Origin of the sequence: Amaricoccus tamworthensis, assembly GCF_049800875.1 — a bacterium.
Classification (GTDB): Bacteria; Pseudomonadota; Alphaproteobacteria; order Rhodobacterales; family Rhodobacteraceae; genus Amaricoccus; species Amaricoccus tamworthensis.
Genome location: NZ_JBNAFV010000005.1, coordinates 1 through 54,401, shown reverse-complemented (window position 1 = coordinate 54,401; position 54,401 = coordinate 1). Strand labels below are relative to the sequence as shown.

Sequence of the window (54,401 nt, the reverse complement as noted above, 5' to 3'; positions counted from 1 at the left end):
CGGTCTCCGAGACGGTCACAAAACTGCGGACCAGATCGAGTTCCAGCAGCGCGTTCTCCTGGGGCTGCATGGCGCATCTCCTATCTATCAGAATCTCTGACAGATAGCATAAGTCCTATTCGTTTGATTGATCAATACCCTTGGCTCATGTTGGTCCCATCACAAAGGAGACCACCATGACCTTCATCCCAACCGCCCCCGCCGGACGCTTTGAAATCCCGTCCATCCGCGCATTCGCCCGCCGTTTCCTTGCCGGTGCCTCCCGCATGGGCCCAACCCCGGACCAGATCGCCGCCCGCCACGCCTTTCGCCGCACGGTCCGCCTCAGCGACCGGATGCTCGACGATATCGGCGTCACCCGGGCCGAGGTCACCCAGGCCGCCATGCTGCCCATTCACATCAATGCCGCGCAATGGCTCCACGACACCGCCAAAAAACGCCGTCTTGCCGAGGCCGCGATGCTCACACGGGGCCGGGGGCGCCGCAAATAAGGCACTCTCACATCACCCCGCCCGCCCGGCGTCACCGCCGGGCTGCGCCGAACCTCCCCCGGAGGCGTATATGCGCCACCAGGTCCGGCGCCGCCCTGGTCTCATGGGCGGACACCGTAGAAAAACGGCTTCACAATCTGGGGGAGATACTTCTGAACCGCCCCAAAATCCCTACTGCAAATCCCCAAACGCCCGCTGAAGCCGGCTGACCGCCTCCTCAACCCGCGCCCGGGTCGTGCCGATATTGACCCGCATGCACTGCGCGCCACCGGTGCCAAAATCCGGCCCGTGGCTCGCCGCGATCTTCGCATCCTCCTGAAAACGACGCACAATCTCGGCGTTCTCCATGCCCGTGCCGCTGAAATCCGCCCAGGCCAGATATGTGCCCTGCATCGGATGCACCTTCGCCCCCGGGATGGACTCGACCCCTTCGCGAAACACTTCCGCATTCCGCGCCAGATAGGGACAGAGCGCATCCAGCCATTCATCCCCGTGCTGATACGCCGCCGTGGCCATCAGCGCGCCAATCCGGTTCATCGACTTGCCCGTGGCCGAATGATCCGCGTCAAATTTCCGGCGCAGACTGTCGTCCTGGATGATGACATTCCCGGTCAGCGCACCGGCAATGTTGAACGCCTTTGTGGTGGCCGACATCATCACCGTCCGGTCAATCTGCTCCGGCGCGGCCAAAACCATCGGGATATGCGTCTCGCCGGGAAACACCAGATCGTGGTGGATCTCATCGGACACCAGCACAAGGTCATGCTTCTCACAGAACGCGGCCACGGCCCGCAGTTCGTCCCGCGACCAGATGCGCCCGCCCGGATTGTGCGGCGAGCAGAAAATCACCATCTTCTCCCGCCCCGTCAGGCTGGCCTCCAGCCGTTCCAGGTTCATTTCAAACCGCCCGTCGCGCAGCTCCAGCGGGGATTCCACAACCTCACGTTTGTTGGCCTTAATCACCCGCGCGAAAGCGTGATAGACCGGCGTGAACAGAATGATCCCGTCGCCGCGTTCGGAATAGGCGCGCAGGGCCTTGCCCACACCGGCCACAATCCCGTGTACCGAGGCAATCTCCCGCGGCTGTACCGTCCAGCCGTGGCGCCGCTCCATCCATCCGGTGATCGACGCCAGGTACTCCTCCGGTTTGGCAAAATACCCGTGAATCCCGTGCCTTGCCGCCTCCATGACCACGTCGTTGACCTGTTGCGGTGGCCGGAAATCCATCTCTGCCACCCACATGGCCAGGCCATCCTCCGGAGAAACGCCATACGCGTCCTCCATTCCGTCCCATTTCTGGGAATGGGTGTTGTACCTGTCGATTTCCTCGTCAAAGTCGTACATTGGTGATCCTGTCCGGTTGAAACGGGTTTGCGGCCATGGGTATGGCCGCGCCGTGTCTTGTCAAGGGGGCCACCATGCCCTAAATCGCGCTCATGGCCCTGAGACAGATCCTGCTGGTACCCGATCCCCGCCTCCGCAAAACCGTAGAACCGGTTGACGGGGTAACCGATGACATCCGCCGCCTTGGCGATGACATGCTCGAAACCATGTATGACGCGCCTGGCATCGGCCTCGCCGCGCCCCAGATCGGCGTGATGAAGCGCGTTTTCGTCATGGACTGCGCCACCGGCGAGGATGAGGAACCAAACCCCATGGTCATCCTCAACCCCGAGATCACCTGGGCGTCCGAGGAAACCGAGACCAGCGAGGAGGGCTGCCTCTCCATCCCCGACATTTTCGAGGATGTCACGCGCCCCGAACGCATCCGCCTGCGCTGGCTTGGCCTTGACGGTGAGGTCCACGAGCAGGAATTCGGCGACCGCTGGGCCGTCTGCGCCCAGCACGAGATCGACCATCTCAACGGCAAACTCTTCGTGGACTATCTCGGCCCGGTCAAACGCCGCATGATCATGTCCAAAATGAAGAAGGTCAAAAAAGAGCGCGCACGCGCCTGAACCTGAAACGGGCAGGGGGGAACGAATATGCGCCTGATCTTTATGGGCACCCCGGATTTTTCCGTCACCATTCTCGACGCCCTGGTCGACGCGGGCCACGAGATCGCCTGCGTTTACAGCCAGCCCCCGCGCCCTGCCGGTCGCGGCAAAAAACCGCGCCCCTCTCCGGTACATCAACGCGCCGAGGCCCTTGGCCTGCCCGTGCGCTGCCCCGTAAGCCTGAAATCACCAGAGGAGCAAAAGGCCCTCTCCGACCTCAACGCCGAAGCCGCCGTGGTTGTGGCCTATGGCCTCATCCTCCCCCAGGCCGTGCTCGACGCACCCCAACGCGGCTGCCTCAACATCCACGCCTCGCTTCTCCCCCGCTGGCGCGGCGCCGCCCCCATCCAGCGCGCCATCATGGCCGGCGATGCGGAAAGCGGCGTCTGTATCATGCAGATGGAAGCGGGCCTCGACACCGGCCCCGTCCTCACCCGCGAGGCCACCCCCATCGCGTCCGACGACACCGCCGGCAGCCTCCACGACCGCCTCGCCTCCATCGGCGCGGGCCTGATCGTGGACACACTCGCCCGCCTCGACAGCCTCTCCCCGGAACCCCAGCCCGCGGAAGGCGTCACCTACGCCCACAAAATCGACAAGGCCGAGGCCCGCATCGACTGGACCCGCCCGGCGATCGAAATCGACCGCCAGATCCGCGGCCTCGCCCCGTTCCCAGGTGCCTGGACCGAAATCGACGGCACCCGCGTCAAACTCCTCCTGAGCCGCATCGCCGACGGCACCGGTACCCCCGGCCAGGTCCTCGACGAAAGCCTCACCGTGGCCTGCGGCGACGGCGCCGTCCAGCTCCTCCGCCTTCAGCGCGCCGGCAAGGGCGCCGCCGACACCGGCGATTTCCTGCGCGGGTTTCCAGTGCCAACGGGTGCGACGTTTAGCTGAAACCTGACGACAGACGTGCCTGAGTCGGACCGGGGGGTGGCGCGTCCCACGCCTGGGTGACGCGTTTTTATGGCGTCCTGTACCTCTTCGCTCCGCACTCGCGCGGTTCCACCCCAAATGCGCCGGCCCTTCCGGCCGGTCCGGCGCAGGCACGGCGGGGCTTCGCCCCTGGATTCCGTGCCGCTTGACGCCCACACCCACCCAGGCAACCCTCCCGCCAAACCGGGAGACCCAAATGCGCAGCGCCAAAACCATCCACACCATCTCCTGCCACGCCGAGGGCGAGGTGGGAGACGTCATCGTCGGCGGCGTCACCCCGCCGCCCGGCGACACCATCTGGGAGCAAAGCCGCTGGATCGCCCGCGACGGCGCCTTGCGCAATTTCGTCCTCAACGAACCCCGCGGCGGCGTCTTCCGCCACGTGAACCTGCTCGTTCCGCCCAAACACCCCGAGGCCCAGGCCGCCTTCATCATCATGGAGCCCGAGGACACCCCGCCCATGTCCGGCTCCAACTCCATCTGCGTCTCAACCGTCCTGCTCGACAGCGGCATCATTCCCATGACGGAACCCGAAACCCATCTGGTGCTGGAGGCCCCCGGCGGCCTCGTCCGGGTCCGCGCCGACTGCCGCAACGGCAAGGCCGAACGCATCCACGTGCAAAACCTGCCCTCCTTCGTCACCCAACTCGACGCGGCCCTTGAGGTGGAAAACCTTGGCACCCTGACCGTCGACACCGCCTATGGCGGCGACAGCTTCGTTATAGTCGACGCTGAAACACTGGGCTTCTCCCTCACTCCCGACGAGGCCCACGACCTCGCCCGTCTCGGCGTGAAAATCACCGCCGCCGCCAACGCGCAACTCGGGTTTCACCACCCCGAAAATCCCGACTGGCGCCACATCTCCTTCTGCCTTTTCGCCGGCCCCCTGACCGAAGGCGCGCAGGGCTATGAGACCGCCGCTGCCGTCGCCATCCGCCCAGGCAAAATTGACCGCTCCCCTACCGGCACCGCGCTCTCCGCCCGCATGGCCACGCTCCACGCCCGCAGCGCCATGAAAACCGGCGACCGCCTGCACGTCCGCTCGCTCATCGGCTCAACATTTCAGGGCAAAATCCTCGGCGAAACCCGGGTCGGCGACACCCCCGCCATTCACCCCGAAATCTCCGGCCGCGGCTGGATCACCGGAACCCACCAGCACATGCTCGACCCCGACGATCCGTGGCCCGAAGGCTACAGGCTGTCAGATACCTGGGGGGCGCGGTAAAGCAAAAACTGCTGCAATCTCCATGGCGCTGCTCCAGGTTGAAACCCGTCAACCCTCCCGCCCGACGGCACCGCCGGGCAGCGCCCGACCCTCCGCCAGGAGGGCGCTATCGCACCCACCAGGGTCAGGCGCTGCCCTCATTTATTGGGCGGCAACGCCTCCAGGACCACAAACGCCTGCGCCCAGGGGTGGTCGTCGGTGATGGTGACATGCATGTGCGGGGTGTGGCCGGGGGGCATGAGGGCGTGCATGCGGTCGTATGCCCAGCCGGTCAGTTCCATGGTGGGCTGGCCCGTGCGCAGGTTGACGACACCCATGTCTTTCCACGAAATGCCCATGCGCAACCCGGTGCCAAGCGCCTTGGAGCACGCCTCCTTGGCCGCCCAGCGTTTGGCGTAGGTGGCGATGGTCTCGCGCCTGCGGTTGGCGGTGGCCTGTTCGCGCTCGGTGAAAACCCGGTTGATGAACCTGTCGCCGAACCGCTCGATGGTCCCGGCGATCCGGTCGATATTGGCGAGGTCGGAGCCGATGCCGATAATCACGCGGACGCGTCTCCGAATGCCTCCGCCCGGGCCTCGTCCATCAGGGCGCGCATCTGTCGGATCGAGCCGTCGAGGCCGCTGAAAATCGCCTCGCCCACCAGGAAATGACCGATATTGAGTTCCATAACCTCCGGGAAGGCCGCGACCGGTTTGACATTGTCGAAGGTCAGGCCGTGGCCCGCATGAACCTCCAGCCCCAGCGAACTGGCGAATGTCGCCATCTCGCGCAGGCGTTCCAGCTCCGCGTCGCGGGCCTCGATGTCACCGGCAATGTCATGCTCGCAATATGCACCGGTATGCAGCTCGATCACCGGCGCGCCAATGCGGTGGGCGGCCTCGATCTGGCGCCGGTCGGCCGCGATAAAGATCGATACGCGGCAGCCCACCTCGCGCAACGGCGCGATAAAATGGGCCAGGTGGTTTTCCTCACGCGCGACTTCCAGACCACCCTCGGTGGTGCGCTCCTCGCGCTTTTCCGGCACGATGCAGACCGCGTGGGGCTTGTGGCGCAGCGCAATGGCCTGCATCTCCTCAGTCGCGGCCATCTCCAGATTGAGCGGCACCGAGAGGTTTTCCACCAGCGCGTCAATATCCGCGTCCGTGATGTGACGACGGTCCTCACGCAGATGCGCGGTAATGCCATCGGCCCCCGCGGCCTCGGCGGCTTTGGCGGCGCGGACCGGGTCGGGCCAGGGGCCGCCACGGGCATTGCGGACGGTTGCGACGTGATCAATGTTCACACCGAGCCGAAGTCGGCCCAATGGTTTTGCAGGCGGCATTCTCTTCAATCCCTATCCGGTGACGGGTTTTTTCTTCTTGCCAACATAGGACTGCCGGGAGACGCCGTCACTCGGGGATTTGCGCTCCTTGCGCTTCCTCGCGGCGATTTTAAGGGCGCGGGCGCGGTGGCGGGTCTGGAGTGTGACGATAATCGGCCTCGAGATGAAATAAACCGCGACGGCGGAGATCACGCCGGGCAATAGCCCACCGATCAGATAGGGGAAGAGGATGTCCTCCATGAAGAGCATGACCTTGCCCCACTGCGCGTTGCCATAGCCGAAAATGCTCCAGAAACTCTCCCACAGACCGATGAAAAATTCGGTGAATGCATCGGTCACACGACCGAAATCCCGGCCCGAAAGGCCGTGGCCAAGGATGCGGCGGCCGAAGCCGAGCGAGAAGGACGCAATGAGCGGGAAGGTCAGCGGGTTGCCGAAAAACGTGCCCAGCAGGCTCGCCAGGATGTTGCCACCCAATAAACGCGCAAGCCCCATGGAGAGAAAGAAATGCAGACCGAAAAGCGGCGTGAAGGACACGAATGTGCCGCAGGCGAGACCAACGGCAATGCGATGCGGCGTGTCGGGCAGACGGCGGATGCGATGGCCAATATACTCCACTCCACGCCGCCACCCCTTGGGCGGGGCGACGAAATGAAGCAGCCGACGGCCAATTCCCAGCTTGTTGCGCCGTTTAAATACCATGGATCCGCAATGATTCTCCGTTCCCTGCCCATCCTGGCAGGAAATAACTAATCAGTCGTGGTCCGGTTTTGTACCGGTGCCGCTGCGCGATGCCGATGTACCTCCGCAATGTCCGAATCGGCGTCGATCGCCGTTAACACATTGGTCAGGTGTTCCATATCGCGGACGAGGATATCAATGAATAATCTGAAATAATCCGGCTTGCGGTCCAGAAACCGGATATCCACGATGTTCGCCCGCTGCTCGCCAATCAGTGTGCAGATGCGGCCCAGAACGCCGGTTCCGTTGGCCATAATCATCTCGATCCGGACCTCATGATCGGCCCGGTCGTGCCCCGGACCCCAGCGCAGATCGAGCCAGCGCACGGGTTCATCCTCGACCTCCACCAGTTCGGCGCAGTCGATGGCGTGGATCATTACGCCCTTGCCACGGGTGGCGATGCCAACGATCCGCTCGCCCGGGATCGGGTTGCAGCAGGGCGCGGGGCGACCCTCCTGGCCGGACTCCAGGCCAATCACCACAGGCGAGGCGTTGTCATCCAGCGTCGGCAGAACATTGTCCCGCAACAGCTCCGGATAGAGCGCCCCAACGAGGTCATGCCCCGTCAGTTCCGCCGAGCCAAGACCGGCCAGAACGTCATCCCGGTCATTCAGGCTCAGACGCCGCGCGGCCGTGTCGAGCGCCTTGTCGGTGCTTTCCTTGCCCACCCGGCTCAGCGCCACACGGGCGATCTCGCGGCCCAGCCGGATCCAGGTGGCCTTGCGCTCGTCACGCAGGCTGCGGCGAATGGCGGATTTGGCACGGCCCGTGACGACCATGTCCTCCCAGGTCGCCTGGGGGCGCTGACCCTCGGCGCGGATGATCTCCACCGACTGGCCGTTGCGCAGCTTGGTCCAGAGCGGCACCCGGCTGTTGTCGACCTTCGCGCCGACGCAGGAATTGCCGATCCGCGTGTGAATGGCATAGGCAAAATCAATGGGCGTCGCGCCACGGGGCAGTTTGACCACCATGCCCTTCGGCGTGAAGCAGAACACCTGGTCCTGGAACATGTCCATTTTGACGTGTTCCAGGAAATCCTGGCTGTCCTCGCCGTGCTCAAACCTCTCGGCAATGGTGGCGAGCCATTTGAACGGGTCCACGGCAAACGGGTTCTCGAACCGCACCCCGTCCCGGTAGGACCAGTGCGCGGCAACACCCGTCTCAGCCACCGTATGCATCTCATGGGTGCGGATCTGGATCTCCACCCGCTTGCCGTCGCGCCCGGAAACCGTGGTGTGGATAGAGCGGTAGCCGTTGGATTTGGGCTGGCTGATATAGTCCTTGAAGCGTCCCGGTACGGCCGCCCAGCGTTTGTGAACCGCCCCCAGCGCCAGGTAGCAGTCCACCGGGCTGTTGGTAATGATGCGGAAGCCGTAAATGTCGGACAGGCGCGAGAAGCTCTCGTTTTTCTCCTCCATCTTGCGCCAAATGGAATAGGGCTTCTTCTCACGACCAAACACCTCGGCCTCGACATTGGCCTGTTTCAGGACGGTGCGAATGTCCTCGGTGATGCGGGCGATCACGTCACCGGATTCACTGCGCATCTTGATGAAGCGGCGGATGATCGACTTGCGCCCGTCCGGATTGAGAACGCGGAAGGAGATGTCTTCCAGCTCATCGCGCATCCACTGCATACCCATGCGACCGGCCAGCGGGGCAAAGATGTCCATGGTCTCATGCGCCTTGCGCTTCTGCTTCTCGGGGCGCAGATGGCGGATGGTGCGCATGTTGTGCAGGCGGTCGGCCAGCTTGACCAGCAGAACACGCACGTCCTTCGACATGGCCATCAGCAGCTTGCGGAAATTGTCGGCCTGGGCGTTGTCCTTGGAGGACAGCTCCAGATTGGTCAGCTTGGTCACGCCATCCACCAGCGTCGCGACCTCATTGCCAAAGCGGGAGGCGATCTCGGACCAGGTCGAGCCGGTATCCTCAATCACGTCATGCAGAAGTGCGGTGATGATCGACGCATCGTCGAGCTTCTGCTCAGCCAGCAGAAGGGCCACGGCTATCGGATGATTGAAATACGGCTCACCGGAGGAGCGGAGCTGCCCCTCATGCATCTTCATGCCATAGGCATAGGCCTCGGCAATCATCTCGGAATTTGACTGGGGATTGTAGCTGCGTATCAGCGATACGAGCGGTTCCACCGGCGTAACCGCATCCGGCCCCGTTCTGTCGGAGATGTCTGCGGTTACGGATCCTGGTGGAATGACGGTCAGTTGTTTTCGCCCTGGGCTTCCATGAGGGCGCGGAGGAGTTTCTCTTCCGACATGTCGTCCTCAGCGGGTTCGTCATTGGAACCGGTCAGGAGGGTCATGACGTCCTCCTCGGGCTCATCAACCTCGATCTGGCGCTGGTGGCTCTCAATTGCGGACTCGCGCAGGGAGTCGGCCGTCAGCGTTTCCTCAGCGATTTCGCGGAGGGCTACAACCGGGTTCTTGTCGTTGTCACGGTCGATGGTGATTTCGGCACCGGAGGCCAGCATGCGCGCACGGTGCGCGGCAAGCATCACAAGCTCAAACCGGTTCGGTACTTTGTCGACACAGTCTTCTACGGTTACGCGGGCCAAAGCGATCTCCAAATATCCGGACGCGGGGAAGGCAGTTACATAAATGGGCGCAAATAGCGACGCAACCCCCGAATCAGGGGTGTGGCGCAGTATTCGCGCAAATTTTGGCCTTTCCAGCCATTTTAGAGGTTTCGAAAGGCCTGTCCAGCCCTGGATATGTCATAAAACACACTCCAAATGCGATTAGTGGTATGGTGGTGTTCTGGTATGACCTCTTAAGTTGCCGCAAAAGTTACAATCCACGGCGGCGGTGGATTTCCGCGCAACCCACTCAAAACAAAACAAAAGATTGCATAATCGAACCGAACGTTACAGTCTCAAGTAACAGATTCGGGGATTTGACGGAACGATACAACTTTTCAAACGCAAATGTGCTGAATATACAGTCGTCCTTCACGGAATGATCCGCTTGTAAACCTGCGGCGTATTCCACTCTAAACAACAGGAGAAAACCGTCGCATGTTCTACCGTGACGAACGCCTTGCTCTCTTTATCGACGGGGCGAACCTATATGCGGCCGCGCGGGCTTTGGGCTTTGATATCGACTACAAGCTGCTGCGCACCGAATTCATGCGTCGCGGGAAGCTCCTTCGTGCCTTCTATTATACGGCTCTCCTGGAAAACGACGAATACTCGCCCATTCGCCCTCTGGTTGACTGGCTGCATTATAACGGCTTTTCCATGGTCACCAAGCCGGCCAAGGAATTCACCGACGCCACCGGACGGCGCAAGGTGAAGGGTAACATGGATATCGAACTCACGGTCGATGCCATGGAAATCGCGCCACATGTGGATCACATTGTGCTGTTCTCCGGCGACGGGGACTTCCGGCCGCTGGCTGAATCGCTTCAGCGTCAGGGCGTACGCGTCTCGGTGGTCTCCACCATCCGCACCAGCCCGCCGATGATCGCTGATGAACTGCGCCGCCAGGCCGACAACTTCATCGAACTTGATGAGCTGCGTGACGTCATTGGCCGCCCGCCGCGCAATGACGACCATTCCTCCCGTCAGAATGATGACGACGACGGGGACGACTGATCCCCGCACCCGCTAACTGCGGTTCCTGCCCGAGGCTTGTGGCCTTCCGGCAGGAAAACTGTCTCAAACACCCGGACTGGCACAACGCCCCGGTTCCCCCCATTGGTTCACCAGACGCGCAGGTCCTGATTGCGGGCCTCGCACCTGGTCTTGCCGGGGCCAACCGCACGGGTGTGCCGTTCACCGGCGACGGCTCGGGCGACGCGCTCTTTGCCGCGCTTGAAACCTTCGGATTTGTGGCGGGGCAAAGCGACGGCAAACCGGTCCTGCACGACTGCGCCATCACAAATGTCGTGCGCTGTGTGCCGCCGCAAAACCGCCCCGTAGCGGCGGAAATCGCGAATTGCCGACCTTATCTGATTGAGGAAATGGCCGGGATGCGACGCCTGCGCGCGGTTCTCTGTCTGGGGCGTATTTCCCATGACGCGGTTCTGCGGGCGTTGGGGCTGCGGCTGAGGGACCACGCCTTTGCCCATGGCGCGGAACATGACGTGGACGGTCTGCGGCTGTTCGACAGTTACCACTGTTCGCGTTACAACATGAACACGGGGCGTTTGACGCCCGCGATGTTTGCGGCTGTCATTGGACGGCTGCGCGACTATATAGACGTGAATCGAAACTGAACTTCCGGATGTAGCATGGCACAGCCTTTGGATCTCTACCTGGCCGCTCCACGCGGATTTTGTGCGGGTGTGGACCGCGCCATCAAGATCGTCGAAATGGCGCTCGAAAAATGGGGCGCGCCGGTCTATGTGCGCCACGAGATCGTGCATAACCGTTTCGTGGTCGATGGCCTGCGCGACAAGGGTGCGGTCTTCGTGGACGAGCTGGAGGAATGCCCCACGGACCGGCCGGTGATCTTCTCCGCCCATGGCGTGCCGAAATCCGTGCCCATCGAGGCCGAGGGCCGCAACATGCTCTATGTCGACGCGACCTGCCCACTGGTCAGCAAGGTTCATATCGAGGCCGCACGGCACTACGAGAACGGCCTGCAGATGGTGATGATCGGCCATCGTGGCCATCCGGAGGTGATCGGCACTATGGGCCAGCTGCCCGAGGGTGAGGTGATCCTTGTGGAAACCCCCGCCGATGTCGCTGAAATCAGCCCCCGTGACCCCTCGAAACTGGCCTACATCACCCAGACCACCCTGAGCGTGGATGACACGGCCGAGATCGTCGAAACCCTCCAGGCCCGCTTCCCGCAGATCATCGGGCCGCACAAGGAGGACATCTGCTACGCCACCACCAACCGCCAGGCGGCGGTCAAGGCGATGGCCTCGAAAATCGACGCGCTCTTGGTCATTGGCGCGCCCAACTCCTCCAATTCCCGGCGTCTCGTCGAGGTCGGCAGCCGCGAGGGCTGTTCCTACTCCCAGCTGGTACAGCGGGCGGCCGACATAGACTGGCGCGCCCTCGACGGCATCCGCTCGGTCGGCATCACCGCCGGTGCCTCCGCGCCGGAGGTCCTGGTCGAGGAGGTCATCGCGGCCTTCCGCGAACGGTATGACGTGACCGAGAAACTCGTTGAGACCGCCAAGGAGGACGTGGAGTTCAAGGTGCCACGCGTGCTGCGCCAGCAGGTGAGCGCGTGACGGGGCGGTGCCGGGCATGATGCGTGGGGTTCCGTTTGCGTCATCGCTGCTGGGCGTCGCGGGGCTGATCCCCTTCGTCTACGGCGTGATGCTCATTCTCTCCGGCCCGGGCGTCCTGCCGGGTTTCGGAATTTTTGCCCCGACTCCCGACGGCGGCGTGAAGCTGTTGCAGGATTTCGGAGCCATCATCCTCGGCTTCATGGGCGGCTGCCTGTGGGGTTTTGCCTCCGCACCGGGCCGCGTCCCAAAGCTCGGCATCCTCTTCGCCAGCATCATCCCCGCCGCCATCGCCCTGTTCTCCATGCGCCCCGAGCCGGAGATGAGCTGCGCGGGTCTCGCGTTCGGCTTCGCGGTGCTTCAGGGCATTGACCTCTGGCTGCACCGGCGCGGCGTGACGCCCGAATACTGGATTTCACTGCGGCTTCCCCTGACCACCGGCGTCATTCTCTGCCTGCTGGTCGGGGCCCTGCATGGCTGAGGCGGCGGGAGCGGTTTTCCCATGAGTGACGCGCGGACACTGAAAATCTATGGCGAGCGGTTCCAGGACTACGCCAGCCGTTTCGGCCGGGAAAAACCCGACGCCGACCTTCAGGCCTTCATGGACGAACTCCCCCAGGCCGCCCGCGTCCTCGACCTCGGCTGCGGCCCAGGCCACGCGGCGGCCTTCATGGCGCAGGCCGGTCTGACCGTGGAGGCCTGGGACGCCACGCCCGCCATGGTGGAAATGGCCGGACAAACCCCCGGCGTCGCGGCCCGCCTCGCCCGTTTCGACGACCTGGACGCGGAGGCGCATTACGACGGGATCTGGGCCAATTTCTCGCTGCTCCACGCCCCACGCGCCGACATGCCCGCAAATCTCGCCCGGATCGCACGCGCGCTGAAATCCCAGGGCCTGTTCCACCTCGGCCTCAAGGCCGGTGAGGGCGAGCGCCGCGACAAAATCGGCCGGTTCTACAGCTATTTCGGAGAGGACGAGTTGCGCGACATGCTGGCGGAAGCCGGATTTGAGATCACCGCCCTGCGCAGGGGCTCCTCCACCGGGCTCGACGGAACCACATCACCCTTCATCATTCTCAGGGCGCGACGCACATGACCGAGATTTTTGCCTACACGGACGGCGCCTGTTCCGGAAACCCCGGCCCCGGCGGCTGGGGCGCCATCCTGATCGCCCGCGACGGCGACACCGTGGTCAAGGAACGCGAACTGAACGGCGGCGAGCCGGAAACCACCAACAACCGCATGGAGCTGATGGCGGCCATTTCCGCCCTCGAAGCCCTTTCGCGCCCCTCGCCGGTCACGGTCGTCACCGACAGCGTCTACGTCAAGGACGGCCTGACCAAGTGGATCCACGGCTGGAAACGCAACGGCTGGAAAACCGCCGCGAAGAAGCCCGTGAAAAACGAGGAGCTGTGGAAACGCCTCGACGCGGCGGCACGGCGCCACAACATCACCTGGGAATGGGTCAAGGGCCATGCGGGCCACCCGGAAAATGAACGCGCCGATGAACTGGCCCGCCAGGGCATGGAGCCGTTCAAACCGGAGAAAAAGAAGGCCGCCGGATGAGTCTCGCGCAGTTTCTGGATTTTGCCTCGGTGTTCGTCTTCGCACTGACCGGCGCGCTTGTCGCCAGCCGGGCCCAGCTTGATTTCATCGGCTTCCTGTTCTTCGCCTGCCTCACCGCCATCGGCGGCGGCACCGTGCGCGATCTCGTCCTTGACCGCGGCGCTGTGTTCTGGGTGCAGAACCCGGCCTATGTGGGTGTGGCCTGCACCGCGGCGGTAATCGTCTATTTCCTGGCCCACAGGCTGGAAAGCCGCTACCGCGCCATCATCTGGCTCGACGCGCTTGCCCTGGCCGTGGCCGTGACCGCCGGCGCGGAAATCGCCCGCGAACTGCCCGCTTCCTGGCCCGTGATCCTGATGATGGGCGTAACCACCGGCTGCCTCGGCGGCCTGATGCGCGACGTCGTCGGCAACGAGGTGCCACTGGTCCTGAAACAGGGCGAGCTCTACGTCACCGCCGCCTTCGCGGGCGCGCTCGGCAACGTGGTGGTCTTTTCGCTCACCGGATCAGAGTTTCTCGCCGTGATCGCCTGCGTCGCCATCACCCTCGCCCTGCGCGCCGGCAGCATCCTCTTCGGCTGGAGCCTTCCCACCTACCGCAGTTTTCCGCCGCGGCAGTAGTGTACCGGGCGCGACATCTGACACCTTCGTGCCCCGGCCTGAAAACCGCTTCACCTTGACTCCAATCCGGCCAGCCGCCACAAGGCGACCGCAACATTTTTCCAGGAATACCCCATGTCGAGCAAAACCAAAGCTCAGGGCGGCTTCGTCGAACTGGTCAAAACCATCGTCTATGCGCTGCTCCTGGCGGGTCTGATCCGCACGCTGTTCTTCCAGCCGTTCTGGATCCCCTCCGGCTCCATGAAACCCACGCTGCTGATCGGGGATTTCCTCTTCGTCAACAAAATGGCCTACGGCTATTCCCGCCATTCCTGCCCGTTCTCGACCACCTTCCCGATCTGTCCGTTCTCCGGCCGCATCCTCGGCTCCGAGCCCGAGCGCGGCGACGTGATCGTGTTCAAACACCCCACCCAGGGCACCGATTTCATCAAACGTGTCGTGGGCCTGCCCGGTGACACCGTCCAGGTTGTCAACGGCGTGCTCAACATCAACGGCAGCCCCGCCCCCCAGGAGCCGCAGTCCCCGTTCGTGGAACTCAACGAGCCCCAGGGACCAATGGGCAACCTGCCGCGCTGCGCCAACCGCGCCTCCCGCGGTGATGAATGCTTCAAGGAGGAAAGCCTCGAGACCTTCCCCGAAGGCACCGAACACGCGATCCTCAACATCGACAACGGCTTTGGCGACAACACGCCGGTCTTCACCGTGCCCGAGGATCACTATTTCTTCATGGGCGACAACCGCGACAACTCCATGGACAGCCGCTTCTCCCAGAGCGCGGGCGGGGTTGGCATGGTGCCGTTTGAAAATCTCGTGGGCCGTGCGGACCGGGTGATTTTCTCCTCCGCCGGATCGTCCATGCTCGCCTTCTGGACCTGGCGTCCTGACCGGTTTTTCGTGAGGGTTGATTGAAACTGAGCCGGACACTGGCCGCGGCGGCGGAACGCCTCGGCTACGGGTTCACGAACCCGGACGTTTTTATCGAGGCCATGACGCACCCCTCCATGGGGGGCGGCACCCAGTACCAGCGCCTGGAGTTTTTGGGCGACCGCGTGCTGGGTCTCGTCATTGCCGAGGCCCTGCTGGACCAGGACCCAAAGGCCGACGAGGGCAAACTCGCTCCGCGCCTCAATGCGCTGGTGCGCAAGGAAACCTGTGCCGAGGTCGCGGCAGAGGTCAATCTCGGCGAGGCCATCCGCATGGGCCGCTCGGAAATGATCTCCGGCGGCCGCCGCAAACGCGCCATTCTGGGCGACGCGATGGAAGCCGTGATCGCCGCCGTCTATATCGATGGCGGCATGGACGCGGCCCGCACGCTGGTCCTGCGTCTCTGGGGCAAACGCATCGCAAAGGCGCAAAGTCAGACCATCGACGCTAAAACCGCGCTGCAGGAATGGGCCCAGGCCCGCGGACAGCAGCCGCCCGCCTACGTCGATCTCAACCGCTCCGGCCCCGACCACGCCCCGGTTTTTGAGGTCGAGGCCCGACTTTCCGATGGCCGCAGCGCCAAAGGTCAGGCACCATCAAAACGCGCGGCCCAGCAGCTGGCGGCGGAATCCCTGCTCAACAAGGTGGATGGGACAGAATGAACAGCCCCGAAAACAGCCGTTGCGGCCTCGTCGCCCTGATCGGAGAGCCCAACGCCGGTAAATCCACCCTGATGAACCGCATGGTCGGCGCCAAGATCTCGATCGTCACCCACAAGGTTCAGACGACCCGTACCCGAATTCGCGGCATCGTCTCAGAGGGCGACGCGCAGCTCGTGTTCATCGACACGCCCGGCCTGTTCCGGCCCCGCCGCCGTCTCGACCGCGCCATGGTCCGCGCCGCCTGGGGCGGTGCCTCCGACGCGGATCTCGTGGTCCTGCTGATCGAGGCACATCGCGGCTGCACCCCTGGCGTGCAGCACATCCTCGACGCCATGCTCGAGCAGATGCCGAAAAATACGAAAGTCGCCCTCGCCATCAACAAGATCGACCGGGTGAAAGCCGAGCAGCTTCTGGCCCTCAGCGCGAAGATGAATGAAAAGTTCAGCTTCGCCTCCACCTTCATGATCTCCGCCGAGCGCGGTCACGGCATCGACGACCTGCGCAAATGGCTGGCGGCCGAAGTGCCGGACGGCCCCTGGCTCTATCCCGACGATCAGATCGCCGACATGGCCACCCGCCAGATCGCCGCCGAGATCACCCGCGAAAAACTCACCCTGCGCCTCCACCAGGAACTGCCCTATCAGCTGACCGTGGAAACCGAGGCCTGGGAGGAGCGCAAGGACGGCTCCGTCAAAATCGACCAGGTCATCTACGTCGCCCGCGACGGCCACAAGGGCATCCTGCTCGGACCGAAGGGCGAGACCGTCAAGGCCGTGGGCAAGGCCGCCCGGACCGAGCTGAAGGAATTCCTGGGCCAGGAGGTTCATCTCTTCCTGACCGTCAAGGTTCGGCCCGGATGGCTCGACGAGGCTGAGCGGTATTCGGAAATGGGCCTTAACTTCTCGGACGGGGACAGTTGAGCCGCGCAGGGCAAAACCACGTGCAATCTGCGCCAAATTCGCCGTTTTTCGTGCAATCTGTGCCATTTGATTCACAATCTGTGCCAACTGACTCTCAATCTGTGCCACTTTTCACCCAAAACGGACACGTCCGCGCATGACACCGCGCCTCACGGCCGAATTCTGGGTCCAGGCCTATCTCACCCGCCTCCGCCTCAATGACATTCCCGCTTTCGTGACCTCCAAAGGCGACGCGACCGCCGGTTCGGTAATCGTGAAGCTCAACACTTTGGATGGTAATTCCCAAGCCTTTTCAAGAAGTTGGGATGCGGCCGGCAATCGCGTCTGGACCGTCTTCAGCGAAGGTGCCGACGCCGATGTTGAGGCTTACCTCGCCCGGCAACGCAGCTTCGATCCCGACATCTGGATTATCGAGGTCGAGGACCGCCACGGCCGAACCCTGCTGGACGAACCGGGCCTTTCCGGCTAGATTTTTGCAATGGAATGGCGCGACGAGGGGATACTTCTTTCTGCCCGACGGCACGGCGAAACCTCTGTAATCATTGAGGTTTTGACGAAGGCACACGGCCGTCACCCTGGCGTTGTGCGCGGCGGCGCCAGCCGAAAAATGGCCCCAATCCTCCAGCCCGGCGCCATCCTCTCCCTCGACTGGTCCGCCCGTCTCGAGGAACATCTCGGCAATTTCCGCGTCGATCCACTTCCGGCGCGAACCGCTCAGATTATGTCAAATAGAGCCGCTCTGGCGACATTATCTTCCGTCACGGCCCTCATTTCGGTGAGCCTCGCGGAGCGTGAACCACACCCCTGGCTTTACGCCAGGACGTTGGAATTGTTGACTGTTTTGGGCGCATCGCAGGATTGGCCGCAGCTTTATGCCGCCTGGGAGCTCGCCCTGCTGCGCGAACTCGGCTTCGGCCTCGACCTCACCAAATGCGCCGGCACCGGCACCACCGCCGACCTCATCTGGGTCTCCCCTAAATCCGGCCGTGCCGTCAGCAGTGAGGCCGGGGCGCCGTGGTCCGACAAGTTTCTGGAATTGCCTGTTTTTTTGCGTGACGGTTGGGAGTCGGGGGATCAGGCGCAGCCCTCCGATCTCGCCGCCGGATTTCGCCTGACCGGCTGGTTTCTCGACAAATGGCTCGCCCCAACCCTCAATCAGGAACGTCTCCCCTCCGCCCGCGCACGTGCGGTCGAAAGCATCCAGCGCGGGCTAAACCCCCAGCCCGCATAGATTTTTTCGGCTCAGGCCTTCGGCATTTCCAACAGCCTGCGCGCAATCACCTGCGCCTGGATCTCCGCCGCACCCTCGAAAATATTCAAAATCCGCGCGTCACACAGAACCCGGCTGATGGGATATTCCTGCGCAAACCCGTTGCCGCCGTGGATCTGCAAACTGTTGTCCGCCGACGCCCACGCGACCCTCGCGCCCAGAAGCTTCGCCATCCCGGCCACGAGGTCACAGCGGCGGCCCTCGTCTTTTTCCCTTGCGGAATAGTAAGTTAGCTGCCGCGTGATCATGATTTCAACCGCCATCATGGCCAGTTTCGAATAGATCCGTGGGAAACTGACCAGCGGTTTGCCGAACTGCTTCCGGTCTTGGGCGTATTTCAGTCCCAGCTCCAGCGCGTTCTGCGCCACCCCAATCGCCCGCGCTGCCGTCTGGATCCGCGCACTTTCAAAGGTCCGCATCAGCTGCTTGAAGCCCTGACCCTCGACACCGCCGAGCAGGTTGTCGGCCTTTACCCGGAACCCGTCAAACCCAAGCTCATATTCCTTCATCCCGCGGTATCCCAGCACCTCAATTTCGCCGCCGGTCATGCCTTCAGCCGGGAAGGGGTTGTCATCCGTGCCGCGCGGCTTTTCCGCCAAAAGCATTGAAAGACCCGAATAATTATCGGTCTTGGGGTCAGTCCGGACCAGCATGGTCATCACATCCGTGCGGGCCGCATGGGTGATCCAGGTCTTGTTGCCCGTCACCACATAATCGTCCCCGTCCCGCACCGCGCGGGTGCGCAGGGAGCCGAGATCCGAGCCGGTGTTGGGCTCCGTGAACACCGCCGTAGGCAGGATCTCAGCGGAGGAAATCATCGGCAGCCAGTGCTGCTTCTGCTCCTCCGTACCGCCGCCAATGATCAACTCCGCCGCAATTTCGGAGCGGGTGCCGAGCGACCCAACACCGATATAGCCCCGGCTCAGCTCCTCGGTGACAACGCACATGGCCGTTTTGGACATGCCGAAGCCGCCATACTCCTCCGGGATGGTCAGGCCGAACACGCCCAGCTCGCCCATTTCCTCCAGTATTTCCAGAGGGATAAGCTCGTCCTTCAGGTGCCATTCATGGGCATGGGGCACCACACGATCCTCGACGAACCGCCGGAACTGGTCGCGGATCATGTCGTAGTCATCGTCGAGACCGGTGGCCCCAAACGACGCGCTGCCATCCGCCTGGATCATCAACTCAACCAGACGTTTGCGCGCGCCATCGGTGTTACCGCTCTGCGTGAGGCTCATCACGGCCCCGTTCATCAGCCCACGCTGGTCGTCCTGGGAGAGGCCCGTGTCCTGAAGCCGTACGATTTCGCCCTGGGACATCGGAATGCCGCCATAAATTTGCCAGAGATACTCACCAAAGGCGATTTGGAGGAGCAGCTGCTCCATTTCTCCGAAGTCACCGGAATCATTGAAGTTTTTGGCCCAGCCCAGAAGCTCGCGAAGGCTTTCCACATATGTCGTCACCCAGGACAGCGCGTGGGCCGCGGTCTGTTCGGCCTCCAGGGCCGCGCCCGAAACGCGCCCGTCCATCACCGTCCGGTCCCGCAGCCTGTCGCGGGCCAGTTCCGCCACGGAACCCGCAGCCGCCACCGCCTCATCACACAGACCGATCAGGTCCGGCAGGATGATTGCGGAATGAAGTTCGGTTCCGGGCTGCTTGTTCATGGGCGTACCTTCCGGTGAGGTGGAGGCATCGTTTGTGCGATGCCGAATCAAATGCTGCAGTTGCGTTTAGGGTAATAAGCCTCGGCCTGGGCGTCAATCTTGCGAAAGACAATTCATTGAATTGATCCGCTTGCAGAACTTTCTTGCGGAACGTGATTTTTTGCGCCGCCGCGAGGTTAAAAAAAAGAGCCCCCGGTGGAGCTCTTTTTTCGGGTTAAGGGCTCCCCATTGCCCTAACCCTTTCAGGCGGCACGCACCGCCGCCGCAATAACGTCGTCTCCGACGCTTGCCTCGTATTGCGCGAAGTTTTCCGAGAACATCTCGACCAGCTTCGCAGCCTGTGCATCATACGCTTCCGGATCGGCCCAGGTCCCGCGCGGGTCCAGCAGGCTGTTGTCCACACCCGCAACCGCGACCGGAACCTCAAATCCGAAGTTAGGATCGCGCCGGAATTCCACATCGTTCAGGGTGCCATCGAGCGCCGCGGTCAAAAGCCCACGGGTTGCCGCAATTGGCATACGCGATCCGGTACCATACGCGCCGCCGGTCCATCCGGTGTTCACCAGCCAGCAGGTCGCGCCATGCTCGGCAATTTTGTCGCGCAGCAGGGTGCCGTAAACCTCCGGGCGACGCGGCATGAAGGGCGCGCCAAAGCAGGTGGAGAATGTCGGCTGCGGCTCGGTCACGCCGCGTTCGGTTCCGGCGACCTTGGAGGTGAAGCCTGAAAGGAAATGGTACATGGCCTGTGCCGGCGACAGACGCGCGATTGGCGGCAGAACACCAAATGCGTCGCAGGTCAACATGATGATATTGCTCGGCAATCCACCGCGAGCAACCGGCGAGGCGTTCGAGATCGCGTCGAGCGGGTAGGCGCAACGGGTGTTGGCCGTGAGGCTGTCATCGTTGAAGTCAAGCTCCCGGGTGACCGGGTCATGGACCATGTTCTCAACGATGGTGCCGAAGCGTTTGGTGGTCGCGTAAATCTCCGGCTCGGCTTTCTCGGAGAGGTTGATGGTCTTGGCGTAGCAGCCGCCCTCAAAGTTGAACACGCCGGTATCGGACCAGCCATGCTCGTCGTCACCGATCAGGACACGGTTCGGATCGGCGGAGAGCGTGGTTTTGCCGGTGCCGGAAAGTCCAAAGAACACGGCCACGTCGCCGGGATCGCCCTTGGCGTGGTTGGCGGAGCAGTGCATGGGCATCGCGCCCTGTTCCGGCAGCAGATAGTTCATCACGGAGAACACGGATTTTTTGTTCTCGCCAGCATAGGCTGTGCCGCCAATAAGTATTTGTTTTTTCTCGAAAGAAATGGCGATCACGGTGTCGGAGCGGCAGCCGTGACGCTCCGGATCGGCGCGGAAGCTCGGGCAGTTCAGGATCGTGAAGCCGGGGACAAAGGTCTCCAGATCGGCAATATCCGGGCGGCGCAGAAGGTGACGGATGAACAGACCGTGCCAGGCCAGTTCGGTGATCACGCGCACGTTGAGACGGTAGTTTACGTCGGCGCCGGCATAAAGGTCCTGAACGAAAAGTTCGCCACCCGCGATATGGGCCTTCATGTCGGCTTCGAGCCGTTCAAAATGTTCCGGCTGCATCCGGCCGTTGTTTTCCCACCAGATGCTGTCCCGGGTGCCTGGTTCGTCCACCACGAATTTGTCCTTGGGCGAGCGGCCGGTATGCTTCCCGGTGGAGCAGAGGAACGCGCCACCCTGGCCCAGTTCACCTTCGCCGCGGCGCAGCGCGGCCTCGACCAGAGCAGGCTCAAGAAGGTTGTAATGGACGCTCGACGCGCCTGGGAATCCTGTGGTTTCGAGTGTAAGATCCGGATTGACCAAAGCCGTCGCCATAATCGTTATTCTCCTGTTAAACCCCTGTTGGCCCCCGCCGGCCTGTTAATGAGGTCTGTCCCAACAATTGGCCGCTGTTTCGCGGGTGCAAAACAAACGGCCTGAACACTGTATAACATGAGGGAACCGCGAAATTTGTGGTGGGATATGGTTAAGAGGCGGGATTTGGGGAAAATGCTCCCAGGATTTTGTTGGTCTGTGTTGCTGTTGATGTTCAGTTGCTTTCGTTTTCGCGGAAAACGAAAGCTGCGTGGGAAAAATGCCCGAACGTCACAAATGAGTCGTAAATGCCCATGTTGAGTGTTCGCGGGACCGCGGTGGCCTTTGACGGGCGGGGTCTGCTGATCCTCGGCGCCACCGGATCGGGTAAATCCGGGCTTGCCATTCGCCTTATGGCGCGGGGCGCGATGCTCGTCTCCGATGACCGGGTGGAGCTGCGCCAGGCAGGGGCACAGGTGGCGATGCGGGCGCCTGATGCGATTCGCGGGCGGATCGAGGCGCGGATGCTGGGGCTTTTGTCCGTAGACGTGTGTGATGATGCTGCGTTGCAACTTGTGGTCGATCTGGACCAGGAAAGCCAAACCCGAATGCCACAGCCGCAGTACATAACGTACCTGGGAAGTTCCGTGAGATTGATTTCCGGGGCGAATGTTCCAAATATTGACGATGTGTTGACACTATTAATGAACAATGCCGGCAGGATGTCCGACTGACGTCCGAGTTTGTTCAGAGTTACGGGGCACCAGGACGTTGTCCAGCGCAGGCGCAATAAGACCGCAACAGGATGTGGTGGTTGTTACCGGACCAGGTGGCTCGGGCCGGTCTACTGCAATCAACGCTCTTGAGGACATGGGGTATGAGGCGATCGACAACCTGCCCATATCCCTTCTGACCCGCCTGTTTTCCGACCCGGTCGTTTCGCGCCCCCTGGTGGTCGGGATTGATCCGCGGAACCGGGATTTTGCCGTCGAAGGTCTGTTCGAGGCGCTGGCGGAGGTGGAAAGCCGCACGGGCAAGGCCCCGGTGCTGACCTATCTCGACTGCGATGCGGACACGTTGATCCAGCGCTACAGCGAAACGCGGCGGCGGCATCCGATGAGCCCGGACGGGGATCCCAAAACTGGCATCGACCGGGAGATCGCCCTGCTGGAACCGCTACGCTTGGCCGCGGATGTTTTGATCCGGACCGGGCCTTTGAACGTACATGAGTTACGCGCCGAGATAGTGCGGCAGTTTCAGGCCGAGGAGAACGGCAACGCGCTTGTCGTCAATCTTCAGTCGTTTTCCTACCGGCGCGGAGTGCCGCGGGGCGCTGACATGGTAATAGACGTGCGGTTTTTGCGAAATCCGCACTATGTAATGGAACTTCGGCCCCGGACGGGGCTGGAAAAAACAATACAGCAGTTTGTCCAGGAAGACCGGGCCTTCGATCCGTTCTATACCCGGTTACTGGATCTGGTACTGTTTCTTCTTCCCGCGTATCAGCGGGAGGGCAAGAGTTACTTCAGTATTGGTTTTGGCTGTACGGGAGGGAAGCACAGATCAGTGTCGGTAACGGAGATGTTTGCAGCAAGTCTCGCCCGTGAGGGGTGGTCGGTGTCGGCCCGCCATCGTGATCTTGAAAGGCTGGGGGCGGGACAGCCGGACCGTGAGGTAGTGGAGTGACCTGTTAGTGATTGGTATTGTCATCGTCGCGCATGGCGGACTTGCCGGGGAATATCTTTCGGCGATGGAGCATGTGGTCGGGAAACGGCCCGGCACCATTTCGGTTGCCGTGGGCCCGGACGACAATGCCGAAACCAAACAGGATGAGATCGACGACGCGGTGGCCGCCGTGGATGACGGGGACGGTGTCATCATCGTGACGGACATGTTTGGCGGCACGCCGTCGAACCTGGCCGTATGCGCGTGCAACACCTCGCGGCACCGGGTGCTTTACGGCGTGAACATGCCGCTCCTGATCAAACTGGCCAAAACCAGGCATCTGTCCCTTGATGAGGCGGTGGCCTCCGCCTTGACGACCGGGCGCAAGTACATCAACAGTTTGGCAGGGTTTGATGCCAGAGCGGTGTCAGGCGCCAAAACCTGAGAAAACACTGCCTGGGGACGGAATGAAATTCAGCCTTGAAATGGTAAACACGAAGGGGCTGCATGCGCGTGCTTCGGCGAAATTTGTCGAAGTGGTCGAGCGGTTCGGGTCGCGTGTGACGGTACGCAAGGACGGCATCGAGGTGCCAGGGGACTCCATAATGGGTCTGATGAGCCTGGGCGCGTCCTGGGGAAGTCACATTGAGGTCGAGATAGAGGGCGACGACAGCGAGGAGGTCGCTGACGAAATCAAATCCCTCGTCGCAAACCGTTTCGGCGAACCGTCCTGACCGCATGGGCCCGGGTGCAGGCGTTGCGGGTGGTTGTCACCCGCGTTGAGTGCCGGTAGGTCACGGTATGACTGAGGGCAAAGGCACCAGACGGAAATACCATCACGGCAACCTGCGGGAAGCCCTCGTTGAGGCTACGCTTGGCCTGATCGAGGAAAAGGGTCCGCTTGGGTTTACGCTGGCCGAAGCCGCGCGGGTTGCAGGGGTGAGTGCCGCCGCACCGTATCGTCATTTTCGGGGCCGGGACGAGTTGATCGAGGAGGTCGCCCTGCGCGGCTTCACAATGTTTGCGGATCGGCTTGAGGCGGTGTTCAACGATGGCAAACCCTCAACGCTGTCGGCGTTCATGGCGACGGGGCGGGCCTATCTGGCATTCGCGCGGGAAAACCCTGGCTACTACATTGCGATGTTTGAGAGCGGTGTTTCAATCGCCGGAAACTCCGAGCTTGCACGGGCGACGGAGCGCGCGATGGGGGTTCTGCGCAAGGCGGCCGAACAGCTGGCTGATGCCCTGCCGCCGGAGAAGCGGCCGCCGCCGGGCATGGTCGCCAATCACATCTGGGCATTGAGCCACGGCGTTGTGGAACTGTTCAGTCGTGGAGCACCGGGGGCCAGAGCGCCGTACTCAGCGGACGAAATGCTGGAAAGTGGCGCGGCGATTTATCTGCGTGGGCTGGGATTGATACGGTGACCGCCATCATGCCGGACGGGTTCGTGACGCCGCAACTGGATGTGCGTAACTGGCGTTCGGACCTCACGGATCCATTGGCGAGAGACCGGATTGAGAAGTCACTTGCGGAGATTTTGACCCTGCCGGTGCTTGAGCACCTGCCTCCTCCACTTCAGTTGGGCGCAGGGCCGGACGCGGTGAGCTCGTGGATCGACGCCCGGGCGGTAGAGAGCGAGGTTTTGCTGGTGCGCCTTCGGGACGATGGGCGATTGGTTGGGCTCATTATCCTTGCAGTGGATGCAGGGCGTGGCGACGCTCCCGCGCTCCATATCGGCTATCTCCTGGGCGAAGCGGTCTGGGGGCGGGGTCTGGCATCAGAGATGGTGAGCGGGCTAGTTGAGGCGGCCTCGGACGGCCCGAAGTTGCGGCTTATTGGCGGTGTGGACAGGTCAAATCCCGCGTCAGCGCGGGTTCTTCGCAAGGCGGGGTTCGTGATTTACCCTGAGCTTTCGCAGGCTGAAGTGTACATGTACGTGCTGGAAACCGGGTAAAACCTGCGTTTTTGCCAAGGATTTTGGTCGAAACGGACAAATCTCGAAAAAAGTTGCCCCGGAATATTGACTTTGGAACCCGGCATCCCAAATATGTGAATGTAATTAACATTAACATTGAAAGGAGCGCATGATGGACACGGTGTCCCAATGGTTGGAAAAATCCCGCGATTGGCTGGATGAGCGGGGTAAGCCGGCCTGGATTATCGCGATGGTCGCAGGATTCATCGTGTTTTGGCCGATCGGTCTTGGAATTCTATTTTACATGATATGGAGCAAGCGCATGGGATGCAGCAGCAAGTGGAAAAACCGTCGCAGTCGCCGGGCGGATTTCGGTAAAACCGGGAACGTCGCGTTCGACAGCTATCGCGAGGAAACCCTGAAACGTCTGGAAGAGGAGCGCGACGCGTTTGTGACGTTCCTTGAGGAACTGCGCTCCGCGAAGGACCGGGCTGAGTTCGACCAGTTCATGAACAGCCGCAGGAGCCCGGACGCAGCGGCCTGATCGGGTCGGTTGCGATCGGGTGCCCCCACCAGGTGTGGGGGCATCGGGCGTTCAAAGGCTGGCGGCGGGGCACTGGTCTTCCGCCAGGCCGGAGAAGCTCTAACGGCCGTAAGTCATGCGCTTGAGCACGTCGTCGCGGTTGATCAGGTGATGTTTGATCGCCGCGCCGGCGTGCGCCAGCAGAATTGCGGTGAGCAGCAGCGCTCCGAACCAGTGGACGGAGGCGAAGAAGGCCTCCACGGATTTGACGCCCGGCACCCAGGGGTCCGGCATTTCCCAAACCCCGAAGACCATGTTTTTCATGTTCAGCAGGTCCTGGTTGGGCGAGGCGGCTGACATGGCCCAGCCCGAAAGCGGCATGATAAACATCATCAGGTAGAGAATTTTGTGTGTCACCTCCGCGACCGTCCATTGCCACACGGGCATGTCGTCGGGTCGGCCGGGGGATTTGCGCTGGACCAGCCGCCATACGATACGGAGGACGGCAAGCACAAACACAACGAAGCCCCAGCTCTTGTGGGTCTGCGTCAGGCTGTACTGCCGCAGAAGATCATCGACGGCATTGGTCATGTAGAGCCCCATGCCGAGTTGGAAGAGGATAAGGACGGCCATAACCCAGTGAATGAGACGGGTTATCCACCCCCAGCTTTCAGTTGTGTTTACCGCCTGCATGGCCGTCCACTCCGCTTCCAGAATCCGCTATCAGTTGTTCAGCTCGATATTGATCGTGACCGGCAGAACCGCGCCGATGACCGGTGCGCCAAAATCGATACCGTAGTCGGTGCGGTCAATGTCACCGGTGATGGTGAAGCCTGCGACCTGCTGTTCCGGGTTGAACGGGTTTTCACCGACCTGGTTCATCACAACGTCGAAGGTTTCGGAATTGGTCGTGCCCTTGATCGTGACGTCGCCGGTCAGTTCAGCGGTATTGTCACCGGTCATTTCGATGCCGGTGGAAACGAAGGTGATTTCCGGGTGGTTGGCCACATCGAGGAAATCCGCGTTTTTGACGTGCTCGTCACGGGCCTCGAAAAAAGTGTTTACGCTGTCGGCCGCGATGGTCACCGCCACTTCGGTTGCGGCGAGATCCTCGGGATCGAAGGTGATGTTCGCATCAAACTCCTCGAAGGTGCCGGTCACGGTCGAGAAGCCAAGGTGTTCCACATCGAAGAAGATCGAGGCGTGGGATTTGTCGAGCGTCCACTCTGCAAAAGCGGGCAGCGGAGCGACGGAAATGGCGGCGGCAGCGGCCAGATGGATGAATTTCATGTCAGGTCCTTCCTTGTTGCTGAACCCCAGATCGTGTTTTTGTCGCCGATAATCCAGCCATTTGTGTGCCAACATTTTGTTTCCCGCGTGGAAACGAAGGCGGTTCAGCCCTCACATTTACGTCGAAATTGGAAGTAAATTCTATTTCGATGTGATCAGAAGTCTGATCTCCACGGGGAGGATTGTGGCAATCTCGGGCGCGCCCTCGGTTGACCCAAACTCCCTGCGGTCGACCTGTCCGGACATGTTGAAGCCTGCCTCGAAGCGGTCAGGGGCGTCAGTGGACGGGCCGTAGCGGAAGACGGATGCCCCGAACGTGATGGGGCGGGTGATGCCGCGCAGGGTTATGTTTCCGAAAATATCCGCGGTGCTTCGGGAAGTCTGTTCGAGACCGGTGAGTTCGAAGCTGATCTCCGGATACTCGGCTGAACTGAGATAATCCCTGCTTTGCAGCAGTTGGTCGGCGAGAGCGACGCCGGTCGACCCGGAGCGGGCGCGGACGTACACCTCCGCCTCGACCCGCTCGGGGTGGGCCGCATCGAAGTCAATCTCTCCGAGGATTTCCGGGAACACGACCCTGGCGGTCCCGCCGGCCCATTTTACGCTGACGGTGACCTGTGACTCAGGGCTGATGACCCACGGTGCCGCCCGCGGCGGGGCGCTGGTGAGAAGCATTGCGAAAATAACGCCGAGGATCAACCGCATGACACTGACACTCCTTTGCAGTAGCACCATGCTACAGCCTGCGGACCGATCTGTCGCGGGTGGGCTGCGACGCTGATGCCGATGTGATGGGAGCCAATGCCGGAACCGTTCAAAAACCTTTTTAGTGCTGATTTGATTGCGTCGCTTGGCGGACATCTGGCGCGGCACATGCCTGAATTCGACCGGGAGGGATTCGTTCGCACTGCGGCAGACGGGCTTGAGGATCTGGAGTTGCGGGATCGCTCGCGGCAGATCACCGCGGCACTGGTGCGCTACCTGCCCGAAAATTTTGAGGCCGCGGCGGACGTGATTGCCGCGGCCCTGCATCCGGAAGAGGAGGCTGTCCTGTCCGATATGGCGACGGATGACCGTGGCATTCGGGGCTGGGCCATCATGCCGATCGGCGATTTCGTCGCGGAGCGGGGTATGGGGGATTTCGACCGGGCAATGGATCTGCTGAGGGACCTGACGAAGCGGTTCTCGTCGGAGTTTGCAGTTCGTCCGTTCATTGTGGCCGACGAGGCGCGGGCGATGGAGCATGTGATGTCGTGGGCGCAGGATACGAATTTCCATGTGCGCAGGCTCGCCTCGGAAGGGTCGCGGCCCAGATTGCCGTGGGGGATCAGGCTGAACACGTTTATTCGGAATCCCGCGCCCGTGCTGCCGGTTCTGGAGAAGCTGCGTGATGATCCGGAGGAATATGTCCGTCGCTCGGTTGCCAACAATCTCAACGACATCGCCAAGGATCACCCGGATCTGGTCGCGGGGATCGCGGCGCAGTGGATGAAGGATGCGGGCAAAGACCGGGTGCGGCTGGTCAAACATGCCTGCAGAACGCTGATTAAGCAGGGGCATCCGGCGACGCTAAAAGCGCTGGGCTATGGGCCGGCGGAGGTGGATGTGTCCGGGTTTTCGCTGGCGTCTGATGTGGTTGAGTTTGGGACCGTACTGGAATTCCAGTTTAACGTGACCTCGCGGGTCGATGAGGTGCAAAACATAATTCTCGACTACCAGGTGCATTACGTTAAGGTCAACGGATCGCGAGCGCCGAAGGTATTCAAGCTTAAGGTATTGAAGCTTCCGCCCGGCGAAACGGTTTCCATCAGCAAACGGCATGCCATGCGCGCGATTACGACGCGACGGTTCAACAACGGTACGCACCGGGTCGAGATACTGGCCAACGGTGCGGTGCTGGCGGGGCGTGATTTTGAGCTGACCGGGGTCTGACCGGGGCTAAACGCCACGATCCTGGCGAAAATTGCCTGACGTGTTATAGTCGGGGTGAGTTCAACGGTTAGAGGATTTTGGTATGGCTAATCTGGTTGTCTGTGCCGACGGCACCTGGCAGACCCCCGACGATGAGGAAAGTGGCGTGTCCACCGCCTCGAACGTGAGCCGCCTGGTGAAGTCCCTTGGTGATACGGACAACAATGGCCTGCCTCAAAAATGCCATTACATCACGGGCATCGGTGCCGGTGACAGTTTTGTTCAGCGCCTGACGGGCGGTGGTCTTGGCCTTGGGCTCAGCGAGGATATTCGGGAAGGCTATCTTTGGCTCGCCAAGAACTACACGCCCGGTGACCGTATCTATCTTTTTGGATTCAGTCGTGGCGCCTATACCGTGCGCAGCCTGGCCGGGATGATTTCGGGATATGGTCTGCTGGACCTGACCGGGCCGGACCTCAATGAGGATGAGCGTGACGCGCAGGTTCGCCGCATATTCAACATGTACCGCAGTCAGGACGACGCGGAGTTTTCGTCGAAACTGTCGTTCTTCAATACTCCGGCCGGGTCAACGGGGCGCAAGCAGACGCCGGTCCATTTTCTTGGCGTTTGGGACACGGTCGGTTCGCTTGGCATCCCCGATGATTTGGGTTTCCTGAACGTCCTTGATAATCCGGCGTGGCATGCGTTTCACGACACCGAACTGAGCAATGTGGTCGCCCATGCGCGCCATGCGCTGGCGATGGATGAGCAGCGGCAGAGTTTCACGCCGACATTCTGGACCGGACTGGAAGAACATCGCGACGTGAAACAGATCTGGTTCCCCGGTGTTCACGGCGATGTCGGCGGTGGCTATCCGGAGCCTGAACTCAGCAACATTTCACTGCGATGGATGATGCGGGAGGCCGCGGATCAGGAACTGGCATTCAGGCCCGATGCGGAGGCCTCGCTCGGTGGGGAGAGGCCGGACGGGTTCCTGCACGATTCGCTCTCGGGTGTGTTCAAAAAACTCAAAACATGTCCGCGGGCGGTGCCGCTGTTCGGTGAAGGCATGGAAGAGGCATCAGTGCATCCGGCCGCCGTGGCCCGCAAGGCCGCGCCGCCGGCTGCGGATCCGGATTACTGGGTCCATAGCGACTTGGCCGTTGGTCATACGGAAGTCACCGAGGCCATGGCGCGGCCCAGATGGAACCGGACGCCATTTTATCTGCGTGCCGGAGAAACCTACAATTTCAGGGCATCCGGACAGTGGACGGACGGCTTGGTGACCTGTGGTCCAGGCGGAACCGATGACGGAGATTTTCAGCCCGGAGAGATTGCGCATGTGGCGGGAACCGGTCTGGGCCTGCTTGAACGCCTGTTCCGGAAGGTCACCGGGAACACGGAGACGGATTTTCTGCTCACCCGTCGACATGAGGAGTTCAGCTGGTTCTCGCTGGTGGGTGTTGTTGCGAACAATGCTGGGGACGGTGGCCCCGGATCACATGAGACCTTCGAAATCGGAAACGGCGTGACGGGATTCACACCTTCCGCTGACGGGTTTCTCTATGTCTACGCCAACGATGCCTGGCAGACCTATGGCAACAATTCCGGAAGCCTCGAGCTGAAAATCACGCGAACTGGATAGGGGCGGAGCGGTTACCGCGTCGGGACGGGTTTCTCGCCGCGGTAATCGTAGAATCCGCGTTTGGTCTTGCGGCCCAGCCAGCCGGCTTCGACATATTTGGTCAGAAGCGGGCATGGGCGATATTTGGTGTCGGCCAGGCCGTCATGCAGCACGTTCATGATGGCGAGGCAGGTGTCCAGACCGATGAAATCCGCGAGTTCCAGCGGCCCCATGGGGTGGTTTGCGCCGAGTTTCAGGGATGTGTCGATGGACTGCACCGAGCCCACACCCTCGTAAAGTGCATAGACCGCCTCGTTGATCATCGGGATCAGGATGCGGTTTACAATGAACGCCGGGTAATCCTCGGAACTTGCATGGGTTTTCCCGAGCTTTTCGACCACGCCGCGCAGGGTCTCGTAGGTTTCCTGGTCGGTCGCGATGCCGCGAATGAGTTCCACCAGCTGCATCAGCGGCACCGGGTTCATGAAATGGAACCCCATGAATTTCTCCGGGCGGTCCGTATTGGCGGCGAGGCGGGTGATCGAAATGGAGGAGGTGTTCGAGGTCAGGAGTGTGTTGGGGCCGAGATGAGGGGCCAGGCCCTCGAATATTTTGTGTTTAATCGCCTCGTTTTCCGTGGCGGATTCCACGATCAGGTCGGACCCGCCGACCTCGGCAATGTCCGTTGTGGGCTTGAGCCGGGCGAGGGCGTTTTCCTGATCTTCGGCGGAGATCGTTTCCCGTGAAACCTGGCGATCCATGTTTTTGCGGATCGTCGCGAGGGCTTTTTCCAGGGCCTCCTCGGAGATGTCGTTGAGCGCAACGTTGTAGCCCGCGAGTGCAAAAACATGGGCGATGCCATTGCCCATCTGACCCGCGCCAATGACGCCTACGCTGCTGATTTCCATGGGGGGAGTGCCTCGTGTTCCGTTATCGCAATGACAATAGGATGGGGGGCAGGGCGCGTGCAACCTCTATGTGCCGCACTGCGAAATCGGCCCGCTCCCAACAGCGGAAGCGGGCCGGATTGGATCAGCCGAGTTTTTCCTCAAGGGCCGGAACGGCCTCGAAGAGGTCGGCGACGAGACCGTAGTCGGCCACCTGGAAGATCGGGGCTTCCTCGTCCTTGTTGATGGCAACGATGACCTTGGAGTCCTTCATGCCGGCAAGGTGCTGAATCGCGCCGGAGATGCCGACGGCGATGTAAAGTTCAGGGGCCACGACCTTGCCTGTCTGGCCAACCTGCCAGTCATTGGGGGCATAGCCGGAATCGACGGCAGCACGGGAGGCGCCAACCGCTGCACCGAGTTTGTCCGCCAGTTTTTCGATAATGGCGAAGTTTTCCTCGGAGCCAACACCCCGACCGCCGGAGACCACGATGCCTGCGGAGGAAAGTTCGGGGCGGTCGGATTCCTGTACCCGGTCCTCGACGAAACTGGACACGCCCGGATCGGCCGCGGCCTCACCGGTGCTGATGTCTGCGGCAGCCTGCTCGCCAACACCGTCGAAGCTCGCGCCACGCACGGTGATGATTTTTTTGGCGTCGGTGCTTTCCACGGTCTGAATCGCGTTACCAGCATAGATCGGGCGCTCAAACGTGTTGGCATCCACTACGCCGGTAATGTCGGAGATGACCATGACATCGAGAAGCGCGGCAAGGCGCGGTGCGACGTTTTTGCCGGTGGTGGTGGCCGGGAACACGATGTGCTCGTAACCATCAGCCAGACCGAGTATCAGGTCGGTCAGCGGCTCCGCGAGGCGGTGGGCGTAATGAGCGCCCTCAACGTGGAGAACGGCGGCGACGCCATCGAGCGCGGCAGCGGCAGAGGCCACATCGCCACAGTTTTCGCCGGCGACCAGAACGGTGATGTCACCGCCGATTGCTTTTGCCGCTGCGACGGCCCTGGACGTGGCGTCATTCAGTTCGCTGTTGTCGTGTTTTGCGTAAACAAGGACAGCCATCAGATAACCCCCGCTTCCGTTTTGAGTTTCTCGACCAGCTCGTCAACCGATCCGACCATGACGCCCGCCTTGCGGGTGGATGGCTCGGCCGTGCCGACGATTTTCAGGCGCGGGGTCACATCCACGCCGTAATCGGCGGGCGTTTTCTCTTCGAGCGGCTTTTTCTTGGCCTTCATGATGTTGGGCAGCGAGGCGTAGCGCGGCTCGTTGAGGCGCAGGTCGGCGGTTACGATTGCAGGCAGGTTCACCTTGATGACCTGCAGGCCGCCGTCCACCTCACGCGTAACCGTCGCGGAGCCGTCACCCATTTCGATCTCGGAGGCGAATGTCGCTTGCGGCCAGCCGAGCAGGGCGGCCAGCATCTGGCCGGTCGCGTTCATGTCGTTGTCGATGGCCTGTTTGCCGGCGATGATCAGACCGGGTTCCTCGGCGTCGGCGACACCCTTGAGGATTTTCGCAACGGCCAGGGGCTCGATATCTGTGTGAACGTCGTCGGTAGCCTCGACCAGAATGGCGCGGTCGGCCCCCATGGCAAGCGCGGTACGCAGGGTTTCCTGTGCCTTCTTCACGCCGATGGAAACAACCACAACCTCGGTTGCGACGCCTTTTTCCTTCAGACGGATTGCTTCCTCGACAGCGATCTCGTCGAAGGGATTCATCGACATTTTTACGTTTGCCAGATCAACACCGGTGCCGTCGGCCTTCACCCGCACCTTCACATTGTAGTCGATCACGCGTTTGACAGGCACGAGAACCTTCATGGCGCTCCCCAATGTTTGAACGCGGGCGCCCGCAAACCGCAGGTGACTGGACGCCTCGCAGCTTAAATTCACCTGAAGCGAGTGGATACGTTCGTGCGGCAGCAGGTGCAACCATAACTTGGCGTTAACAGCTGCCAAAAATGCCCGGCGACATCACGATGAGGAGCGAGAAGTTAGCGTTGGGGAGGGATTGCAGCGTTTAGCGGTTGGCCCCAGGCACCCAGAGAACGTCGTTGCGACCATCGTCATTGGCAACGCGGGCGGCAACAAAAAACCAGTCCGACAGACGGTTGAGGTACGTCACGGCCGCCGGATTGATTTTTTCATCGCCAGCCAGTTCCACCACGAGACGTTCCGCACGACGGCAGACGGTCCGGCACACATGGAGATGTGCCGCAAGGCGTGATCCGCCGGGCAGAACAAAGCTGCGGAGCGGTTCAAGGCGCTCGTTCATCAGATCGATTTCGGCCTCGAGGCGTGCGGTCTGTTCCGGCGTGACGCGCAGCGGCGGGTATTCCGGCTCCTCTCCGTCCTCTACTTCCGGGCGGCAGAGGTCCGCGCCGAGGTCGAACAGGTCGTTTTGAATGCGGGAAAGCGCGGTGTGTTCGTCGCCGTCATACTCGACACGGGCCAGGCCAACCGCGGCGTTCAACTCGTCAACCGTACCGTAAGCGTTGACCCGGGCCGAGTGCTTCGCAACGCGGGAGCCGTCACCGAGCGCGGTGTCTCCCTTGTCGCCGGTTCGGGTGTAGATTTTGCTCAGAACGACCATACAGTTAACCTCCGCTCCGTGCCCAGACGAATACAAGTATAAGAATTACCGCAACAAACTGCGCCACCAGGCGGGCGCGCATGATCTTGTTCGCGTATTTCCGGTTGAAATCGCCGCCCTTGCCGAAGGTGCCGACGCCGAAAACCAGAATTGCCAGTACCAGCAGACAGGCAACCGCCACGACGATGAAAAGTGGATCCTGTGCCATTGAATTCCCCTGTTTCCTGTCCCCGGACTAATCCTTTCGAGGAAAATTGCAAGCCGACCGGATCACGTTACTGTTTGACGAGAAGCCGGTCCTGAAGGCTGGTTGGCAGGGCGCGTCGCACGATTTCGCCAAGGGTGGTGGGAACCGTTACACGATATTTTGGGCGTGGATGGGCGTGTTCGAGGGCGTGAATGAGCTTTTTGGTGCAGGCGGACGGTGGCAGTTCGAAACGGTCGGGGCGTTCCTTGTTGGCGTAGAGGCGCGGCATGAGGCTTTTTTCGTAGACCTTTCGCTGCGCGGAATTTTCCCAGTCGATCCAGCGTTCGAAATGGGCGGCGGCATTTTGCCGGATGCGGCTGGTGATCGGACCGGGCTGGATGACGGAGACATGAATGCCACTGCCCGCGAGTTCGAGGCGCAAAGCCTGGGTCATGCCTTCCATTGCGAATTTGGTGCCGCAGTAGGGGCCGCGCATGCGCAGGGGGAGGATGCCCAGAACGCTGGAGATATTTACGATACGTCCATGACCCTGTTCGCGCATGACCGGGATCACCTGACGTATGATCTCGAACGGGCCAAACAGGTTGGTCTCGTAGACGGCCCGCATGGCGTCGCGGGGTATGTCCTCCATCGCGCCGGGCTGGGCGAAAGCTCCATTGAGGACGACCGCGTCAAGGCGTCCTTCGGTGAGTTTCAGCGTTGTTTGAATGGCGTTTGTGATGCTCGCGTCTTCGTCGTGATCGAGTATGAAACTGGTCAGACCCTCCGCGGTCAGCCTGTCGCAATCCGCCTGTTTGCGGCAGGTGGCCAGCACCTGCCAGCCGCGCCGGTGCAGGGTCTGCGCGAAATCGAGGCCAATCCCGGATGAGCAGCCGGTGATCAGGACCGATCGCGTCATCCCCTGACCTCTGACGCTGGCATGATCAGGCACGTGCTGGTTGCAGAGGCCAGCAGTCGCCCGCGACTGTCACTGACGGAGGATTTGGACGCTGCAACGCGCCGCCCGCGGTTTACCATGTTGCCCTCAACGCGAAGTTCGCCTGTCTCCCGCGTTATTGCGCGGTGAAGCGTTAATTTGATCTCAAGCGTGGTGTAGGCCTCGCCAGCTGTTAGAGAGATGTGAACGATGCAGGCCGCGGCGGTGTCGAGAAGGGTGGCGGTGAATCCCGCATGGACCGTGCCCATCGGGTTGAGAAACTGTTCGGTCGCCTGGCTGGAGAGGATAAGCCGTTCGGGGCTTGCCTCCACAAATTCCATCGGGACGGTGTCGCAGATTGGCGGAGCGGGGTATTTGCCCTCGATGACGCCGGAGAAATATTCCATGCCCGACATGCCAAAGAGTTCGGCCGGGGACAGCAGCCCCGTATGCGTTTGCGTCATCCAATACGCCTTCCGTTCATATTCCGTTTACCCAATAATTCTGGACCGGGGGGGTTCCTTGGAGTAGACACCATATCTATGAGTGACGATACCGACACCCCCGAAATAGACGATGGAAAAATAGCGGTCGAGCCCCTGGGCCGTGCCCTTGGCGACCGGTATCTGACCTATGCCCTTTCGACCATCATGCACCGGGCACTTCCGGACGCGCGTGACGGGCTGAAGCCGGTTCACAGGCGTATTCTGTTCGCAATGCGTGGCCTGAAACTGGATCCCAAGGGCTCGTTCCGGAAATGCGCCAAAATCGTCGGTGAGGTGATGGGTAACTATCACCCGCATGGGGACCAGGCAATTTATGATGCGCTCGTGCGTCTCGCCCAGGATTTTGCAGTTCGGTATCCACTCGTGGACGGCCAGGGCAATTTCGGCAACATCGACGGCGACAACGCTGCGGCGCAGCGGTACACCGAGGCGCGTCTGACCGAGGCCGCCGAGGCCCTGATGGTGGGGCTGAACGAAAATGCGGTGGATTTCCGTGACAACTACGACGGATCGGAATCCGAGCCGGTTGTTTTGCCTGCGGCATTTCCCAACCTGCTGGCCAACGGGTCCAGCGGGATTGCGGTTGGAATGGCCACCAACATTCCGCCGCACAATATCGAGGAACTCTGCAACGCCTCTCTGCATCTGATTAAATTCCCCAATGCGGGGGATGAGAAGCTGATGGATTTCGTACAGGGACCGGATTTCCCGACCGGCGGCATCATTATTGAGCCGCGCGCGACCATCAAGGAAGCCTATCGCACCGGTCGCGGGTCCATGCGGGTGCGCGCCCGGTGGCAGGTTGAGGAACTCGGGCGCGGTCAGTGGCAGATTGTTGTCACGGAAATGCCCTATCAGGTGCAGAAGGGTAAACTGATCGAGCGGATCGCCGATCTGATTAATGCCAAAAAGGTGCCTCTGCTCGGCGACATACGGGATGAGAGTGCCGAGGACATTCGCCTGATTCTGGAACCGCGGTCGCGTACGGTTGATCCGATGGTTCTCATGGAGTCGCTGTTTAAGAATACGGACCTAGAGAACCGCTTTTCCATGAACATGAACGTTCTGATCGACGGTCGCACGCCGCAGGTTTGTTCGCTCAAGGATGTTCTGCGGGCGTTTCTGGATCACCGTCGCGACGTTTTGCTGCGCCGGTCGCGGTTCCGGCTCGATAAGATCGAGGCCCGGCTGGAGGTGCTGTCGGGCTATATTATCGCCTATCTCAACCTCGATCGGGTTATTGAGATTATCCGCTATGAGGATCAGCCCAAGGCCGTGTTGATGGCCGAGTTTGAGCTGACGGATGTTCAGGCCGAGGCCATTCTCAACATGCGCCTGCGCAATCTGCGCAAGCTTGAGGAAATGGAACTGCGGCAGGAGCGGGATAATCTGCTGGCGGAGAAGGCGGATCTGGAGGCTCTGGTTGGTTCCGGAGACCTTCAGTGGGGCCGTATTTCCGATGAGTTGCGCGATGCGCGTAAGAAATTTGGCTCCAGGGCGCCGGGTGGCGCACGACGGACCGGCTTTGAGGACGCGCCTGAGATCGAGGACGTTTCCTTTGAGTCGATGATCGAGCGCGAACCGCTCACGGTTGTCTGCTCGAAAATGGGCTGGATACGCGCCATGAAGGGGCATATCGACCTGGACAGCGAATTGAAGTTCAAGGACGGGGATGGGCCCGGATTTATCCTTCATGCGGAAACCACCGACCGGCTCCTGATGTTTGCTTCCAACGGTCGCATGTTCACACTGTCCGCCGCGCAGTTGCCCGGCGGGCGGGGCATGGGCGAGCCCGTGCGCCTGATGGTCGACATGCCGAATGAGGCGGAACCCATCGCGCTGTTTGTGCATGTTCCAGGTGGCAAACTGCTCGTGGCGTCAACGGCCGGGGATGGCTTTATCCTTCAGGAGAATGAGGCGATTGCGCAAAAGCGGGCAGGGAAACAGGTGCTCAACGTGCGGGAGGGCGTGCGTGCGAGGGTCTGCCGGCCGGTTCAGGGCGACCACGTGGCAGTGGTTGGAGAAAACCGCAAGGTTTTGGTTTTCCCGACGGAAAGTCTGCCCGAGCTTGCCCGTGGCAAGGGCGTGCGGCTGCAGAAATACAAGGATGGCGGGTTGAACGACGCCATTACCTTTGACCTCAACGATGGGCTTTCCTGGCTTGATCCGGCCGGCCGGACGCGCACGGTGGAGGATCTTGCCGACTGGATGGGGCCGAGGGCTGCCGCCGGACGGATGGCGCCGCGCGGGTTCCCGAAGGACAACCGCTTTAACTGAATTTATGGTTGAACAGGGGGGATAGGATGCACGTTTTGATCACGGGTGGATCGCGTGGAATCGGAGCCGCGATTGCCCGGCTCGCCGGGGCGCGAGGCTGGTCGGTATCCGTCAATTATGTCAGTGATGCCAGTGCTGCAGGGGAAACGGTAGCGGCGGTGAAAGCGGCGGGTGGCAATGCGCTTGCGATCAAGGGCGACGCCTCCGTGGAAGCCGATGTCCAAGCCATGTGGGACGCGGCCGAAGCGGCGTTTGGGCCGATCACCGGGTTCGTGAATAACGCGGGTGTGGTTGCCCCGGCCTCAAAGGTTGCTGATATGAGCCTGGAGCGCATGGAACGGCTGTTCCGGATCAACATTACCGGCGCGTTTCTCGGCGCGCGTGAGGCCGCGCGGCGGATGTCTAGGGCCAGTGGCGGGCAGGGCGGTTCCATCGTCAACATGTCGTCGATTGCGGCAAAGCTCGGTGCGCCGGGCGAATATGTGGATTACGCCGCCACCAAAGGCGCGATGGATGCGATGACTATTGGGCTCGCGAAGGAGCTTGCCGCAGAAGGGGTGCGGGTCAATGGCATACGGCCCGGACTGATTTTGACGGATATCCATGCCTCCGGCGGTGAACCGGGACGGGCCGAACGGCTGGGTGTGACAACGCCGATGGGACGGCCGGGAGGAGCGACCGAAGTGGCGGAGGCCGCGATCTGGCTTCTGTCTGACGCGGCGTCCTATGTCACGGGTACGACGATGGAAGTCTCAGGCGGGCGTTAGTTGAGCGGGTAAAGCTCGGACGGCTTTACCCGGTCCCTCAATCCCACGAGGCGGACGTAAACCAGCGTCGTGAAGATCGAGAACACTGCGAATGTCATGCCCTGAACGAGTGCGGCGAGAACGTTGCCCATCAGGCTGAACTCTCCGGTCGCGTTGGGCGTGATGACGGGCGAGACCACCATTGATGCACCGATGAGCATCACGACAAGGATCACCAGCGCCAACACGATTGTCCAACGGTGTCCGTGCGTCAGATCACGGGTGCGGGTTAGACTGCGCCAGTCCCCGTCCTCCAGAACGATAACCGGGACAAGCACAAGGTACATGGCGTAAATGTAAAAACCTGGCACGATGAACAGGAACGCGCCCAACCCGGTGGCAATCGCGACCAGCAGGCCAAGAACAACCATTGGGCCGATTTTGGGGATTGGCCGGGTCAGGTATTCCGCGAGGGGACGCCGGCGTTCGTTGAGGCAGTCAACCGTTGCAAGGCAAAGCACGCCGCTGGCGTAATTCCAAATCACCGTGATCAGAAGCATGGATGACAGAAAAGCACCGCCGTCGAAGGTTTGGTCCGGGCCTGGCATGCTGAAACCGTCCCCGACGATGATATAAATGACCTGTTCAACCAGCGCGAACACCATTGCGAGGGCATAAAGCACGCTAAAATTGGCGAAGAGCAGCTTGAAACCGTCCCCGACCAGTTCGGGTGCCTTGAGTTGTGGTTCGGTCATTTTGCCTTACATCCCCGCGTTTTGCGCCAGCCCGATCTAGTCCGAGAAGCTCTCGGGTTTTGCCTCACGGGCCATGTGGTCGAGCACACCGTTGACGAATTTAGGCTCTTTCCCGTCTGGGAAAAAGGCCTTTGCCACGTCCACGTACTCGGTGATTGCGACCTTTGGTGGCGTATCGCTTGCGAGGAATTCCGCACCGGCGGCCCGGAATACTGCCCGGATTGTGGGGTCGATCCGGTCGATGGGCCAACGGGCTACGAGGGCGCGGTGCGTCAGCTGGTCAATCGCGGCCTGACGGTCAACGGCGGCCGTCATAATGTCACGGAAGTGATTTTTGTCAGCTTCCGCATATTCCACGCCGTCGATTTCGGCGCCGAGGCGGTAGGTTTCGAATTCATCCAGCACGTCGTCGAGGCCGGAGTCGGAGGCTTCCATCTGAAATAGGGCCTGCACGATGTAGAACCGGGCCGCGGATCGCATGCGTCGGCGGTCGGCGGAGCTGAGTTTTCTGGGCTGTTCGGTCATTTCAGGCGGTGTCCCTGTTCTGGTCGCCTGCCATCAGGATGCTGCCTTCAGGCAGAGGGCGGGGCGGAACGGGAAACATGCGGGAGAGCGCAATCAGATGCAGGCAGGCGTCGGCCGCGCCACCGCCCTTGTTCATCTCATCTGGAATTGCGCGGGCGAGGGCCTGGGCCTCGTTTTCCACAGTTAAAATGCCGTTCCCGATGCAGATCTCCCTCAGGCCCAGCAGAGTGATGCCGCGCGAGCTGTCGTTGCAGACGGTGTCGTAGTGGGTGGTTTCGCCGCGGATGACGCATCCCAGCGCCACGTAGCCGTCGTATTTCTTCGTCCGCTCGGCCAAGGCTATGGCCGTTGGGATTTCAAGCGCTCCGGGCACCTCAACCGTTTCGTGGCTCACGCCTGCGGCATCGAGAGAGGCCCGGGCGCCCGCCAGCAGATGACCGGCGATTTCGCGGTAGAAGGGTGCGATTACGATCAGAACGCGAACCGGGCGGTCGAATTCCGGCCGGGGCAATGCGTCGCTGGGGTCATGGGTAGCCATGTCAGTCCTTTGTTTCCACTATCGGACGGGTGCCGGCGATGCTCAGGCCGTATCCGTCGAGGCCCACCACCTTCGGGGTGGGTGAATTCGTCAGCAGTATCATGTTGGTGATGCCAAGAGCACTCAGGATTTGTGCGCCCACGCCGTACTGCCGCAGTTTGTTGGGGCTTACATGATCCCCGGTTTCAAGCTTCATGGCCGTGTCGCGCAGCAGCACGAGAACGCCGCGTTTTTCGGCGGCAATGGCCAGCATGGAATCGCGCAACTGGTGGGTGCGGCCCGGATGAAGTCCGAGGAGGTCTTCCATCGTGTTGACCGCATGCATCCGAACGAGGACGGGCTCACCGGTCGTGATGTCACCCTTGGAAAGCACGATATGTTCACCGCCAGCGGCCTCGTCCGTGAAGACGCGCATTTGCCAGCTTCCGCCGTATTCACTTTCAACCGTTTCCGCATCCGTCTGCCGCACGAGATTGTCGTGGCGGCGGCGATACGCGATCAGGTCGGAGATGGTGCCGATCTTGATGTTGTGAAGCTGCGAAAAGGCCACAAGATCGGGCAGACGGGCCATTGTGCCGTCGTCATTCATGATTTCACAGATGACGCCGGAAGGGTTCAGACCTGCAAGGCGCGAAATGTCGACTGCCGCTTCGGTGTGGCCGGCGCGGATGAGAACGCCGCCTTCGCGTGCGCGCAGGGGGAAGATGTGGCCTGGTGTTGCGATGTCCTGCGGGCCGGAGGTCGGGTCGATGGCCACGGCAACGGTACGTGCGCGGTCGGCGGCCGAGATGCCGGTGGTGACGCCTTCGCGGGCCTCGATCGATGTGGTAAACGCCGTTTCATGCCGGGACGAGTTCGATGCGGACATCAGCGGCAGGTTCAGCGCGTCCAGCCTTTCGCCCGTAAGTGTAAGGCAGATGAGGCCACGACCGTATTTCGCCATGAAGTTGATGGCGTCCGGGGTGCACATCTGGGCCGGAATGACCAGGTCGCCCTCGTTCTCCCGGTCCTCGTGGTCGACCAGAATGAACATGCGGCCGTTGCGGGCGTCCTCAATGATTTCCTCGACCGAGGAGATCACATCCTGGAATTCCGTGTTGCTCATGCGCCGGTCTCCTTCGCGGCAGAATATTCTCCCAAACGGGCGACATAGCGTGCCAGCGTGTCGATTTCCAGGTTCACCGGGTCGCCCTCGGTCGCGTCGCCCCACGTCGTGGCCGATTTTGTGTGCGGGATGAAGTTGACGCCGAACCGGTCGCCATTCACCTCGTTGACCGTAAGCGATGTCCCGTTGAGTGCGACAGAGCCCTTGGGTGCGATGAATTTGGCGAGGTCGCCTGGGGCCTCGAAGGTTACCCGTGTGCTGTCACCCTCATCGCGGATTTTCGTTATGATCGCAACGCCATCCACATGACCGGAAACGATATGTCCGCCGAGTTCGTCTCCGAGCTTCAGCGCCCGTTCAAGGTTGATGCGACCGCCCTCAATCCAGGGCGTGCGGTTGCCCGGACCGTTGCTGATGCTGGTTTTCGAGACGGTTTCGGCTGAAATATCCACATCAAACCAGCAGCCGGTTTTGGTTTCTCCGATGTCCACAACCGTCAGGCAGATGCCGTGGCAGGCGATGGAGGCTCCGAGTTCGATGGTTTCGGGGTCATAGCTGCTTGAGATGCGTGCGCGCAGATCACCCCGGTTCTCGAGGTGCTCTATCCGACCGATGTCGGTGATGATTCCAGTAAACATGCGTCCCGTCCGGCTCCGTTTCGGGTGCGTCCTAGACCGGAGAACCCTCTGGGGCAAGTCACGATGCGTGTCCACAATGCTTCACATGCCGCCGAAAAACCATGGCATCTGGTTAACACGTGACAAAAACGCTACGATTTCGGCCAAAAGCTGGAAAACAGTGAATGTGAGGCGGACGATGCGGTTTTTTAGGTCAAACGCACGGTTGGCGTGCGCGGTAGCGCTGGTTTCATTAATCTCGGGATGTACCCTGCCGAGGTCCGGGCCGACTGCGGGAGAGATTCTTTCCAGCGACAGGGATGCCGCCAGCGACATTCACATAGTCGAGGTGACCTCGGCCATCGCCGCGGCAACCGCGGACAGCGAAACGCTCGGGTTTGACAGCAGTTTGATCGGCAACAGTCTTCTGTCGTCGGATGTCATTAACCCCGGCGATATTCTCTCCATAACGGTCTGGGAAACGGTGGACAGCAGCCTGCTTGCCAGTGTCGGTCAGAAGTTTACGGCCGTGGACCAGATACAGGTGGACGAAACCGGTCGGATCTACGTGCCGCATGTGGGCCGCGTAAGTGTGTCCGGACGGACGCCAGAGCAGGTTCGTATTGATGTGACGGAAAAACTCAGCAACCAGACGCCGGACCCGCAGGTTGAGGTCCGCCGTATCGCGGGCAACGGGACCACGGTGAGCATCCTGGGTGACGTTGGGTCGCCCGGAGTTTATCCGATCGAGACGTCAACGCGCAGCCTCTCGTCGATGATTGCGCGGGCGGGCGGAGTGTCCATCGTGCCCGAAGTGGCGCAGATCCGGGTTGAACGCGGCGGGCGTGCGCAGCGTATTTGGCTGCAGGATCTCTATGACCGGCCCGAGCTGGATATTGCCCTCCGCCCCGGCGACCGCATTTTGATCGAGCAGGACCGGCGTTCCTTCACCGCGCTGGGCGCGACCGAGGGGCAGGCGCGTATCAGTTTCAACAAACGCGACATGTCGGCCATTGAGGCCCTGGCCGCATCCGGGGGACTCGACGGGAATTCGGCGGATCCCACCGGTATCTTTGTGTTCCGGACCGAGGATTCCGCGACCGCCAACAGGGTTCTGGCGCGCAGCGACCTCGTTGGACCACAGAGGGTGGCCTATGTGATGGATCTGACGGCGGCCGACGGAATGTTCGCAGCCCAGGAATTCGTTATTCGGAACGAGGACACGGTCTATATCACCGAGGCTCCGTTCTCGTCCTGGGGGCGTGTGGCGGCGTTGACGGCGACCGTTGTCTCGCTGGCCGGATCGGTTGCGGCAATCGCGAACTAGGGGGAGCCCGGAGGGGCTCGCCCTGGGCGGCTGCGTAAACGAACTAGCGCCGCCGCCAGTGGCTTCGGATATCGGGACCGATGCGTTCGACGTCCACAAGGTTGAATTTTGGGGCGAGGCGGAGTTCCTCAAGCATCATCGGGCCTATGGAGGCTACGCCCTCCGCACCGAGGACCTGGCCCGCGGAGAACACGACAACCTCATCCACAAGATTGGCTTCCAGCAGTGCAGCCGACAGGCGGCCGCCACCCTCACAGAGAACACGCGTTATTCCGCGGTCACCAAGTGTGCGCATCATGGCGCTGAGGTCGAGCTGGCCGTCGGGCTGGAACGGGATTTCGAGCAGTTCCGCGCCGCGGTCGGCCCAGGTTTTCCGGCGGTGTTCCTCGGCCTCGTCATGGTGGCATAACCAGAGTGGGATCCGGGAGGCGGTTTTGCCGAGGTAGCCGTCGCCCACGAGGGTCAAACCACCGGTTACGACAATGCGCACGGGGTTGGCACCCTCGATTCCGACGTCGCGCACGTCGAGCCGGGGATTGTCGCTGCGGACGGTGCCTGCGCCCACCAGGACCGCGTCGTATTTCGCACGCATCAGGTGAACCTGTGCGCGGGAGCGGGGGCCGGTGATCCACTTGCTCTCACCCGTGCCCGTGGCGATGCGGCCGTCGAGGGATGTGGCAAGTTTCAGGGTGAGCATGGGGCGGCCGGTGGTGATGCGGCTGACGAACCCGGCATTCAGGTTCTGCGCCTCCTCCGCCAGGCAGCCGGTTGCAACCTCAATTCCAGCGGCGGTCAGCATCGCTGCACCGCGACCGGAGACGCGCGGGTCCGGATCTTCCATGGCGATCACGACCCGCGCAACGCCCGCGTCTATCAAAGCCTGGGCGCAGGGGGGTGTCTGCCCGGTATGCGCGCAGGGTTCCAGCGTGACATAGGCCGTCGCACCGCGCGCCGCGTCGCCCGCCTGAGTCAGTGCCCGGGGTTCCGCATGGGGCCGTCCGCCGTCGGCCGTCCATCCGCGTCCGACGACGCGACCGTCGCGTACGATCACGCATCCAACGGCGGGATTCGGCCAGACGCGGCCAAGTCCACGGCGCGCAAGGCCGAGCGCGGGGCGCATGAACCCCTCGTCTTCCAGTGTTACGGGCATGAATTCAGATTTCTTCCTTCGGTGAGAGATCCGGTCGCAATTCCGACACGAAGTCCTCAAAATCATCCGCGGCCTGGAAGTTTTTGTAGACGGAGGCAAACCGTACGTAGCCAACCGTGTCGATCCGGGCCAGGGTCTCCATAACGATCATTCCAATCGTGTCGGAGGGGATGTCGGTTTCGCCCATTGATTCCAGTCGGCGCACGATGCCGGAAATCAGCTGGTCCAGCCGTTCGGCCTCAATGGGGCGTTTTTGCATTGCGATGCGGATCGACCGTTCCAGCTTGTCCCGGTCGAAAGGCTCGCGTTTGCCATTCTTTTTGACGACGACAAGGTCGCGCAGCTGAACGCGCTCATAGGTGGTAAAACGGCCCGCACAGGCCGGGCAGAACCTGCGTCTGCGAATTGAAACGTGATCCTCAGCCGGGCGGCTGTCCTTGACCTGGGTGTCGACATTTCCGCAAAACGGGCAACGCATTTAAGGCCTCCGGCAGATTTTTGGCGCAGTTTGCACAGAGTATATGTCCCCGCCCACAGTTTGGGTAGTCTTGAGTGCCTTCCACAACATCATCGACACCCTACGACCTGTTGCGTTGCATTTTTGCCAACCAACCTGAGCGGTCATGGTTCCGCGGCAACACCGGAATGGTGCCGCCGCGAAAAAATTATGATCAATTGGGTGAAAGCCCGGGGGTTAAATCGCCCGATCAGGCTTCCTTTCGGTTCCTGCGGGCCGATACGGCGCCAAGCATACCCATTCCGCTCAGGAGCAATACGGCTGCAGCGGGCAGGGGGACCGGCTTCACGTCGATGCGTACCACCATGTCGTCGAAGTCCCGGTCGCTCCGCGATGCGTCATTGAACAGCGCGTAGACCGAGTCCTCGTCTTTCTGGAAGAACGCGATGCTGCCATAGGCCCCGCTGGTCGCGCCATTGACTGCGGTGGTTGAGGGCCGTTCGGTTTTGAACGCGAAATCCAGTGCGCCGCCATCCATGACCAGAGAGTGGCTGTCACCGCTGGCGGAGGTTTTGTTGTCGAACAGCTTGCTGCCCGAAGCCCAGAAGCTGTTTTTGTAGCCGGCCTCAGTGCCGACATATGTGAAGGTTACCTCACTCTTGCCCGCCAGACCCATGGAGGCATTGTGCAGGGTCGAAAACGGGCCGGACAGTGCGGCATCGGAACCGGACGGATTAAAGCCGGAGAGGCTGCTCTGGGTTGTGCCGCCGGTGAAGGTAACCGGAGCGGCGGAAGCAGCCGTTGCGCCAAGGACCATTGCAGCGATGGCGGACGCGAGAACTTTTCGTTTGATAATCATAAAACACCTCACTCGTACTGCGTGTGTTTTGGATCAGCGGAAAATTTTATTCAATCTCAAGGGTGTTAATTGGTTAAGCTCTGGGTTGAGTGGGAGCGGGAGCTTCAGCGCTGCTCAGGCTCCGGTTGCCAGACCTCGGAGCCCGTCGATGAAGTCCGGCGTCTGGCGCGCGTCGATTTCGCATTCGCGGACCAGCCAGTCGAAATGCCGGGTGAGCGAGCGCACCCTGTCTTCCGATCGGAAGGCCAGATAGATCTGCCCGACATAAATCACCCCCAGCAACGGGCCGAAGACCGTGATCGGCGCGCTGAACTGTCGCCTTGCGTCGAAAATGAAAATGCGGAGCGACGGGTAGAGGTCGCGCGTGTCCCGGGTCAGCCGCTCAATCTGTGCCGCACGGATGTCGGCGGCGAGGCCGCTGTAATAACCTTCTCCGGCAGCAAAGGATTCGAGTTCGTGGCGGGGGACGGCGATTTCGTAGTCCGAGTTGGAATCGCGCAACCAGTCCATCCGGTCGGTCATGGCGCCAATGGCCTGATCCGGTGTTTTTGCGATGAAGCGGTTATACTCCCATGCCAGCACATCCGAGGTCTTCAGAATGTCCGGCAGTGTCGCGGCCACGTGGCGGATTTTGTAGCCGTTGGCTTCCCGGTGCCAGTCGATGATCTGCTCGTCCGCCGAGGTGCGTTGGGCCGTCGTAACTCCCACGACCGCGTCGACCAGATCCCCGGCCCGTTCCGGACGGTCGGTGAGGCCGAGCAGCCAGTCAGTGCTGATGCCAAGTGCCGCAGCACAGTCGGCGACCAGTTGGGCGTTGGGCAGTCTGGTTTCGCCCCTCGCCATGATCTGGGAAATGGTTGAGCGATCGACTCCAGTCTCGCGCGCCAGTTTGCTGCGGTTTGTGCCCGTCTCGGCAATTGCCTGTGCAAGACGCTGCCTGAAGAGGGCGGCTCGTGTTCGCTTGTCGACTTTAGTCATCATCTGTTGGGTTTTCCAAACATCATAGCCCAAATGCGGCGCATGTCCTGAATACCGCGCATCGGCCCTTTTTGATAGCCCGTGATGGTCAAGCAAAAAAGGAGGTGCGGATGGTTGAGACCACGCGAAGGCAGGTTGCGAAAGCCGTGAGTTGGCAGGCTTTGGGTCTGTTCAGCATGACCCTGATTGGTTGGCTTCTTACCGGGTCGTTCAATGTGGCCGGGAGTTTCGCGGTGATATCCGCTCTTGTCGGCCTTGTTGCCTTCGTGCTGCACGAACGGTTTTGGGCAGGGATAAGATGGGGGTTGCGCTGAAGTGTGGCCATTTGCGGGGCGTCTGCCGTATCGGCTTCGATCCAGGGTTGCAGCGGTGTGTTTTCGCACGGTTTCAGAGGGGTTTGCGGCCGATTATTGCCCGATTTTGTTGCACTTCCGGGTGTTTCCCTCTATACGGAAGCTCAACAAAGAGACGCACCTTTACAGGAAAATTTCCTAAGTGACGGATACCCCAGAAGACGTCCCCGCAGACCAGCGGCCCCCTTCCTCCGGACCGGCGATTTCCATCGAGTCGGAGATGAAAGCCTCCTACCTCGACTACGCCATGAGCGTGATCGTCAGCCGTGCAATTCCTGACCTTCGCGACGGGCTCAAGCCGGTTCATCGGCGTATTCTTTACGCGATGCACGAGACCGGAAACACGCACGACAAGCCGTACCGAAAATCCGCGAGGCCCGTCGGCGATGTGATGGGTAAGTATCATCCCCATGGCGACAGCGCGATTTATGACGCGCTGGTCCGGATGGCGCAGGAATTTTCGATGTCCCTGCCTCTGCTCGATGGGCAGGGCAACTTTGGATCCATGGACGGTGATGCGCCCGCCGCCATGCGTTATACCGAAGTCCGCATGGATAGGCCCGCGGCCTATCTGCTCGCGGACATCGACAAGGAAACCGTTGATTTTCAGCCGAATTATGACGGAAAGGACCTTGAGCCCAGCGTCTTGCCGGCCCGGTTCCCAAACATGCTGGTCAACGGGGCGGCCGGTATTGCGGTTGGCATGGCCACGAATATTCCGCCGCACAACCTCGGTGAGGTGGTGGATGCGACGCTCGCACTAATCGAGAATCCGGATCTGAGCGTAACGGATCTGATGGAATATGTTCCCGCCCCGGATTTCCCCACGGGTGGCGTTATTTTAGGGCGGTCCGGTGCCCGTAAAGCGTATAACGAGGGCCGTGGTTCGGTCATCATTCGCGCGAAGACCCGGATTGAGGAGCTTCGCAAGGACCGCTTTGCCATTGTTATGGATGAAATTCCCTATCAGGTGAACAAGGCAAGCCTCATTGAACGCATTGCGGAACTCGCCCGCGAGAAGCGGATTGAGGGCATCGCGCATGTACAGGACGAGAGCGACCGGTCCGGCGTGCGGGTTGTCGTTGAACTGAAGCGCGACGCAACGCCGGAGGTGGTGCTGAACCAGCTGTTCCGCTTCACGCCGATGCAGACAAGCTTCGGCTGCAACATGCTGGCGCTGAATGGGGGGCGGCCGGAGCAGCTTGATCTGCGACGGTTCCTGACGGCATTTATCGGCTTCCGCGAAGAGGTTGTCGCCCGTCGCACCGCATTTGAACTGCGCAAGGCGCGTGAACGTTCGCATATTCTGTGCGGTTTGGCCGTTGCCGTTTCCAACGTGGACGAGGTCGTGGCAACCATCAGGTCATCGGCGGACCCTGCTGAGGCCCGGACGCGGTTGATGGAGCGGGCCTGGCCTGCTCAGGACATCGCGCCCTATATTGCGCTGATCGATGATCCGACCCACAAGGTTCACGAGGACGGTACATACCATCTTTCCGAAACCCAGGCGCGGGCCATCCTCGATCTGCGGCTTCAGCGCCTGACGGCGATTGGTGTACGCGAGGTGACGGACGAACTCGAGGAACTGGCTGGAAAGATCAAGGATTACCTCGAGATTCTGCGCTCGCGCAGCCGGATCATGTCGATCATTTCCGATGAGTTGCGCGAAGTGCGCGAGAAATTTGCCGTGCCGCGCCGGTCGGAAATTGTCGAGTGGGAATCCGACCTGCTCGATGAGGATCTGATCGAGCGTGAGGATATGGTGGTGACCGTCACCCAGGGTGGTTACATCAAGCGGACACCTTTGGCCGAGTTCCGCGCCCAGCGGCGCGGCGGCAAGGGTACCCAGGGGATGAACACGAAGGACGAGGATTTTGTCACGACACTGTTCGTGGCAAATACCCACACGCAGCTTCTGTTCTTCTCCACCGATGGCATGGCGTATAAACTCAAGACGTGGCGTCTGCCCCAGGCGGGTCGCAATGGCCGGGGTAAGGCAATCGTCAACATCCTGCCGATCGCGCAGGGCGGGTCGATTGCGGCGATCATGCCGGTTGATGTGCCGGAGGAGAACTGGTCGGAGCTTCAGATCATGTTCGCAACGTCTGCAGGGGACGTGCGTCGCAACGCGCTTGATGATTTCACCAACGTGAAGTCGAACGGTAAGATCGCCATGAAACTGCCGGAAGGGACGCGCCTGATCAATGCGCGCATCTGCTCTGAGAACGATGATGTTCTGCTGACCACCCGTGGCGGTAAGGCCATCCGCTTTGCCTCGACCGACATTCGGGTCTTCAAGGGGCGGGGATCGACCGGCGTTCGCGGCATCAAGCTTGCCGATGGCGATGAGGTGGTCTCAATGGCCGTCGTGCGCCATTTTGAGGCTTCACCGGAGGAACGTGCGGCTTATCTCAAAATGCGTCGGGCGGTGGCGGGGGCCACGGATGAGGAGAACGCGGATTCGGATGAGGAAGGCGTCGCCGACATGGCTCTTGGCCAGGAACGCTATGTCGAGATGTCCGAGGCGGAGGAACTGCTTCTGACCATAACCGAACGTGGCTCCGGGAAACTGTCGTCCTCGCATGACTATCCGTTGCGCGGACGCGGTGGCCAGGGTGTCATGGCGATGGACAAGGCCATGCGCGGCGGTCCGCTCGTGACGCTCTTCCCGGTCGATCCGGACGATCAGATTATGTTGGCGACCGATGCCGGGCAGTCGATCCGGTGCCCGATCGGGGGGATTTCCTTCCGTGGCCGAAGCGCCGGTGGTGTGCGCGTGTTTGACACAGGCGCGTCCAGCAGGGTGGTCTCGGTGGCGCTGATTGCGGACAGTGGCGACGGTGAGATTATCGCTGATGACGGTGAGCCTGAGAACGGCGAATAAACGCTCCGCTACCGGCATGTGATCTGATGGGAGGGTGGTTTCCGCCCTTCCAATTTTTGTTGCGCTGACCTAGATGCCACGGATGGAAAAGATGTCACCCATTCATATTATCGGCGGCGGAATGGCCGGCTCAGAGGCCGCATGGCAGGCGGCTTCGCTCGGCGTCCCCGTCGTCCTTCATGAAATGCGCCCGCAGGTTGAAACCTTTGCGCATCAGACCGAGGGTCTGGCGGAACTGGTCTGTTCCAACTCGTTTCGCTCCGACGACGACGAGAGCAACGCCGTTGGCCTGCTGCATTGGGAGATGCGCTATCTGAACGGTCTGATCATGGGGACGGCAGATAAACATTCGGTCCCGGCCGGAGGGGCACTTGCGGTTGACCGCGAACCGTTCAGCCGGGAAGTGACTGAGAAACTCCAGGCGCATCCCCTGGTGACGGTCGAACGTGGTGAGGTGGCCGGTATACCGCCGGATGAATGGGACAGCGTGATCATCGCGACCGGCCCATTGACCAGTCCGGCGCTGGCGGAGGCGGTGCGTGCCCAAACGGGCGAGAACGCTCTGGCATTTTTTGATGCGATTGCGCCCATCGTCCATTTCGACACCGTCGATCTCTCCAAAGCCTGGTTTCAGTCGCGCTATGACAAGGGCGATACGAAGGAGGAGCGTGAGGCGTATCTGAACTGCCCCATGAACCGGGAGCAGTACGAGGCGTTTATCGATGCGCTGTTGGCTGCTGAAAAAACTGAATTTAAGGATTGGGAGAAAGACACGCCTTATTTCGAGGGATGTCTTCCGATTGAGGTTATGGCGGAGCGCGGTCGTGAAACACTGCGTTTCGGGCCGATGAAGCCGGTAGGGCTTACGAACGCCAACGACCCTGAAAACAAGCCATACGCGGTGGTGCAACTGCGCCGGGATAATTCCCTTGGGACGCTTTTCAACATGGTCGGCTTTCAGACCAAGATGAAATATGGCGCCCAGATGGAGGTTTTCCGGATGATCCCGGGCCTTGAGGAGGCGGGATTTGCGCGACTTGGCGGCATACACCGTAACACTTTCATCAACTCGCCAACGCTCCTCGATGCGCAGATGCGTCTACGGTCCATACCGCGCCTGAGATTCGCCGGACAGATCACCGGCGTTGAAGGCTATGTCGAAAGCGCGGCAATGGGGCTGCTCGCAGGCCGCATGGCTGCGTCTGAAAAGCTGGGGAAACCCCTGGCCCCCCCGCCCAACACGACCGCAATGGGGGCGCTCGTTACCCACATTACCGGTGGTGCCGAGGCCAAAACGTTCCAGCCAATGAATGTTAATTTTGGTCTGTTCCCGCCGCTGGATGATGTGCGCGGCGGGCGCCGGGGCCGCAAGGAGCGCTATGCCGGGTATACCAAACGGGCCAAGGCGGACATCGCGGCCTGGCATGAGGACTGGCTGGGACAGTCGCCTGAACTGGCGGCCAGTGGAATGTGAGTGGCCTACCGAACGCGTTTTGCACCGTCGCCGACAGGGCTTTTGCATCTGGGCCATGCATTTTCAGCGATCACCGCATATGAGCGCGCCCGTGAGGCAGAAGGGCAATTTCTGCTGCGTATTGAGAACATAGACACAACCCGGTCCCGGCCGGAATTCGAAGACGCGATCCTCTCTGACCTGAAATGGCTCGGGCTGGACTGGGAACACCCTGTCACGAGGCAGTCGGAGCGGTTTGACGTCTACGCCGACGCGGTTCGGAAATTACGTGATCTCGGACTTGTTTACCCATGCACCTGTACGCGTCGCGATATCGCCGCCGCCGTCGCAGCCCGCCAGGAAGGCGTCGACCAGCCACCTGTTTATCCCGGGACATGTAGAGGCCGTACGGATGCTCCTGTTGATGCCGCTTGGCGATTGAACATGTCCGCGGCGATCGACCATCTTGGAGGTGCGGCAGCGGTTGCGGAACTTACCTGGACTGAAACCGGCCCCGACTGTGCGGGGTGCCATCATCTGGACGCGGAAAAACTTCTGAAGGAGCATGGCGACATAGTGCTGGCCCGTCGTGATATTGGCACGTCCTACAATGTCGCCGTGGTTGTGGACGATGCGGAGCAGGGCATTACCGAGGTAGTGCGCGGCCTCGACTTATTCGAGGAAACTCCCGTCCACCGACTGTTGCAGGCGTTGCTGAATTTGCCGGTTCCCGACTGGCATCATCACAGGCTGATCCGGGATGAGAATGGCAAACGGCTGGCCAAACGCGACGATGCGAAATCTCTTGCGTCACTTCGTGATGCGGGCCGAACGCCCGCGGACGTCGCGCGGATGCTGTCCCTAGATCATGGGTTTTGACAGTTCGACCTCTTCGCCGTCCCGTATCGCGGTGTAGAAGCAGCTCCGCCGGTTCGTATGGCATGCCGGCCCGGTTTGATCGACGATCATCAGGAGACTGTCACGGTCGCAGTCAACGCGGATGTCTATCAGCCTTTGTACATGCCCGGATGTCGCGCCTTTTCTCCAAAGTTCGCTGCGCGAACGGGACCAGTAGGTGACCTGGCCGGTCTCCAGCGTTTCCTGGAGGCTTTCGGCGTTCATCCAGGCCATCATGAGAATGTCGCCGCTCTCATCCTGTGCAATTGCCGGGATCAGACCCCTGTCATTGTATTTCAGTGAAGTGACATCGAACCGGGTCAAAACATGATCCCCTTTTTTTGCATGTTGTTTTGCCCTATCTATTGCGGGCTTGGGGAATTGCAAAGGGCTGGTCGCAATGAGCGCCGATGAGGAACTGATCAAACTCTATTCGCAGCGAATTTTGTCGCTTGCGGCAGAAATTCCCCACGCAAAGCGGCTGTCTTCGCCTCAGGTGACCGCAAAAAAGCGGTCTCCGCTTTGCGGGTCCACCGTTACCGTGGATCTGCGAGTTTCCGATGGGCGGATCTCTGACTTCGGTCAGGATGTGAAGGCCTGTGCATTGGGGCAGGCTTCGGCGTCTGTTCTTGGGGCGAACGTGATCGGCCTGAGCCGGGATGAAATCGAGCGTGGACGCAATCAGTTGCGCGCAATGCTGAAAGAAGACGGACCGGTGCCGGACAGTCCGTTTGACGGGCTGGAGGTGCTACTTCCTGCCAAAGACTACAAGAACCGGCACGCGTCCATTATGCTTGCCTTTGAGGCTACGCTCGCCGCGTTTGACGAGGCCGCCCAGGCCGCCTGACGTGCGGTATTTTGCTGTTTCAAACACTTGCCAAAAAAATCGCCGCGTCTCCGGATGGGAGAGCGGCGATATAGTGGCGGTGTTCAGAAATGAGGCAGGTCCAGCGGAAGGCAGATCCGAGGAACGAAGGAACACCGCGAGCAGAAAACCCGAAAAACTAAAGCGTTTTGCGTTTAATCTGAGGCATACCCTGCAGCTTTGAGGAAATTCCAGCACTCCTGCGGGTCGAACAGATCGCAGATGTCTCCGAGCGCCTGAAACAATGTTTCAAAGGTTCTGGCGCCGATGCGTCGCAGGTGGGCTTTGAGCTTCGAGAAGGCCATTTCGATGGGATTGAGATCGGGACTGTATGCGGGCAGGAACAAGAACCAGCAGCCGCGCTCTTTCAGGGCTTGTGCCGCACGCGGGCTTTTGTGGGTGGACAGGTTGTCGAGGATCACAACTGTTCCGGGTTCGAGCGCCGGGGCCAGTTGGGTTTCGATGTAAGTGTCGAAGGCCGGACCGTTCATGGCTCCCTTGATCACCCACGGTGCGATCAGGGCATCCTGCGTCAGCCCTGCGATGAAGGTCTGCGTGCCCCATTTGCCAAAAGGTGCCCCGGCATAAAGCCGCTCACCGACAGGGGCCCGACCGCGCAACCGTGTGAGGTTCGTCTTCACGGCAGTTTCATCGATAAAAACCAGCCTGTGCGGCTCCGCGCGCATACGGGGCTGGCGGCGCTTGATCCAATCACGGCGGGCCTGGAGCAACGCCGGTCGGTCACGTTCCGCCGCGATCAGTCCTTTTTTTATATGACAGTCCGGCGCGTTCGAGCGCGCGGTGCAGCGAGGAGAGCTGTACTTCCACGCCATGTGTCTCTGCGAGGGCGGCGGCCAGTTCCTTGAGCGTGATGTCCGGTTCGGCCTGCACGATCTCCAGCAAAAAGTCCCGGTGCGGGGCGAGTTTGCCGAACCGGCCGGCGGTACGACCTTGCGGCTTGGGAACCGCCGTGCCGTGTTTACGGTGCTCCGCTGCCAATCGCACCGCCGTGGCTGCGCTCACACCGAACAGCCGCCCCGCTGAACGGGCCGAATTGCCCTTAGCGACGTAGGCGCAAATCCGTTCCCGAAGGTCCAAAGAGTAAGGTTTGCCCATGATCCACCTCCAAACAGAAGTGAATCAGACGAAGGCGGGCTTGTGAATCCCAATTCGATTCAGATCAAACGCAAACCGCTTTA

Annotated in this window: 64 protein-coding genes (1 of these 64 running past the window's edge); 33 read left to right on the top strand and 31 right to left on the bottom strand. The window is 61.1% G+C overall.

What is annotated here, in order from left to right:
• Positions 1-70: the beginning of a LysR substrate-binding domain-containing protein gene (locus tag ACP15P_RS10740; RefSeq protein ID WP_424928456.1), read on the bottom strand. It extends 833 nt beyond the left edge of the window; 70 of the gene's 903 nt are visible here — the first part of the coding sequence; the start codon lies at positions 68-70; the stop codon falls past the left edge of the window.
• A gap of 106 nt (positions 71-176) precedes the next feature.
• Here ACP15P_RS10740 and ACP15P_RS10735 point away from each other — a divergent pair, with 106 nt between their 5' ends.
• Positions 177-491, top strand: a complete 315-nt coding sequence (locus ACP15P_RS10735; RefSeq protein WP_424928455.1) for a DUF1127 domain-containing protein — start codon at positions 177-179, stop codon at positions 489-491.
• Positions 492-662: 171 nt separating this feature from the next.
• Here ACP15P_RS10735 and ACP15P_RS10730 read toward each other — a convergent pair whose 3' ends face one another.
• Complete coding sequence (locus tag ACP15P_RS10730) at positions 663-1,835, bottom strand: MalY/PatB family protein (RefSeq protein WP_424928454.1); 1,173 nt, start codon at positions 1,833-1,835, stop codon at positions 663-665.
• A 92-nt stretch (positions 1,836-1,927) separates the two neighbouring features.
• Here ACP15P_RS10730 and def point away from each other — a divergent pair, with 92 nt between their 5' ends.
• From def to ACP15P_RS10715, 3 genes are all read left to right on the top strand, one after another.
• The gene (gene def / locus ACP15P_RS10725) at positions 1,928-2,449 is read left to right on the top strand and encodes a peptide deformylase (RefSeq protein WP_424928453.1); all 522 of its coding nucleotides are present in this window, start codon (positions 1,928-1,930) and stop codon (positions 2,447-2,449) included.
• 27 nt (positions 2,450-2,476) lie between these two features.
• Complete coding sequence (fmt, locus tag ACP15P_RS10720) at positions 2,477-3,385, top strand: methionyl-tRNA formyltransferase (protein WP_424928452.1); 909 nt, start codon at positions 2,477-2,479, stop codon at positions 3,383-3,385.
• 235 nt (positions 3,386-3,620) lie between these two features.
• Positions 3,621-4,649 carry a trans-3-hydroxy-L-proline dehydratase gene (locus ACP15P_RS10715; protein ID WP_424928451.1) on the top strand — a complete coding sequence of 343 codons (1,029 nt, stop codon included), beginning with the start codon at positions 3,621-3,623 and terminating at the stop codon, positions 4,647-4,649.
• Positions 4,650-4,786: 137 nt separating this feature from the next.
• Here ACP15P_RS10715 and acpS read toward each other — a convergent pair whose 3' ends face one another.
• The 5 genes from acpS to rpoZ all read right to left on the bottom strand — a co-directional run bounded on the left by acpS (position 4,787) and on the right by rpoZ (position 9,280).
• Positions 4,787-5,191: a holo-ACP synthase gene (gene acpS, locus ACP15P_RS10710; protein ID WP_424928450.1), complete on the bottom strand. Its 405-nt coding sequence runs from the start codon at positions 5,189-5,191 to the stop codon at positions 4,787-4,789.
• Entirely contained in the window at positions 5,188-5,970 is a 783-nt protein-coding gene (locus ACP15P_RS10705; RefSeq protein ID WP_424928449.1) for a pyridoxine 5'-phosphate synthase, read from the bottom strand. Before ACP15P_RS10705 ends, acpS begins: the two co-directional genes overlap by 4 nt.
• A 12-nt stretch (positions 5,971-5,982) precedes the next feature.
• Positions 5,983-6,672, bottom strand: a complete 690-nt coding sequence (locus tag ACP15P_RS10700; RefSeq protein WP_424928448.1) for a DUF2062 domain-containing protein — start codon at positions 6,670-6,672, stop codon at positions 5,983-5,985.
• 47 nt (positions 6,673-6,719) lie between these two features.
• Positions 6,720-8,804, bottom strand: coding sequence for a RelA/SpoT family protein (locus ACP15P_RS10695; protein ID WP_424928658.1), 2,085 nt, complete (start codon positions 8,802-8,804; stop codon positions 6,720-6,722).
• Between the two features lie 122 nt (positions 8,805-8,926).
• The gene (gene rpoZ, locus ACP15P_RS10690) at positions 8,927-9,280 is read right to left on the bottom strand and encodes a DNA-directed RNA polymerase subunit omega (RefSeq protein WP_424928447.1); all 354 of its coding nucleotides are present in this window, start codon (positions 9,278-9,280) and stop codon (positions 8,927-8,929) included.
• 459 nt (positions 9,281-9,739) lie between these two features.
• Here rpoZ and ACP15P_RS10685 point away from each other — a divergent pair, with 459 nt between their 5' ends.
• From ACP15P_RS10685 to recO, 12 genes are all read left to right on the top strand, one after another.
• Entirely contained in the window at positions 9,740-10,318 is a 579-nt protein-coding gene (locus ACP15P_RS10685; protein ID WP_424928446.1) for a LabA-like NYN domain-containing protein, read from the top strand.
• 38 nt (positions 10,319-10,356) lie between these two features.
• A complete protein-coding gene (locus ACP15P_RS10680; protein WP_424928445.1) occupies positions 10,357-10,941 on the top strand; it encodes a uracil-DNA glycosylase in 585 nt (194 codons plus the stop codon).
• 15 nt (positions 10,942-10,956) lie between these two features.
• On the top strand, positions 10,957-11,910 hold the full coding sequence (gene ispH, locus ACP15P_RS10675; RefSeq protein WP_424928444.1) for a 4-hydroxy-3-methylbut-2-enyl diphosphate reductase: 954 nt from the start codon (positions 10,957-10,959) through the stop codon (positions 11,908-11,910).
• A 16-nt stretch (positions 11,911-11,926) separates the two neighbouring features.
• A complete protein-coding gene (locus ACP15P_RS10670; protein WP_424928443.1) occupies positions 11,927-12,388 on the top strand; it encodes a DUF3429 domain-containing protein in 462 nt (153 codons plus the stop codon).
• Between the two features lie 21 nt (positions 12,389-12,409).
• Positions 12,410-13,003 (top strand): class I SAM-dependent DNA methyltransferase, encoded by a 594-nt coding sequence (locus ACP15P_RS10665; RefSeq protein ID WP_424928442.1) that lies wholly within the window; start codon positions 12,410-12,412, stop codon positions 13,001-13,003.
• Positions 13,000-13,473, top strand: a complete 474-nt coding sequence (gene rnhA / locus ACP15P_RS10660) for a ribonuclease HI (protein ID WP_424928441.1) — start codon at positions 13,000-13,002, stop codon at positions 13,471-13,473. The genes ACP15P_RS10665 and rnhA overlap by 4 nt, the downstream gene beginning before the upstream one ends.
• Positions 13,470-14,093, top strand: coding sequence for a trimeric intracellular cation channel family protein (locus ACP15P_RS10655; RefSeq protein ID WP_424928440.1), 624 nt, complete (start codon positions 13,470-13,472; stop codon positions 14,091-14,093). Before rnhA ends, ACP15P_RS10655 begins: the two co-directional genes overlap by 4 nt.
• 114 nt (positions 14,094-14,207) lie before the next feature.
• The gene (gene lepB, locus ACP15P_RS10650; protein WP_424928439.1) at positions 14,208-15,002 is read left to right on the top strand and encodes a signal peptidase I; all 795 of its coding nucleotides are present in this window, start codon (positions 14,208-14,210) and stop codon (positions 15,000-15,002) included.
• On the top strand, positions 14,999-15,679 hold the full coding sequence (rnc, locus tag ACP15P_RS10645; RefSeq protein ID WP_424928438.1) for a ribonuclease III: 681 nt from the start codon (positions 14,999-15,001) through the stop codon (positions 15,677-15,679). The genes lepB and rnc overlap by 4 nt, the downstream gene beginning before the upstream one ends.
• On the top strand, positions 15,676-16,599 hold the full coding sequence (gene era / locus ACP15P_RS10640) for a GTPase Era (RefSeq protein ID WP_424928437.1): 924 nt from the start codon (positions 15,676-15,678) through the stop codon (positions 16,597-16,599). The genes rnc and era overlap by 4 nt, the downstream gene beginning before the upstream one ends.
• 136 nt (positions 16,600-16,735) lie before the next feature.
• Entirely contained in the window at positions 16,736-17,068 is a 333-nt protein-coding gene (locus ACP15P_RS10635; protein WP_424928436.1) for a DUF1491 family protein, read from the top strand.
• A gap of 9 nt (positions 17,069-17,077) precedes the next feature.
• Complete coding sequence (recO, locus tag ACP15P_RS10630) at positions 17,078-17,830, top strand: DNA repair protein RecO (protein ID WP_424928435.1); 753 nt, start codon at positions 17,078-17,080, stop codon at positions 17,828-17,830.
• A gap of 11 nt (positions 17,831-17,841) precedes the next feature.
• On the opposite strand, the gene ACP15P_RS10625 is transcribed toward recO, so the two are convergent.
• Together ACP15P_RS10625 and ACP15P_RS10620 are read right to left on the bottom strand one after the other, a co-directional pair.
• A complete protein-coding gene (locus ACP15P_RS10625; RefSeq protein ID WP_424928434.1) occupies positions 17,842-19,536 on the bottom strand; it encodes an acyl-CoA dehydrogenase family protein in 1,695 nt (564 codons plus the stop codon).
• 242 nt (positions 19,537-19,778) lie between these two features.
• Positions 19,779-21,383 (bottom strand): phosphoenolpyruvate carboxykinase, encoded by a 1,605-nt coding sequence (locus ACP15P_RS10620; protein ID WP_424928433.1) that lies wholly within the window; start codon positions 21,381-21,383, stop codon positions 19,779-19,781.
• Between the two features lie 287 nt (positions 21,384-21,670).
• Here ACP15P_RS10620 and ACP15P_RS10615 point away from each other — a divergent pair, with 287 nt between their 5' ends.
• The 7 genes from ACP15P_RS10615 (at position 21,671) to ACP15P_RS10585 (ending at position 25,487) form a co-directional block, all read left to right on the top strand.
• On the top strand, positions 21,671-22,096 hold the full coding sequence (locus tag ACP15P_RS10615) for an HPr kinase/phosphorylase (RefSeq protein ID WP_424928432.1): 426 nt from the start codon (positions 21,671-21,673) through the stop codon (positions 22,094-22,096).
• Positions 22,097-22,172: 76 nt separating this feature from the next.
• Positions 22,173-23,048: an RNase adapter RapZ gene (gene rapZ / locus ACP15P_RS10610; RefSeq protein ID WP_424928431.1), complete on the top strand. Its 876-nt coding sequence runs from the start codon at positions 22,173-22,175 to the stop codon at positions 23,046-23,048.
• 7 nt (positions 23,049-23,055) lie between these two features.
• A complete protein-coding gene (locus tag ACP15P_RS10605; RefSeq protein ID WP_424928430.1) occupies positions 23,056-23,472 on the top strand; it encodes a PTS sugar transporter subunit IIA in 417 nt (138 codons plus the stop codon).
• A gap of 22 nt (positions 23,473-23,494) precedes the next feature.
• Positions 23,495-23,761: an HPr family phosphocarrier protein gene (locus tag ACP15P_RS10600; protein WP_424928429.1), complete on the top strand. Its 267-nt coding sequence runs from the start codon at positions 23,495-23,497 to the stop codon at positions 23,759-23,761.
• Between the two features lie 67 nt (positions 23,762-23,828).
• Positions 23,829-24,452: a TetR/AcrR family transcriptional regulator gene (locus ACP15P_RS10595; RefSeq protein WP_424928428.1), complete on the top strand. Its 624-nt coding sequence runs from the start codon at positions 23,829-23,831 to the stop codon at positions 24,450-24,452.
• Entirely contained in the window at positions 24,449-24,982 is a 534-nt protein-coding gene (locus ACP15P_RS10590) for a GNAT family N-acetyltransferase (protein ID WP_424928427.1), read from the top strand. The genes ACP15P_RS10595 and ACP15P_RS10590 overlap by 4 nt, the downstream gene beginning before the upstream one ends.
• Positions 24,983-25,115: 133 nt before the next feature.
• Positions 25,116-25,487 carry a DUF2852 domain-containing protein gene (locus tag ACP15P_RS10585; protein WP_424928657.1) on the top strand — a complete coding sequence of 124 codons (372 nt, stop codon included), beginning with the start codon at positions 25,116-25,118 and terminating at the stop codon, positions 25,485-25,487.
• Between the two features lie 99 nt (positions 25,488-25,586).
• Here the strand turns inward: ACP15P_RS10585 and ACP15P_RS10580 are convergent, their stop codons facing one another.
• The 3 genes from ACP15P_RS10580 to ACP15P_RS10570 all read right to left on the bottom strand — a co-directional run bounded on the left by ACP15P_RS10580 (position 25,587) and on the right by ACP15P_RS10570 (position 27,461).
• Complete coding sequence (locus ACP15P_RS10580; RefSeq protein WP_424928426.1) at positions 25,587-26,159, bottom strand: cytochrome b; 573 nt, start codon at positions 26,157-26,159, stop codon at positions 25,587-25,589.
• 30 nt (positions 26,160-26,189) lie between these two features.
• Complete coding sequence (locus tag ACP15P_RS10575) at positions 26,190-26,756, bottom strand: YceI family protein (RefSeq protein WP_424928425.1); 567 nt, start codon at positions 26,754-26,756, stop codon at positions 26,190-26,192.
• Positions 26,757-26,897: 141 nt separating this feature from the next.
• Positions 26,898-27,461: a YceI family protein gene (locus tag ACP15P_RS10570; protein ID WP_424928424.1), complete on the bottom strand. Its 564-nt coding sequence runs from the start codon at positions 27,459-27,461 to the stop codon at positions 26,898-26,900.
• Between the two features lie 96 nt (positions 27,462-27,557).
• Between ACP15P_RS10570 and ACP15P_RS10565 the strand changes: the two genes are divergently transcribed.
• A complete protein-coding gene (locus tag ACP15P_RS10565) occupies positions 27,558-28,688 on the top strand; it encodes a DNA alkylation repair protein (protein ID WP_424928423.1) in 1,131 nt (376 codons plus the stop codon).
• A gap of 82 nt (positions 28,689-28,770) precedes the next feature.
• Positions 28,771-30,312 carry a DUF2235 domain-containing protein gene (locus ACP15P_RS10560; RefSeq protein WP_424928422.1) on the top strand — a complete coding sequence of 514 codons (1,542 nt, stop codon included), beginning with the start codon at positions 28,771-28,773 and terminating at the stop codon, positions 30,310-30,312.
• 11 nt (positions 30,313-30,323) lie between these two features.
• Here the strand turns inward: ACP15P_RS10560 and ACP15P_RS10555 are convergent, their stop codons facing one another.
• The 7 genes from ACP15P_RS10555 to ACP15P_RS10525 all read right to left on the bottom strand — a co-directional run bounded on the left by ACP15P_RS10555 (position 30,324) and on the right by ACP15P_RS10525 (position 35,374).
• The gene (locus tag ACP15P_RS10555; protein WP_424928421.1) at positions 30,324-31,199 is read right to left on the bottom strand and encodes a 3-hydroxybutyryl-CoA dehydrogenase; all 876 of its coding nucleotides are present in this window, start codon (positions 31,197-31,199) and stop codon (positions 30,324-30,326) included.
• A 124-nt stretch (positions 31,200-31,323) separates the two neighbouring features.
• A complete protein-coding gene (locus ACP15P_RS10550; protein WP_424928420.1) occupies positions 31,324-32,253 on the bottom strand; it encodes an electron transfer flavoprotein subunit alpha/FixB family protein in 930 nt (309 codons plus the stop codon).
• Positions 32,253-33,014, bottom strand: a complete 762-nt coding sequence (locus ACP15P_RS10545; RefSeq protein ID WP_424928419.1) for an electron transfer flavoprotein subunit beta/FixA family protein — start codon at positions 33,012-33,014, stop codon at positions 32,253-32,255. The genes ACP15P_RS10550 and ACP15P_RS10545 overlap by 1 nt, the downstream gene beginning before the upstream one ends.
• Positions 33,015-33,213: 199 nt before the next feature.
• A complete protein-coding gene (locus ACP15P_RS10540; protein ID WP_424928418.1) occupies positions 33,214-33,786 on the bottom strand; it encodes a cob(I)yrinic acid a,c-diamide adenosyltransferase in 573 nt (190 codons plus the stop codon).
• A gap of 4 nt (positions 33,787-33,790) precedes the next feature.
• A complete protein-coding gene (locus ACP15P_RS10535) occupies positions 33,791-33,994 on the bottom strand; it encodes a twin transmembrane helix small protein (RefSeq protein WP_424928417.1) in 204 nt (67 codons plus the stop codon).
• A gap of 67 nt (positions 33,995-34,061) precedes the next feature.
• Positions 34,062-34,892, bottom strand: a complete 831-nt coding sequence (locus ACP15P_RS10530; RefSeq protein ID WP_424928416.1) for an SDR family NAD(P)-dependent oxidoreductase — start codon at positions 34,890-34,892, stop codon at positions 34,062-34,064.
• Positions 34,889-35,374, bottom strand: coding sequence for a PaaI family thioesterase (locus ACP15P_RS10525; RefSeq protein WP_424928415.1), 486 nt, complete (start codon positions 35,372-35,374; stop codon positions 34,889-34,891). Before ACP15P_RS10525 ends, ACP15P_RS10530 begins: the two co-directional genes overlap by 4 nt.
• Positions 35,375-35,452: 78 nt before the next feature.
• On the opposite strand from ACP15P_RS10525, the gene parC reads away from it, so the two are divergent.
• Together parC and ACP15P_RS10515 are read left to right on the top strand one after the other, a co-directional pair.
• A complete protein-coding gene (gene parC, locus ACP15P_RS10520) occupies positions 35,453-37,693 on the top strand; it encodes a DNA topoisomerase IV subunit A (RefSeq protein WP_424928414.1) in 2,241 nt (746 codons plus the stop codon).
• 26 nt (positions 37,694-37,719) lie between these two features.
• A complete protein-coding gene (locus ACP15P_RS10515; protein ID WP_424928413.1) occupies positions 37,720-38,460 on the top strand; it encodes an SDR family oxidoreductase in 741 nt (246 codons plus the stop codon).
• On the opposite strand, the gene ACP15P_RS10510 is transcribed toward ACP15P_RS10515, so the two are convergent.
• From ACP15P_RS10510 to ACP15P_RS10485, 6 genes are all read right to left on the bottom strand, one after another.
• The gene (locus tag ACP15P_RS10510; RefSeq protein WP_424928412.1) at positions 38,457-39,194 is read right to left on the bottom strand and encodes a hypothetical protein; all 738 of its coding nucleotides are present in this window, start codon (positions 39,192-39,194) and stop codon (positions 38,457-38,459) included. The two genes, ACP15P_RS10515 and ACP15P_RS10510, sit on opposite strands and share 4 nt — an antisense overlap.
• Positions 39,195-39,230: 36 nt before the next feature.
• Positions 39,231-39,719, bottom strand: a complete 489-nt coding sequence (gene nusB, locus ACP15P_RS10505) for a transcription antitermination factor NusB (protein ID WP_424928411.1) — start codon at positions 39,717-39,719, stop codon at positions 39,231-39,233.
• 1 nt (position 39,720) lies between these two features.
• The gene (locus ACP15P_RS10500) at positions 39,721-40,257 is read right to left on the bottom strand and encodes a 6,7-dimethyl-8-ribityllumazine synthase (RefSeq protein ID WP_424928410.1); all 537 of its coding nucleotides are present in this window, start codon (positions 40,255-40,257) and stop codon (positions 39,721-39,723) included.
• Between the two features lies 1 nt (position 40,258).
• Positions 40,259-41,362: a 3,4-dihydroxy-2-butanone-4-phosphate synthase gene (gene ribB, locus ACP15P_RS10495; RefSeq protein WP_424928409.1), complete on the bottom strand. Its 1,104-nt coding sequence runs from the start codon at positions 41,360-41,362 to the stop codon at positions 40,259-40,261.
• Entirely contained in the window at positions 41,359-42,000 is a 642-nt protein-coding gene (locus ACP15P_RS10490; protein WP_424928408.1) for a riboflavin synthase, read from the bottom strand. The genes ribB and ACP15P_RS10490 overlap by 4 nt, the downstream gene beginning before the upstream one ends.
• An 81-nt stretch (positions 42,001-42,081) precedes the next feature.
• Positions 42,082-42,315 (bottom strand): hypothetical protein, encoded by a 234-nt coding sequence (locus ACP15P_RS10485; RefSeq protein WP_424928407.1) that lies wholly within the window; start codon positions 42,313-42,315, stop codon positions 42,082-42,084.
• A 13-nt stretch (positions 42,316-42,328) separates the two neighbouring features.
• Between ACP15P_RS10485 and ACP15P_RS10480 the strand changes: the two genes are divergently transcribed.
• Positions 42,329-43,306, top strand: a complete 978-nt coding sequence (locus tag ACP15P_RS10480) for a polysaccharide biosynthesis/export family protein (protein ID WP_424928406.1) — start codon at positions 42,329-42,331, stop codon at positions 43,304-43,306.
• 43 nt (positions 43,307-43,349) lie between these two features.
• Here ACP15P_RS10480 and ribD read toward each other — a convergent pair whose 3' ends face one another.
• From ribD to ACP15P_RS10460, 4 genes are all read right to left on the bottom strand, one after another.
• Positions 43,350-44,456, bottom strand: a complete 1,107-nt coding sequence (gene ribD / locus ACP15P_RS10475) for a bifunctional diaminohydroxyphosphoribosylaminopyrimidine deaminase/5-amino-6-(5-phosphoribosylamino)uracil reductase RibD (RefSeq protein WP_424928405.1) — start codon at positions 44,454-44,456, stop codon at positions 43,350-43,352.
• A gap of 4 nt (positions 44,457-44,460) precedes the next feature.
• Positions 44,461-44,934, bottom strand: a complete 474-nt coding sequence (nrdR, locus tag ACP15P_RS10470; protein ID WP_424928404.1) for a transcriptional regulator NrdR — start codon at positions 44,932-44,934, stop codon at positions 44,461-44,463.
• Between the two features lie 229 nt (positions 44,935-45,163).
• Positions 45,164-45,772 carry a VPLPA-CTERM sorting domain-containing protein gene (locus ACP15P_RS10465; protein WP_424928403.1) on the bottom strand — a complete coding sequence of 203 codons (609 nt, stop codon included), beginning with the start codon at positions 45,770-45,772 and terminating at the stop codon, positions 45,164-45,166.
• A 114-nt stretch (positions 45,773-45,886) separates the two neighbouring features.
• A complete protein-coding gene (locus ACP15P_RS10460; RefSeq protein WP_424928402.1) occupies positions 45,887-46,753 on the bottom strand; it encodes a helix-turn-helix domain-containing protein in 867 nt (288 codons plus the stop codon).
• A 107-nt stretch (positions 46,754-46,860) separates the two neighbouring features.
• Here ACP15P_RS10460 and ACP15P_RS10455 point away from each other — a divergent pair, with 107 nt between their 5' ends.
• The 4 genes from ACP15P_RS10455 to gluQRS all read left to right on the top strand — a co-directional run bounded on the left by ACP15P_RS10455 (position 46,861) and on the right by gluQRS (position 52,319).
• Entirely contained in the window at positions 46,861-47,064 is a 204-nt protein-coding gene (locus ACP15P_RS10455) for a DUF2061 domain-containing protein (protein WP_424928401.1), read from the top strand.
• 181 nt (positions 47,065-47,245) lie between these two features.
• Entirely contained in the window at positions 47,246-49,987 is a 2,742-nt protein-coding gene (gene gyrA, locus ACP15P_RS10450; RefSeq protein WP_424928400.1) for a DNA gyrase subunit A, read from the top strand.
• A gap of 91 nt (positions 49,988-50,078) precedes the next feature.
• Complete coding sequence (trmFO, locus tag ACP15P_RS10445; protein ID WP_424928399.1) at positions 50,079-51,461, top strand: methylenetetrahydrofolate--tRNA-(uracil(54)-C(5))-methyltransferase (FADH(2)-oxidizing) TrmFO; 1,383 nt, start codon at positions 50,079-50,081, stop codon at positions 51,459-51,461.
• The gene (gluQRS, locus tag ACP15P_RS10440) at positions 51,462-52,319 is read left to right on the top strand and encodes a tRNA glutamyl-Q(34) synthetase GluQRS (protein WP_424928398.1); all 858 of its coding nucleotides are present in this window, start codon (positions 51,462-51,464) and stop codon (positions 52,317-52,319) included.
• Here gluQRS and hisI read toward each other — a convergent pair.
• Positions 52,302-52,661, bottom strand: coding sequence for a phosphoribosyl-AMP cyclohydrolase (gene hisI, locus ACP15P_RS10435; protein ID WP_424928397.1), 360 nt, complete (start codon positions 52,659-52,661; stop codon positions 52,302-52,304). The genes gluQRS and hisI overlap by 18 nt on opposite strands.
• Positions 52,662-52,737: 76 nt before the next feature.
• On the opposite strand from hisI, the gene ACP15P_RS10430 reads away from it, so the two are divergent.
• Entirely contained in the window at positions 52,738-53,184 is a 447-nt protein-coding gene (locus tag ACP15P_RS10430; protein ID WP_424928396.1) for an iron-sulfur cluster assembly scaffold protein, read from the top strand.
• Positions 53,185-53,357: 173 nt separating this feature from the next.
• On the opposite strand, the gene ACP15P_RS10425 is transcribed toward ACP15P_RS10430, so the two are convergent.
• A protein-coding gene (locus tag ACP15P_RS10425) for an IS630 family transposase (RefSeq protein WP_424926437.1) occupies positions 53,358-54,318 on the bottom strand; the annotation gives its coding sequence in 2 pieces (ribosomal slippage) (positions 53,358-53,972 and positions 53,974-54,318; 960 coding nt in all).
• Positions 54,319-54,401: the final 83 nt, after the last annotated feature.

Excerpts from the sequence above, each read along its gene's own strand:
- ACP15P_RS10570 (WP_424928424.1), bottom strand. The coding sequence starts at position 27,461 with ATGCGGTTGATCCTCGGCGTTATTTTCGCAATGCTTCTCACCAGCGCC.
- ACP15P_RS10485 (WP_424928407.1), bottom strand. The coding sequence starts at position 42,315 with ATGTCGCTGGCGGCATCCCTGTCGCTGGAAAGAATCTCTCCCGCAGTC.
- ACP15P_RS10465 (WP_424928403.1), bottom strand. The coding sequence starts at position 45,772 with ATGATTATCAAACGAAAAGTTCTCGCGTCCGCCATCGCTGCAATGGTC.
- ACP15P_RS10530 (WP_424928416.1), bottom strand. The coding sequence starts at position 34,892 with ATGACGCGATCGGTCCTGATCACCGGCTGCTCATCCGGGATTGGCCTC.
- ACP15P_RS10620 (WP_424928433.1), bottom strand. The coding sequence starts at position 21,383 with ATGGCGACGGCTTTGGTCAATCCGGATCTTACACTCGAAACCACAGGA.
- ACP15P_RS10625 (WP_424928434.1), bottom strand. The coding sequence starts at position 19,536 with ATGAACAAGCAGCCCGGAACCGAACTTCATTCCGCAATCATCCTGCCG.
- trmFO (WP_424928399.1), top strand. The coding sequence starts at position 50,079 with ATGTCACCCATTCATATTATCGGCGGCGGAATGGCCGGCTCAGAGGCC.
- ACP15P_RS10595 (WP_424928428.1), top strand. The coding sequence starts at position 23,829 with ATGACTGAGGGCAAAGGCACCAGACGGAAATACCATCACGGCAACCTG.
- ACP15P_RS10545 (WP_424928419.1), bottom strand. The coding sequence starts at position 33,014 with ATGAAGGTTCTCGTGCCTGTCAAACGCGTGATCGACTACAATGTGAAG.
- ACP15P_RS10460 (WP_424928402.1), bottom strand. The coding sequence starts at position 46,753 with ATGATGACTAAAGTCGACAAGCGAACACGAGCCGCCCTCTTCAGGCAG.
- rnhA (WP_424928441.1), top strand. The coding sequence starts at position 13,000 with ATGACCGAGATTTTTGCCTACACGGACGGCGCCTGTTCCGGAAACCCC.
- ACP15P_RS10430 (WP_424928396.1), top strand. The coding sequence starts at position 52,738 with ATGAGCGCCGATGAGGAACTGATCAAACTCTATTCGCAGCGAATTTTG.
- ACP15P_RS10515 (WP_424928413.1), top strand. The coding sequence starts at position 37,720 with ATGCACGTTTTGATCACGGGTGGATCGCGTGGAATCGGAGCCGCGATT.
- ACP15P_RS10600 (WP_424928429.1), top strand. The coding sequence starts at position 23,495 with ATGAAATTCAGCCTTGAAATGGTAAACACGAAGGGGCTGCATGCGCGT.
- fmt (WP_424928452.1), top strand. The coding sequence starts at position 2,477 with ATGCGCCTGATCTTTATGGGCACCCCGGATTTTTCCGTCACCATTCTC.
- nusB (WP_424928411.1), bottom strand. The coding sequence starts at position 39,719 with ATGACCGAACAGCCCAGAAAACTCAGCTCCGCCGACCGCCGACGCATG.
- ACP15P_RS10555 (WP_424928421.1), bottom strand. The coding sequence starts at position 31,199 with ATGGAAATCAGCAGCGTAGGCGTCATTGGCGCGGGTCAGATGGGCAAT.
- ACP15P_RS10665 (WP_424928442.1), top strand. The coding sequence starts at position 12,410 with ATGAGTGACGCGCGGACACTGAAAATCTATGGCGAGCGGTTCCAGGAC.
- ACP15P_RS10730 (WP_424928454.1), bottom strand. The coding sequence starts at position 1,835 with ATGTACGACTTTGACGAGGAAATCGACAGGTACAACACCCATTCCCAG.
- ACP15P_RS10700 (WP_424928448.1), bottom strand. The coding sequence starts at position 6,672 with ATGGTATTTAAACGGCGCAACAAGCTGGGAATTGGCCGTCGGCTGCTT.
- ACP15P_RS10560 (WP_424928422.1), top strand. The coding sequence starts at position 28,771 with ATGGCTAATCTGGTTGTCTGTGCCGACGGCACCTGGCAGACCCCCGAC.
- ribB (WP_424928409.1), bottom strand. The coding sequence starts at position 41,362 with ATGAGCAACACGGAATTCCAGGATGTGATCTCCTCGGTCGAGGAAATC.
- ACP15P_RS10635 (WP_424928436.1), top strand. The coding sequence starts at position 16,736 with ATGACACCGCGCCTCACGGCCGAATTCTGGGTCCAGGCCTATCTCACC.
- ACP15P_RS10525 (WP_424928415.1), bottom strand. The coding sequence starts at position 35,374 with ATGACGCAAACGCATACGGGGCTGCTGTCCCCGGCCGAACTCTTTGGC.
- ribD (WP_424928405.1), bottom strand. The coding sequence starts at position 44,456 with ATGCCCGTAACACTGGAAGACGAGGGGTTCATGCGCCCCGCGCTCGGC.
- ACP15P_RS10535 (WP_424928417.1), bottom strand. The coding sequence starts at position 33,994 with ATGGCACAGGATCCACTTTTCATCGTCGTGGCGGTTGCCTGTCTGCTG.
- ACP15P_RS10455 (WP_424928401.1), top strand. The coding sequence starts at position 46,861 with ATGGTTGAGACCACGCGAAGGCAGGTTGCGAAAGCCGTGAGTTGGCAG.
- ACP15P_RS10510 (WP_424928412.1), bottom strand. The coding sequence starts at position 39,194 with ATGACCGAACCACAACTCAAGGCACCCGAACTGGTCGGGGACGGTTTC.
- def (WP_424928453.1), top strand. The coding sequence starts at position 1,928 with ATGGCCCTGAGACAGATCCTGCTGGTACCCGATCCCCGCCTCCGCAAA.
- ACP15P_RS10695 (WP_424928658.1), bottom strand. The coding sequence starts at position 8,804 with ATGATTGCCGAGGCCTATGCCTATGGCATGAAGATGCATGAGGGGCAG.
- ACP15P_RS10670 (WP_424928443.1), top strand. The coding sequence starts at position 11,927 with ATGATGCGTGGGGTTCCGTTTGCGTCATCGCTGCTGGGCGTCGCGGGG.
- nrdR (WP_424928404.1), bottom strand. The coding sequence starts at position 44,934 with ATGCGTTGCCCGTTTTGCGGAAATGTCGACACCCAGGTCAAGGACAGC.
- ACP15P_RS10685 (WP_424928446.1), top strand. The coding sequence starts at position 9,740 with ATGTTCTACCGTGACGAACGCCTTGCTCTCTTTATCGACGGGGCGAAC.
- recO (WP_424928435.1), top strand. The coding sequence starts at position 17,078 with ATGGAATGGCGCGACGAGGGGATACTTCTTTCTGCCCGACGGCACGGC.
- parC (WP_424928414.1), top strand. The coding sequence starts at position 35,453 with ATGAGTGACGATACCGACACCCCCGAAATAGACGATGGAAAAATAGCG.
- ACP15P_RS10565 (WP_424928423.1), top strand. The coding sequence starts at position 27,558 with ATGCCGGAACCGTTCAAAAACCTTTTTAGTGCTGATTTGATTGCGTCG.
- ACP15P_RS10715 (WP_424928451.1), top strand. The coding sequence starts at position 3,621 with ATGCGCAGCGCCAAAACCATCCACACCATCTCCTGCCACGCCGAGGGC.
- ACP15P_RS10490 (WP_424928408.1), bottom strand. The coding sequence starts at position 42,000 with ATGTTTACTGGAATCATCACCGACATCGGTCGGATAGAGCACCTCGAG.
- era (WP_424928437.1), top strand. The coding sequence starts at position 15,676 with ATGAACAGCCCCGAAAACAGCCGTTGCGGCCTCGTCGCCCTGATCGGA.
- ACP15P_RS10705 (WP_424928449.1), bottom strand. The coding sequence starts at position 5,970 with ATGCCGCCTGCAAAACCATTGGGCCGACTTCGGCTCGGTGTGAACATT.
- ACP15P_RS10500 (WP_424928410.1), bottom strand. The coding sequence starts at position 40,257 with ATGGCTACCCATGACCCCAGCGACGCATTGCCCCGGCCGGAATTCGAC.
- ACP15P_RS10655 (WP_424928440.1), top strand. The coding sequence starts at position 13,470 with ATGAGTCTCGCGCAGTTTCTGGATTTTGCCTCGGTGTTCGTCTTCGCA.
- ispH (WP_424928444.1), top strand. The coding sequence starts at position 10,957 with ATGGCACAGCCTTTGGATCTCTACCTGGCCGCTCCACGCGGATTTTGT.
- ACP15P_RS10735 (WP_424928455.1), top strand. The coding sequence starts at position 177 with ATGACCTTCATCCCAACCGCCCCCGCCGGACGCTTTGAAATCCCGTCC.
- ACP15P_RS10540 (WP_424928418.1), bottom strand. The coding sequence starts at position 33,786 with ATGGTCGTTCTGAGCAAAATCTACACCCGAACCGGCGACAAGGGAGAC.
- ACP15P_RS10575 (WP_424928425.1), bottom strand. The coding sequence starts at position 26,756 with ATGAAATTCATCCATCTGGCCGCTGCCGCCGCCATTTCCGTCGCTCCG.
- lepB (WP_424928439.1), top strand. The coding sequence starts at position 14,208 with ATGTCGAGCAAAACCAAAGCTCAGGGCGGCTTCGTCGAACTGGTCAAA.
- ACP15P_RS10585 (WP_424928657.1), top strand. The coding sequence starts at position 25,116 with ATGGACACGGTGTCCCAATGGTTGGAAAAATCCCGCGATTGGCTGGAT.
- ACP15P_RS10615 (WP_424928432.1), top strand. The coding sequence starts at position 21,671 with ATGCCCATGTTGAGTGTTCGCGGGACCGCGGTGGCCTTTGACGGGCGG.
- ACP15P_RS10550 (WP_424928420.1), bottom strand. The coding sequence starts at position 32,253 with ATGGCTGTCCTTGTTTACGCAAAACACGACAACAGCGAACTGAATGAC.
- ACP15P_RS10580 (WP_424928426.1), bottom strand. The coding sequence starts at position 26,159 with ATGCAGGCGGTAAACACAACTGAAAGCTGGGGGTGGATAACCCGTCTC.